Raw genomic sequence first — 57147 nt, forward strand, 5'->3', positions numbered from 1 at the left:
CTCGGCGAGGGAGCGACACGCCGCGGACCTGGCCGGATGCGCTCAGCCGATTCCCACCACTTCCCGGGACTTACCCGGGTTGCAGACAAGGCTGCCCTCAAACCGCAGTTGGTCCACTATTACTTCCGCACCATGGACGACCTCTTCATGGAGGTCTTTCGGCGTCGTGCGGAAGAGGGCTTGCAGATCCAGGCAGCGATCCTGGACGCGCCCCACCCTCTGCGGGCGCTGTGGAACTTCAGTACCGACTCGACCGGCGTTGCGGTGACCATGGAGTTCATCGCGCTGGCCCGCCATCGTCCCGCCTTGCGTGCGGAAATCGCGCGTTACTCGGAACTGTTCCGCGTGGGTCAGCTGGCCGCGGCCGAGCAGGTTCTCGCACGCACCGAGTACGACGTATCGAGGATTCCGGCCGTGGTGGTGTCGGTCCTGATGACGAGCATTTCCCGTGTCGTCGTCATGGAGGAGGCATTGGGCGTCACCGCGGGGCATGCCGAAACCATCGAGCTCATCGACTGGTGCCTGGGAGTCCTCGAGAACGAGGCCGCCGACCGGGCGATCGGCAACGTGCGCGGTCGCTCCGACCTGCGATAACGCCGACGGCGCGCCCACCGCCGGCAAGCAATTCGAAAACATCCATTGCATGAATGAGAATTGTCTTCTACCTTGATGAGCGGGAAGATCTCGTCTCGACGTCCGGTCGCCCGCGGGTCGTCGAGCCTGCCCCTGGATGCGCGCCGTCGTGTCGGTGACCCGACGGTTGTCGCCCGAATCGATATGCCCGAGAATTGCTTCGGTTTCCGAGTTTCTCCGATATGCCTACGCGTGCAGCGCTTTTCGATGATGCTTTCGGTGTGCCGGCGAATGCCGCACACGCGCTTTCTCACTGTCGAGGGGGAACGGCCGTGGCACAGACCATTTCGAGATCGGCGTCGCGCTGCCGGTTCCCGCTGAGCTCTGGTCCGGTCGGCGCCGGAACGCAAGGTGAGCGGTGATGGCGACGCCTGCGGTCAACGAGATCGGTGGTTGGGCACGGGGATACCTTCGTCGTCACCCCATTGCCGCACTCGAGACCGTGGGCGGTCAATTCGTCCTGGGTTTCCGCGTTGTCCAGTATCTGTTCATCGATGTCTTCACTCTGCGGTTTCCGTTCGTGGAGTTCGTTCGGCAGGCCGCGTTCATGGCTTCGGCCTCGGCGTTGCCGACGATGTTCGTCGCAGTGCCGATCGGCGTGACGCTGTCGATCCAGTTCGGTTTGCTGGCCGGCCAGGTCGGCGCGACCTCTCTTGCCGGTGCGGCGAGCGGCCTGGCAGTCATCAAGCAGGGAGCACCCATGGTCGCGGCCCTGCTCATGGCGTCCGCGGCCGGTTCGGCGGTGTGCGCGGACCTCGGGTCCCGAAAGATCCGAGACGAGATCGACGCAATGGAAGTCATGGGCTTGTCGGTGATCCGCCGGCTCGTCGTTCCACGCCTCGTCGCCGCCGTCGTGGTCGGGCTCGCCCTGACCGGGCTGGTGTGCTTCGTAGGATTTCTCTCGGGCTATCTCTTCAACACGTTCGTCATGAACGGCACACCCGGTAGTTTCGTGTCGACTTTCGCCTCGTTCGCGACCATCGGCGACTTCGTGCTGACGATGATCAAAGCGACGGTGTTCGGCGCCATCGTCGCCATCGTCGCGTGTCAGAAGGGTCTGTCGACCCGGGGCGGGCCCGCGGGAGTGGCCAACTCCGTCAACGCGACCGTCGTTGCCTCGATCCTTCTGCTCATGATCGTGAACGTCGTCTTCACGCAGGTGTATGTGCTGCTGTTCCCGCGGACGGGGTTCTGAGTGGCCTCCCGGTACGTGCCTCGCGGCACGCGCCCGTTCGTCGTCGCGGGCAGAGCGCAGGCAAGATCGATCCAGCGACTCGGGCACATGGTCGTGTTCCTGCTGCGCGCGATTGCGGCCGTCCCCACGACGCTGCGTCACTACAGAAAAGAGTTCTTGCGCATCCTGTCCGATGTCACGTGGGGAAATGGATCGCTCGTTGTCGGCGGCGGCACCGCGGGCGTGATCATCGTCCTGGGAGCGTCCGCCGGAGCGATCGTGGCGATCGAAGGCTACAACGCACTGCATCTGCTGGGCCTCGAGCCTGCGACCGGAATGGTGGCGTCGACGGCGACCACCCGGGAACTCGCACCGATCATGGCGTCGCTCGCGTTTGCGGCGCAGGCTGGTTGCCGGTTCACCGCGCAGTTGGGTGCGATGCGGATCTCCGAGGAGATCGACGCGATGGAATCACTGGCGATCCGCTCGATCCCGTACCTGGTCACCACTCGGCTACTCGCATCGGTCGTGGCTGTCGTTCCGTTGTACCTCGTGTGTCTCACGGTGAACTACGTTGCGGTGCAAGCCGTCATCGGTTTCACCGGAGGTGTCTCGTCGGGCACGTACGCGCATTATTTCGCCTTGGTGCTCAGCGGCACGGACATCTTCTATTCGCTGCTCAAAACGATTGTCTTCGTCATCATCACGACGACGATCCAGTGCTACTACGGGTTCTATGCCTCCGGGGGGCCGCAGGGCGTAGGCACCGCGGCCGGTCGCGCGATGCGCGCCAGTATCTCCGCGATGATCGTGGTCAATCTCCTCATGACGGTCGCGCTGTGGGGCATCGGGTCGGGTGCGAGGCTCGGGGGATAGCAGATGGCGATCATTCTGGAAAGCGATACCGGGCAGATGACCCCCACCAGGCTGTTCACTGCCGGCGCCGTCGCGTTGCTCGTCGCTGTGACGCTGGTGGTCCTCGTGGTCGTGAAGGTCGACGGCAGATTCACGGAGACGGTCGACGTCGAGGCGGCATTGTCCGACATCGGGGACGGTCTGCCTGCCCGTTCGGACGTGAAGTTCCGCGGGGTCCTCGTGGGGGAGGTCAGCGACGTTCGCCGGCCCGAGGGAGAGCGTGCCGGGGTCGTACTGATGTCGTTGAAACCCGGGTACGCACAGAGTATTCCGGGCAGTGTGACGGCCCGCGTCGTGCCGAGCAATGTCTTCGCGGTGTCGTCGGTCCAACTTGTCGACAACGGTGCGGCGCCACCGCTGCACGACGGGTCGACGATCCTCCAGGACACCAGCTTGTCGACCGTGCAGTTGCAGACCGCACTGACGAAGCTTCGCGAGATCACAGCCGCGACAGCGAGAGCCGAAATGCAGCACACTCTCGGTGTTCTCGCCGCCGTGGCCGAGGCCACCGACCGGCGTGGAGACGACATCGTCACCGCCGGGGCGCAACTCGACCGAATTGTGCGAGAGGTCGGAGCCGTCCTCGCGCCCGACGGAGGACCGTCGACACTGGTTGCCCTGTCGGACGCGGTGCGGGGGCTCAGCGAGTCGGCGCCGGAACTACTCGACGCCGTCCATCACGCTGTCGTTCCGATGCGCACGATCACGGAGCAGCAGGCCGAACTGGACACTTTCCTCGCTGCCGGCGCCAGCACCCTGTCGTCGCTGGCGACGGGCATGGAGAAACACGCGGACACGGTGATGGGGGTTACGGCGGCGTTGACGCCTGTACTGGGCGTAGTGGCGGACGGGTCGTCCGCGTTCACGCCGATCACTGTGAGGATGCGCCGTATCTCCGACAAATGGTTCGAGAGTTTCTGGCCGGAAGGCGACGAGCGGGGGATGGGCAAGTTCATCTTCCAGTTCACACCGCACCGCATGTACACACGAGCCGACTGCCCTCGCTACGGTGACCTCGCGGGCGCGAGCTGCGCCACCGCACCGGACACGGGCGCGCCGCCGATCTCGTCCCTGGACAGGGAGCCGCCGATCGTCAGCACCGTGCCGGTCGGCGGCAACGTCGGTCCGGTCGGCGGCGAGCAGGAAAAGGAGCTCCTCGGCAAGATTCTCGGAGGCGATGCGTCGGCCGCGGCCGAGTTGCTTCTCGGTCCTGTGGCGCGTGGAGCCGTCGTGAGCATCATCCCCGACGGGGACGGAGCGCCGAGATGAGCTACCGCACACCGCTGATAGGCCTGAGCCTGTTCCTGATCGTGTCCATCGCGCTGACCTGGCCCGTGCTCGTTACCCTCCAGCGCGGCGTGAACGGTTCGACGACACCGTACAGCGCGGTCTTCAGCGACGTGTCCGGGCTCAGGGTGGGAGACGACGTGCGGATGGCCGGTGTCCGGGTGGGACGCATCGATTCGATCGAACTCGACGACACTGTTGCGCGCGTGGCCTTCCGCATCGAATCGGATCAGGTCGTGTACGACAACACCGAAGCCGCGATCACCTATCAGAACATCATCGGCCAGCGGTATCTCGGTTTGTCGCTCGGTGACGGCGGGTCCGTGACCCCGCTTCCCGCACACGCCGAGATACCGCTCGAGCGAACCGAGCCGTCCTTCGATATTTCTGTGCTGCTCAACGGTTTCGAACCTCTCTTCAGCGTGCTCGATCCGGAGCAGGTGGACGAGATCACCGGAGCGATCATCGCTGCGCTGCAGGGCGACGCCGGGTCCGTGACCACGCTCGTGGCCGAAACATCGCGTCTCGCAGAGTCCCTGGCCGAGCCCGACAGGATTCTCGGGGACATCATTGTCGATCTCGACGGAGTGATCAACGATCTGGCGACGCAGAGCGGGGACGTCGACTCCGTCATCGGCAGCGCTCGAGCGATCTTGGCGGAACTGTCGGCGCAGCGCACCGAGACGATCGAGTCGATGGACTCGATCGCCACGACCGTCGACCGCCTTGCCACGCTGAGTGCGGAGATACAACCCGATCTGCACGACATGCTCGCCAGGGAGCCTGGATTCACAGGGCACTACATGGACAACCTGGAGGAGTTCGAGTATTTCGGGAGGAACCTGCCGGGGCTGCTCAAGGGCCTCGCCCGGGTGAGCCAGGACGGCAGCTATCTCAGCACGTACCTGTGCAACTTCAACGTCACGCTGATACCCGCTCTGAGCAACGTCATTCCGACGCTCGTCGCGCAGGCCACGCCCGAGGGCCGTGCCACGTACTCCCCGGTGTGCGGGTGATGCGCATGATGCCGAAGAAGACGGCAACCACGCGAGCGCGGAAACCCACGCTCGAGGACCGAAGTCCGCTCCTGCTGGGCACCCTGACCGTCCTCGCCGTCATCGTGGCACTGGCAGCCACCGTGGTCGTCTCCGGTGCAGGGTTCGGCTCGGTGCGGTACGAAGCCGAGTTCGCGCAGGCTGCCCGGATCACACCCGGTGACGGTGTGACGATCGCAGGTATCCAGGTCGGGACGGTCGAAGCCACCCGGCTCGACGGACAACACGTGCTCGTCGAGATGGACATCGATCGAGGTGTGCATCTGGGCGTCGACACGATCGCCTCGATCAAGCTCACCACACTGCTCGGATCCCGTTACGTGGAACTTCGTCCGGCCGGTGCGGCACCCCTACCGGACAACCGGATTCCGCTCTCGAACACCGTGGTCCCCTACGACCTGCAGGCCGTCCTGGCCGACGCAACCACGACGTTCGAGCAGGTGGACGCGGAACGGCTGGGCACGACACTCGAGACGCTCTCCGCCGAACTCGACGGGGTCCCCGCGCTGTTGCCTCAGGTGATGGCGAATATCGAGAGCCTGTCGGGCACCGTCGCCGATCGACGCGATCAGATCGGGTCGATTCTGGAAGCCACCGCCTCGATGACAAGCATCGTGCGCGCGCAGCAACACAGTCTGGGTTCCCTGGTGCGGGACGGTCGTGATCTGATGCACGAACTCGAGTCCCGGCAGAACCTGATCCAGCGGTTGCTGACCTCGACGGCGGAACTGGTCGAGGTCCTTCACTCGGTCGTCGTCGACGACCGTACGGAGATCGACTCGCTCATAGCGAGCCTCAGCGGGCTGCTGCACACGTTGAGCAACAACGACGCATTGTTCCGCAACATCCTTCAGATCCTTCCGGTACCGATCAGGAACTTCGCGAACGCGTCGGGGACGGCCAACGAGGTCGATTTCACCGCACCGGCAGGGCCGATGATCGATTCGTGGATGTGCGCTCTGGCCGGTCACACCGGCGACCCCAGCCTGACCGCTTACCTCGGGGAGTGCGAATGAGATCGAGGACCGTTCTGGTCACAGTGGTGATCGCCGCGATGGTCGTCGCCGTGGCTGCTGTCGTTGCCGGCCGCGTATCGGCCGAACCGGACTCGATCACCGTCACCGCGCGCTTCGACAGTGCAGCAGGACTCTACGAGGGAAATGAGGTCGCGGTACTCGGCATTGCGGTCGGCCGGGTCACCACCATCGAGGCCCGGGGTACTCACGTGGCCGTCACGATGGAGATCGACGGCGATACCGACATCCCGGCGGACGTCCAGGCGGTCGCCGTGTCCACCTCGGTGCTGACGGACCGGCATGTCGAACTCACTCCCGTCTACGCGGGCGGGGAAGTGCTGCAGGACAACGACACCATCGAACTGGACCGCACCCGGACCCCCATCGAGTTCGACAGACTGCTGGCGATGGCCGACACGATGGCGCTGGAACTCGAGGGTGACGGCGAGGGCAACGGTCCGGTATCGAGTCTGCTCGACCTCGGCGTCGGCATGACCGCGGGGAACGGAGTGGGAATCAGAAGTGCACTCGGGAGGCTGTCCGAAGCGATGAAGCTGAGTGCGGACCAGGGTGCCACAACCGGAAACCAGCTGACCGCGATCGTCGACAACCTCTCCGTCCTGAGCAGCACGGCCGCCGCGAACGACGCGGATATCCGAGAGTTCGGAGAGGCGACCGGAAGGCTGAGCGAGATGCTCGCCGAGTCGAACCTCGGGTGGGGGGATACCGGAACGTACATCAACGAGGTTCTCGCGCAGGCGACCTCTCTGCTGCAGGACAACCGTGAACCGATTCGCTCCACGATGACGAATGCGGAGACCGTCACCCGTGCGCTCGCCGATTACCGCAACGAGGTCGGCGAGTTTCTCGATCTTGCGCCACTGCTGATGGACAACGCGTACAACGCGATCGATCAGGAGACCGGGGCTGCCCGGGTACACGCGCAACTCGAGAAGGTCTTTTTCGACGGAGAACTCGTGTCCCAGGTATGCACTCTTCTCGAGATGCGCGACCTCGGGTGCAGCACGGGCACCCTGAAGGACTTCGGTCCGGGATTCGGGATCGCCTCGATGCTCGAGGGAATCGCGGGGCTTCCGAGATGATGTGCTCGTGGTGGCGCCGGATGGCGGTCGTGGGTACGGGGGCGGCGGTGCTCGCCACGACGGCATGCTCCGTCGGATTGGAAGATCTTCCACTGCCCGAACCGGGAGTGGGCGGCGAGTCGTATTCACTGCACGCGACTTTCGAGAACGCGTTGAACCTGCCGACGAAGGCAAAGGTGAAGTTGTCGGGAGCCGACATCGGTGAAGTCGCGTCGATGGTGGTGCAGGATTACACAGCGGTGGTCACGATGCGCATCGCGAGCGGCGTGACCGTCGAGGCAGGTACGACCGCCGAACTTCGTTCGGCCACCCCCCTCGGCGATGTGTTCGTGGCCTTGCAGCCGCCGCCCGAGGCCACCGGCGCCACGCCACTCCGGGAAGGCGACACCATTCCGCTGTCTTCGACCTCGGCGGCAGCGACCCTCGAGGAATTGCTCTCCACTGCATCGGTTCTCGTCAACGGCGGTGCCCTCCGCAATTTCACGAAGATCGTCAACGGTCTGGGGGAGGCGGTCGGGGGACGTGGCGACAACCTCGCGAATCTCGTGAACGAATCGACGCGACTGCTCGGGCTGATCGCACGACGTACCGACGAGATCGAGGAGACGCTCGTCCGTACGGATCAACTGATCACGACGATCTCGGAGCGCCGGTCGACGATCGACGACGTCGTACTCGCGGCGCGGCCCGCACTGGACGTGGTGGCCGCCGAGACGTCGCAGGTGCTCGATCTGGTCTCGCAAGTCGACCGCATCAGCCGGCAGATCCAGCGATTTCCGGCGGTGCAGGACACCGATACCCGCAGCATGATCGCAGACATCAACCGCATTGCGGCAGAGCTGAATGCGGCGGCGACCGATCCGGAGGCCGAGCTCTCCGCCGTCAACAGATTGCTGGCACCGATCATGAAAGTCACGAGCAGCACGGCGGCGAACACCGACGCGGACCTCGAGCAGTTGGTGATCGGATCCGAGCCGATTCCGGGGCACCCGGGCGATCCGGGAAGCCGGTTGCCCGACGACACGGATTGGCAAGCCTTCGTGGGAACGCTGACGTACACGCTGACACGTCTGCAGGGCCGGCTGGAGGCGGGAGGATGACCCACCGGCCAGGAGTGCGGCGAGTACCGGACGTGGTTGCGGGCGGGGTGGTGTCCGGGGTCCGCATCGGAAACGCCCATCGGTTGGGGTTGTCGCTCGCGGCACTCGTGATGACCGGAATCCTGGGTGTCGGCTATCTGGTGTTCGGTGTCTTCGATCTGGGGCTGTCGGGCGGGACGATCCGCGTACGAGTCCATTTCGACGATTCCGGCGGCATCCTTCCGGGGCGCGACGTGGCCCTCCGTGGTGTACCCGTCGGAAGTGTGACCTCCGTGGACCTGACCGGCGACGGCGTTGTCGTGCTGGCCGAGATCGATTCCCGGACCCGGATTCCGATCGGTGGTGAGGTGCGGGTGGCGGGACTGTCGCTCGCGGGCGAACAGTATCTCGACTTCCGGCCCGCTACCGATGACGGTCCGTATCTCGAAGACGGAGCGGAGATCTCGTCGGACGACACCACCACACCTGTCCCGTTGTCGGCGCTCATGCACGACATGGACGGCATGCTCGCGCAAATCGATCCCGCGTCGTTGCAGACCATCGTGGACGAACTCGGTGTCGGACCGGAAGGACCCCGGAAACTGTCCGACATCGTCGACGGCGGCACCTTCCTCATTTCGGCACTCGACGGAGTGCTGCCGCAGACGGGCACGCTCCTGCGCACCGGGAAGGTCGTGCTCGGGACGCTTGCCGACGCCGCGCCCGGCCTGCAGGCCGTGTCGGCAGAAATGGCGCACACGCTCGGTGGAATCGAATCGATGGATGAGGGATTCCGGTCGTTCGTGCAGACGGCTCCCGACACGATGGCGGCGGCCGACGCGATCATCGCCGAGAATTCGCCCACGATGGTGCAGCTGCTGGGCAATCTCACCACCGTCGCGCAGATGGCGTACGTGAGGGTGCCCGCGCTCGAAGAGTTCTTCTTCCCGAGCGAGCGGGACGGGTCCACGCTGGAGGCGCTCATGACGGCGTTCCGTGACGACGGCGTCTGGGCTCTCGTCAACATCTACCCTCGATATTCGTGCGACTACGACCTGCCGCGTGAGTCGCCGACGATTCCGAGTTTCCCCGAGCCGTTTCTGTACACGTACTGCAACAACCCCGATCCGTCGACTCTCGTTCGGGGCGCGCGCAATGCGCCGCGCCCTGTGGGAGAGGAAGGTGCGGCCGGATTGCCGCCGGGTGCAGATCCGCTTCGGCGCGCAGATCCGACTCCCATCGGGCCTCGGACGGTTCCGCTCGAATACGGCGGTCCGACCATGCACTGGGAAAGCGTCAACTGAGCCGGTTACCGAAAGCCCGAATGGAGAACGCACATGAGTACCGAGATCGCGACAGTCGGAGAAGACGTGGCCGGCACCGAAAGGGCCACCGTCACCGAAAATGCCACCGCCACCCAATCACCGGATACGCAGGCGGACGGCACGACACCGGCGAACCCCGCCGGGGACGGGCGGCCGTCGGTATCCCGGACGTTCCGCAGGGCAGGGTTCGCGGTGCTGGTGGTTCTCGCACTCGCTGCAACTGCGACAGCCGCGGTGTTCGGTGTGCAACTGCGCGACGCGAAGGCCGTCGAGAGCGCAGCCCGTGAGGCCTCCGACGTCGCACGGCAGTACGCCGTCACCCTCACCTCGGTCGGTGCCGACCTCGAGAGTGATTTCGCCGCAGTCCTCGACGGGGCAACCGGCGAGTTCGAGAAGATGTACGCGGAGTCGAGTGAGCAACTCCGGCAGTTGCTGATCGACAATCAGGCGCAGGCCGAGGGTGTCGTCGTGGAGTCGGGTATCAAGTCCGCGACACCGACGAAGGTCGAGGTGCTGTTGTTCATCGACCAGTCCGTGACCAATGCACTCGTTCCCGAGCCGCGGCTCGACCGCAGCCGCGTCGTGATGACCATGGAACTGGTCGACGGTCGCTGGCTCGCGTCGCAGGTCGATCTGCCCTGAACCGTCCCGTCCCCGCCGATCAGATTCTCCGCCGATCAGATTCTCGGGGGTGCCGGAAGTTCCTTCTGGCCCAGCCACGCATCCCACAGGGGGCGCAGCGAGGTGTCGGAGAAGCGAGCAGCGAGATCTTTGAATTGTGTCGTCGTGACGTTGGAATGGCGATGTTCCGACGTCCATGTCCGGAGAAGCGTGAAAAACGAGTCGTCGCCCAGAGTCAGGCGCAACGCATGCAGGGTGAGCGCTCCGCGCTTGTAGATCCGGTCGTCGAACATGTCCTTCGCGCCGGGATCCTCGAGGAGGATGTCCTGGGGCTTGCGGGAAAGGCCGCGATACGCGTCGGCCGCGAGGGCCTGGGCAGACGGACCACCGGAGTTCTCGGACCACAGCCACTCGGCGTAACACGCGAAACCTTCGTGGAGCCAGATGTCGCACCAGCGAGACAGAGTCAGGCTGTTGCCGAACCATTGGTGAGCCAATTCGTGTGCCACGAGCCGTTCTTCGGTCCTGTGCCCGTCGCAGAAATTGGCCCCGAACGTGGACAGACCCTGCGCCTCGATGGGGATCTCGAGGTCGTCGTCGGTCACCAGGGCCGTGTAGTGCGCGAAGGGGTACGGGCCGAACAGGCGCGTGAACAACTCGAGCATCTCCTGTTGCCGCCCGAAGTCCTTGTCGAACGCGTCGCGCAGGCGTGACGGGTGTACCGCGTACTGCGGCACCGGCGACGACGCGATCGCGCGCATCTCGTAGTGCCCGATCTGCACGGTCGCCAGGTACGTCGCCATCGGCTCGGGTTGCTCGTAGACCCACGTGGTCCGGCTGGATTTGGTCGTCTTGTGGACGAGCGTTCCGTTCGCGATCGCCTGGAACGGCGCGTCCGTGGTGATCGAGATGCGGTAGGTCGCTTTCGATCCGGGATGGTCGTCGCACGGAAACCACGACGGAGCGCCGTTGGGCTGGCTCGCGACGAGCGAGCCCTCCTCGAGTTCCTCCCACCCGACATCACCCCACATGGTGTGGAGCGGTGTGGGGGTGCCGGCGTACTGGACGGAGAGGGTCAGCACCGCGCCCGCGGGGATGGCGTCCGCGGGGGTGACGGTGAGCTTGCCGCCGCGGTGCACGAACTTGGCGGGTCGTCGCCCGTTGACCGTCACCTTGGACACGCGCATCGACGGTGCGAGGTCGAGTGCGAACTTTCCCCGCACATCGGTGGTCGTCGCGATGATGACGGCCCGGCCCTCCAACCGGTTCGCCATGATCTTGTAGGCGAGATCGAGTTCGTACCGCGACACGCGGTAGCCGCGGTTGCCGCTGGTCGGAAGGTACGGGTCGAGGGGACGGTCGGCGGTCACGGGCGGCACCGGCTTCGCGGCCTTGATCGGTTTCACCGCGGTGACCAGTCGCCCGGGGACGTCCACGCCGAGATCGGGTTGCCCTGCCAGCGGGTCGACGGTGGCACGACGTCGCCGCGCATCACCAGAGATGCGGGTCCGACAGTGGCGCCGTCACCGATCCCCGATGCGGGTAGCGCGACGCACTGGGGGCCGAGGCTCGCGCCGGCGCCGAGAGTCACGGTGTCCATGGCCATGATCCGATCATGGAACAAGTGTGTCTGTACAACGCACCCGCGTTCCACTGTCGCGCCGTCGCCCAGCGTCACGAGGTCCGCTTCGGGCAGCCAGTAGCTTTCGCACCACACTCCGCGTCCGATCGTGGAACCGAGTGCGCGCAGCCACAGGTTCGTGGCCGCGGTGCCCGTCGCCGCGCGGGCGAACCACGGCGCGGCGACGGTCTCGACGAAGGTGTCCGATACTTCGTTGCGCCACACGAATGAACTCCACAGCGGATGTTCTTCTCGGCCGATGCGCCCCACGATCAGCCATTTCGCCGCGATCGTCACCAGGCACGCGACCGCGCCGGCGGCCATCAGCACCACACCGCCGAGCAGGACGGCGATCCGGTACCCGAAGTGCGACGCGAGCGTGTTGAGTGTGAAGAGAACTCCCAGCCCGATCCCGAACGTGACGATCATCGGGACGAGCCGGCAGGTCTCGACGAGACCGCGGGCGATCCGCAGCTTCGGCGACGGTGCGAACGTGCGGCTCGCATCGCCCTCACCCGCAGCGCGGCGCAGTCGCACCGGGGGACTGCCGAGCCAGGACGACCCCGATTTCGCTTTCTGGGGTGCGGCCGAGAGGACCGCGACGAGACCGTGCTTCGGGACACGGCGGCCGGGCGCCGCCATACCGGAATTACCGAGGAACGCCCGCTTTCCGACTTTGGCGTGCGAGATGTAGAGCCAGCCGCCCCCGAGTTCGTACGACGCGACCATCGTGTCGTCGGCCAGGAAGGCTCCGTCGGCGACCTTCGTGAACTTGGGCACCATGAGCACCGTCGACGCCTCGACGTCCTTGCCGATGTCGGCGCCGAGGAGCCGGAGCCAGCCCGGCGTGAGCATCGACGCGTACAGCGGGAAGAGGAAGGTGCGCGACGAATCCATCAGACGCTCGGTGGCCCACACCTGCCAGCCGATGCGGCTCCGGACCGGATGCCAGCCCTCCGTCATACGAATCGACAACAGTCGCACGGCGATCAGCGTGGTGAGTGCGAAGACGAACATGGTCAGCAACGCCGCGACCGGAAGCATCGCCAGGGACCGGGGAACGGCGTCTGCGACGGTCGCGGTGTCGCGCACCCACCACACGAGTAGCGCGACACCTGCCGCGATCGACGCGATCGGCAGGCCGCCGAGGAGGACGGAGGTCAAGGCGTAGACGGGAATCCAGCGGGCTCCGCGGGGTGGTGCCTCCGAGGGCCAGGGACGGTCGGCCTTGCCGATCTTCTTGGCCGGCGACCCAGCCCAGTGCTGCCCGGACTTCACGCGCCCGAACACCGCGGAGCCGGCCTCGACTTCGGCATTCTTGCCGATGCGCGCACCGGGGGCGAGGAACGAGCGGGCACCGACGGCCGCGCCGGCACCCACCCGGATGGTGCCGATGTGGACGAGGTCGCCGTCGACCCAGTGACCCGACAGATCGACCTCGGGTTCGATCGAGCAGCCGTCGCCGAGTTCGAGGAGCCCGGTGATCGGGGGAAGGCTGTGGAGGTCGACATCTCGTCCCACCTTCGCTCCCAGGGCACGAGCGTAGTTCCGCATCCACGGGGCGCCCGAAATGTTGGTTGCTCCGACGGCGTCGGACAGGCGTAGCGCCGTCCACAGTCGCAGGTGCACCGAGCCGCCCCGCGGGTAACTTCCGGGAACCACATCGCGGAGCAGCAGCCGCGCTCCCACGACGGCAAGCGCCATGCGCCCGGGAGGGGTAAGGAACAGGGCGGCACCGAACGCGGTCCACCACCACGACAGGGTAACCGTCCACGGCACGTCGACGACCAGGCTGACGACGTTGTTGAGGATCGCGAGCCAGACGACCCACTGCAGTCCGGTGAGCGTCATGAGCGGCACGGTCGCGACGATCTGCGCGAACTGTGCGCGACGCGACACCGGAGCGACCACGCGGTGCGTGGCAGCGGTCGTCGGAGCCAGTTCGTCCAAGTAGACGGCGAGGGACCCGAGGCGCGGCCGGTCGTACAGCTGTGCGACGGTCATTTCCGGGTAGCGGGCACGAATGGCGGTGACGAGCTGGGCGGCTGCGAGCGAACCCCCGCCGAGTTCGAAGAAATCGTCGTCCAGGCCGTCGATGGGAGCGCCGAGGATGTCCGTCCACAACCCCGCCAGCCACGCGGCGGTGGGGTCGAGACCGAGGGCGTCGATCGAGTCGGCGTCTGCGCCGGGGAGCGGCCACGGCAAGGCGTTGCGGTCCACTTTCCCCGAGGTTCGGGTGGGGAGTTCGTCGACCCGGGCGAGCCGGGGCACGAGGGCGGCAGGAAGCTGCTCGGACAGGAGGTCGTGCGCGGCCGCCAGATCGAAGTCGGGGTCCGTCGAGGCGAGGTAGCCGACGAGAACCGAGTGTCCCGTCGCCGTCGTACGGACGGCGCAGGCGGCGCCGGCGACGCCCGGCAGGTTCTGCAAGGCATTGTCGACCTCACCGAGTTCGATGCGGCGTCCGCCGATCTTCACCTGATCGTCGGCACGCCCCTGGAACAGCAGTCCTTGCCGGTCGAGCACGACGAGGTCACCGCTGCGGTAGGCGCGCGACCATCCGAGACTCGGCATGGGCGCGTACTTTTCGGCGTCCTTCGCCGGGTCGAGGTATCGCGCCAGTCCCACGCCGCCGATGACGAGTTCACCGGCTTCTCCCTCGGCGACGGGGTTGCCCTCGGCGTCGACGACAGCGAGATCCCAGCCGTCGAGGGGCAGCCCGATGCGGACCGGCCCGGAGCCGTCCATGAGTGAGGCGCACGCGACGACGGTGGCTTCCGTCGGACCGTAGGTGTTCCACAGCTCTCGTCCCGGAACAGCGAGCCGTTCGACGAGGTCCGGCGGGCACGACTCGCCGCCGAAAATGAGCAGCCGCACCGCTTCGAGAGATTCGGCCGGCCACATCGCGGCGAGGGTCGGCACGGTGGAGACGACGCTGATGTCACGGGAGATCAGCCAGGGGCCGAGGTCCATGCCGGACCGGACCAATGAGCGCGGAGCGGGTACCAGGCACGCGCCGTGGCGCCACGCGAGCCACATCTCCTCACATGAGGCGTCGAATGCGACCGACAGGCCGGCCAGCACCCGGTCTCCCGGCCCGATCGGGGCGTCTCGGCAGAACAATCGCGCTTCGGCGTCGACGAATGCGGCGGCGTTGAGGTGCGTCACCGCCACGCCCTTCGGAGTGCCGGTCGATCCCGACGTGAAGATGATCCACGCATCGTCCTCGAGCCGTGGACCGCGCAGCGGCGGGTCGGCCCGTACGGGAGCGGTACCGGGACCGATGCCGTCGTCGGTGACGACGGCGGTCACCCGGGCCTCGGAAAACACCAGGTCGGCGCGCTCGTCCGGGTCGTCGGCGTCCACGGGAACGTAGGCCGCGCCCGCGGCCAGGATCGCCAGGATGGTCACATACAGCTCGGCTCTGCCCGAGGTCATCCGAACCCCGACCCGATCGCCCGCACCGACGCCGGCGTCGAGGAGGGCGTACGCGCCCACCCTGACTTTCTCGAGCAGTTCCGCGTAGCCGATGACGCCGGTGCCGTCGTCGATCGCCGGTGCGTCGGGATGCGCCTCGGCGGTCGCGCGCAGGATGTCGACGAGGGTGCGGGGTGGCGGTGCGTGCGACGCGCGAAGAAACTCTGCGGGGATCACAGAGCTGCGGGGTTCAGCGGGGAGTGGGGCAGGCAAGTCCGCGGCGTCCTTCTACTCGATGGTGCTCCGGTTATCTCACGTTCAAGTGGACACGAGGTGAACGTCGGGGCACATCGCCGGACCCGGGTGTGTCGCGCCCCGGCCGAATCGGAGGCGGTATTTCGGCAGGTCCGCGGGTTTCGTCCGCACCGTCACGGTCGGCACACCACATCCGGTTTGACACGGGACCGCCCGACTGCAATCCTCTTCGGCAGGTCATGAGTACCAGCATCGAGCCCCGGCTTGCTGGTCGGCAACCCTCCTCCGCGGTGGGGTGCTCCGGGTGACGACCTGGCTGTGATTCCAATACCGGACACGGCAAGCGCGGACTCCGCCGGCGATCGTTTCCCTTCGTCGTGGCGATTACCGACGGGTCCCTGGATCGACGAGGGATTTTGTCATGACTGCTGTATCTGCCACCGCCTGCATCGCGCCGTTCGCACACGTCTCCGGGTGTGATGTGCAGGTGCCGCTCGTGCAGGGCGGCACCTGCACCTACGCCAACTTCGATTACGCGGCGAGTGCACCTGCTCTCGCCACAGTCACCGAACGCATCGCCGAGTTGCTGCCGTACTACGCGAGCGTCCATCGCGGCGCCGGATACGCCTCGCGGGTGAGCACCGCGAGTTACGAGGATTCACGAGAGTCGGTGGCGCGCTTCGTCGGTGCCGACACCGATCAGGTCGTCGTCTTCACCCGCAACACGACCGATTCGCTGAACCTGCTGGCGGGCGCGGTGCCCGGTGACGTGGTGGTGCTCGACATCGAACACCACGCGAACCTGCTCCCCTGGAAGAACTCCCGTGTTGTCGTGGCGGCCGACTCCATCACGGAGACCGTGCAGCGTATCGCCGAGGAGCTGAACCGGGCGCCGGCCGCGCTGCTCGCCGTCACGGGTGCCTCCAACGTAACCGGTGAAGTGCTGCCGATCTCCGAGCTCGCCGCCCTGGCTCATTCGTGCGGTGCGCGGATTCTCGTCGACGGTGCGCAGTTGGTGCCCCACCGCAGCGTGGATCTCACCGCCGACGGAATCGATTACCTCGCCTTCTCCGGTCACAAGCTCTACGCCCCGTTCGGCGCCGGAGTGCTCGTGGGACGCCGCGACTGGCTCGACACCGCCGAGCCGTACCTCGCCGGTGGCGGCGCGGTGCGCGAGGTGACCCTCGACGGTGCCGAATGGGCTTGTGCCCCTGCGCGACACGAGGCCGGAACACCGAACGTACTCGGGGTTGCCGCCCTGGCCGCGGCATGCGACACCCTCGGCGGTTTCGACACCGAGGCCGCGGCGCGGCACGAGGAAGAACTGTGCCGCCTGCTCGTCGACGGATTGAGCGGCATCGAGGGCGTCGAGATCCTGAAGTTGTGGGACGACTCGGAAGACTGCGTCGGCATCGTGACCTTCACCGTGGATGGATACGAACCGGGTGAGGTGGCGTCGTACCTTTCGGCCGAGCACGGAATCGGAGTGCGCGACGGGCGTTTCTGCGCGCACCCGCTGCTCGCACGCGTGGGACGCCCGGGTGGGGCGGTGCGCGCGTCGCTGGGGCTGGGCAGCTCGTCGGCAGACGTGGACCGGTTGCTCGCCGCGCTGCGCACTCTGGTTGCGCAAGGACCTGCGTGGACGCACGCGAAGACCGACGGCGTGTGGAGCCCGGCACCGGAAACCCGGCCCGGACTCGCGCAGTCGGGAGAGGGTGCGTCGCAATGCATCTGAGCGTGAGGGTTGTGGTCGACAATTCCCCATGGGGTAGGTAGGGTTCTCGTCATGACCTCGGAGGCGACTGCAACGGCGCACTGGTGCCGCCGGCATGTCGATCTGTGCCGCACCGCCTCGGGTACCTGTCCGGACTGAGTTCTCTCCGCACGCTTTTCAGCTGCTGCCGCATCGCGGCTCATTCGAGAGGTTACTCATGTCCGATACCGATTCCACGTACCGGGACCGGACGCGGCGGTTGCTGCGCGTCGCGGTCGAACTCTCCGGGCACTCCGGACCCGACTACTGGGCCGATCTCACCGTCGGCAGTCCCGACGATCCTCCGCTCGATCCCGCCACGCCGTCCGGCAACGTAAGCCGGGTGCGCGCCGCAGATCTGCGGGAAACAGCGAAGATTCGCGACCGGATCCGTACCGAGGCCGTCGCGGAGGGTCGCGACCCCGACGCGGTGACGGTGCTCGTCGACCTCGAGGTGGTCGTCGACCCCGATGCACGTGCCGCGCGGATCCGCCACGCTCGGACCGACGGGATTGCCCGGCGGGGTCCGAGCACGTTGTCCTATGTGGGAACGCCGCAGGGGCTTGCGAGTCTGATCGCCGACATCCATTCCGTCGGTGTGGCAGACGGCGTCACGCTGATTCCGTCGACGGCGCCGTTCACGGTGGAACATCTCGTCGACGGCACGCTCCCGTGGCTCGAAGCCCGCGGACTGCTGACGGTGTCGCCGACTGTTGTGGAGGTTCTGCGACGGTTCGGTGAAGGGGTAGGTCCCGCGGCACGCGCGTCGTAGCCGGAACAGGGACGACGAAGGGGCAGGAGATTTCTCCTGCCCCTTCGTCTGTGGTCTAGGCGCTTCGCCGGTGGAGAGGTGTGACGACATGGACGCGCGCATCGGGGTCGAAGCGGTAGCCGGCGCCTCGGACAGTGGTGACGATGTCGCCGAACCTGCCGAGTTTCGACCGGATCCGGGAGACGTGCACATCGACGCTCCGGTTACCGCGTTCGGGATCGATGTAGCCGGCACCGAGGGTACGCAGAGTCGATCGCGGAACCGCTGTGTGAGGGCGATCGACGAGATACGAAAATATCTCGAATTCGGTGTGGCTCAGTTCTACTCGGCTGCCGTCGAGCACCAGGCCGCGAGCGGGCAGGTCCACCACGAGCGGTGCGGGCCCCGGGCTGAGGAGCGTGTGCGTGCGTGCGCCGGGAAGAAGGCCGGTCGCTGTTTCGCGGAGCGCGTCGGCGAGTGCCGCGAGGTCGCCCGGGTTGACAGCGCCCGTGTCCGAAACTTGGACGATCAGAACGAGTTCCGGCTCATCGACTGAGGCGGTGCCGGGTGTGCGTTCGAGGTGGTCGGTGGTCATTCGAAGACTCCGCTCGGAGAATGGGAATCGGCGCGCCGCATGACGCATATGCCGCGGGTGACGATCGCGGTTGCCGGGAAAGGAGAAGGGCTGGTGCGTATCTCAGCGTGCACACAGGCTCGAGCGGGTGCGGCACAGGTCGACATGCCTGCGGCTCCACGCTCGGTCGGTCATGAGTCGAAGTGTACCGCGCGTGGCACTTCGGGTGGTAGCCGAGCGGTACCCCTTCAGTCCACGTCCACGTCGATTCCTGCCGTGACGCGCATCAGTTCGCGGTATGTGGTTCGAAACAACGTGTTCGCGCACCCACCCGCCGCCCACAGTTCCGCGTGGTCCTTCAGTGACCGATCGATGTAGGTCGGGAGGTTGGTGGGGTGTCCGAGCGGGGCGACACCACCGACAGGCTGGCCGGTGACCTCGACGACCACCGAGCGGGGTGCCGGCGCCAGGGTGCCACCGAGGCGCTCGCCGGTGCGGTCGAGCGCGACCCGGTGTGCGCCCGACACCAGGAGCAGGATCGGTTCGTCGTCGAGAAGGAACACCAGTGACTTCACGATGGAGCCCACGTCGGCTCCCACCGCCGCCGCGGACTGTTCCGCGGTGGTCACGGAGTCGGGTTGCCTCGTGATGAGCCCGTGGTGTCCACGAGCGATGAGCGTGTCGGCGACACGGGCCACGTTCGGGTGCCAGAACCTGCTCATGAGTCAAGAGTAGGACCTGCTCATCGGGGACGAATACCCGAAACGCCCGAGTAGTTCCCGAGTAGTTTCGGGGCGGTGGCAGTGGTGGCCGACGAAGGACATTACTCTCGAGTAATGACCGATCACACCAGTTGGAAAGCGTTCACCGTCGAGCACAAGGACCACGTCGCCCAGGTGACGCTCATCGGCCCCGGCAAAGGCAACGCGATGGGCCCGGACCTGTGGTCCGAGCTGCCCGTCCTGTTCGCCCAACTCGACGCGGATCCGGACGTGCGTGCCGTCGTGCTGGCCGGCGCCGGCAAACACTTCACGTTCGGCCTCGACCTCGTCGCGATGGGTGGTGACCTCGCGGCGGTCCTCGCAGACGGTGCCCGCGCAAAGGCGCGCACCGATTTCCACGGGATGGTCAAGCGGATGCAGGCCGCCATCACGGCCGTCGCCGACTGCCGCAAGCCGGTCGTCGCGGCGATCCAGGGCTGGTGCATCGGCGGCGGTGTCGACCTCATCACCGCGGCCGACATCCGCTACGCGAGCGCCGACGCGAAGTTCAGCGTCCGCGAAGTGAAGGTGGGCATGGTCGCGGATGTCGGCACCCTCGCGCGCCTGCCGTACATCATCGGTGACGGGCACGTCCGGGAACTCGCCCTCACCGGCAAGGACATCGACGCTGCGCGCGCCGAGAAGATCGGTCTCGTCAACGACGTCTTCGCCGACGCCGACGAAGTCCTCGCCGCGGCCCACCGGACCGCTGCGGACATCGCGGCGAACCCGCCGCTGGTCGTGCACGGGATCAAGGACGTCCTCGACCACAGCCGCTCGGCGCAGGTCGACGACAGCCTTCGCTACGTGGCGGCATGGAACGCGGCGTTCCTGCCCTCGGAGGATCTCGGCGAGGCGATCAAGGCGATCTTCGAGAAGCGCCCGCCCGAGTTCAAGGGACAGTGACGACGGCCGGTATCCCGGCACACCCCCGCAACGACGAATCTCCCGGCCGATCCGTGGATCATCCGGGAGATTCGTCGTAGGACATTCAGGTGTTCGGCGGCAGGCTCAGTGGCCGCCGTTGTCCTTCAAGCGCGCGATGGAGGCAGTGACCTCGGCCTCTGCGTCGGCGCGTCCCGTCCAGTCCGCGGCCTCGACATGCTTGCCCGGCTCGAGATCCTTGTAGTGCACGAAGAAGTGCTTGATCGCGTCGAGTTCGAACTGCGGCACGTCGCCGATGTCCTGGATGTGATCCCACCGCGGGTCACCTGCGGGAACCGCGAGAACCTTGTCGTCGCCACCGGCCTCGTCGACCATCTTGAACATGCCGACCGGACGGGCGTCGACGATGACGCCGGGGTACACCGACTCGGGGAGCAGGACGAGGCAGTCGAGCGGATCGCCGTCTTCACCGAGAGTGTTCTCGATGTACCCGTAGTCGGCGGGGTACCCGAACGCGGTGTAGAGGTAGCGGTCGAGCTTGACGCGGCCGGTCTCGTGATCGACCTCGTACTTGTTCCGCTGCCCCTTGGGGATCTCGATGGTGACCTCGAACTCCACGCGCTTGCCTCACTTCGTCGGTGTTTTCGCTCGCCGATACGACATCCGTATCTGCGGTGATGGTCCGGAGAAAGGATAACGGGCGCGGCGCTAGTCTGGACGACGCAGGTACCGGACCACGAAGGCGGCCACCAGGGCGCGAGTGTGCAGGACACAGCGGAGGCGTGTTGGCGGGGCAGGAAAAGATCAAGAAGCAGGGTTCGTTGGTCACACGTCGGCGCCGGAACATCCGGATCCTGTTCGGTATCTGGGCAGCCGGTTTCCTCGCACTCGTCGTGGGCGGCGCATTTGCCGTCTACGACGTGCGCACCACTGCGAGCGCAACGATCGCGCCCGCTCCCGCACCGGTCGTCGCGGACCCCGCGGTCGCGCCGGTGGCGGACGATGCCCCGGCTCCGGTCCCCGCGGCCCTGGCCGCAGCGCTCGACGCAGCCGTGAAGAACCCGGCACTCGGCTCGTTCACCGGATCGGTCACCGATGCGGCCACCGGGACCGTCCTGTGGTCCCAGGACCCAGACCGGCCGATGACACCCGCATCCACGACCAAGATCCTCACCACCGCGGCCGCGTTGCTCGGCCTGCCCAGCGATCACCGCATCACGACGCGGGTGGTCGAGGGCTCCCGTCCCGGCGAGATCGTCCTCGTCGCGGGTGGCGACCCCACCCTCACCGCTCAGCCCGTCGGCGAAGACGGTTTCTACCCCGGCGGTCCCCGCATCGCCGATCTCGCGCAGCAGATCCAGCGCAGCGGGGCCGTCGTCGACACCGTGGTCGTCGATGTCGGGATCTTCAGCGGAGACCCGCTCGCGGTCGGATGGGACGCCACGGACGTCGGGGACGGGTTCGTCGCACCCATCGAACCGGTGATGCTCGACGGGGGACGCCTACGGCCGCTCGAAGACGAGTCGCCGCGATCGGCGACTCCTGCGCTCGATGCCGGGCGAGCGCTCGCCGCCGCACTCGGCGCCGATCCCGAGAAGGTCACGATCGGGACGGCCTCGCCGGGTACAGCGCCCATGGCATCGGTCCAGTCCGCACCGCTGCGGACGCGACTGGAACAGATGGTGCAGCACTCCGACAACGTGCTCGCCGAAACCATCGGACGGGAAATCGCGATCTCGTCGGGGAGCGCGCCCACGTTCACCGGTGCCGTCGAAGCTGTGACCCGCACTCTTCAGGGCGCCGGGATCGACACTTCCGGGGTCACGCTTCAGGACCTCAGCGGCCTTTCCCTCGACAACCGCATCCCGGCGCGGGTCCTCGACTCGATCGTCGCGCGCGCCGCCGGCCCGGACGCTCCGGCCCTGCGTCCGATGCTCGATTACCTGCCGGTCGCGGGTGCCACCGGCACACTCAGCGACCGCTACGGCACCACTGCTCGTGCCGGAGCCGGGTGGGTACGCGCGAAAACAGGCACACTGAGTCTTGTGAGCGGGCTTACGGGATACGTCGTGGACGTCGATGGCCGGGTACTGACGTTCGCACTCATGTCGAACGATCGGTTCCCCAACGAAGCACGACCCGCGCTGGACGACGTCGCAGCCGTACTCCGGGGATGCGGCTGCCGATGAGCGAGCACGAGCGGGGCATCGGCGACGCGATCGACTGGGATTTCGCGGCGGGTGTCGGTGCCCGGCTCACGCGCTCCGGCCCCGCGATGTCGGGGTATACCCGTGACGCCGCCATCGAGGAGCTGTACGCGGCGGCGGAGCGCGCCGAAGGCCCGGTGCGCGAGCAGACCGGGATGGGCAACGGGACGGTGCCGCCGCCCGCCCGCGTCGTCGATCGTCCCGACTGGGTGCGTGCCGCGGCGGAGTCGATGGCGGACCTCACCGGGTCGGATCGAAGCGGACGCTGGCTCGGTAAGCCCGCGGGCGCGCAGGCAGGCGCGATGCTCGCGTACCTCGCGTCGGCCGTCCTCGGTCAGTACGACCCGTTCTCGCGCACGCTGCTGCTCGTCGCACCCAACGTCGTCGCCGTCGAGCGGGCACTGAAGGTGCCGACCTCGGACTTCCGCCTGTGGGTGTGTCTGCACGAGGTCACCCACCGTGTGCAGTTCGAGCAGGCTCCCTGGATGGCGGACCTCATGCGCGAATCCACCGCCGAACTCACGGCAGCGGTCGACGAGCCGATCGGTGAGGTGGTGAGCAGGTTCGTGGCCGCCACCCGCGATCTGCGCACTCCAGGTGACAAGCCGATGTCGCAACGCGGCATGGTCGGACTGCTGCGTGCCACACAGGCAGAACCACAACGCGCATCGCTCGACCGGATGCTGGCGCTCGGAACGCTGCTCGAAGGCCACGCCGATCACGTCATGGACGGGGTGGGGCCGTCCGTCGTTCCGTCGGTGGCACGGATCCGCCGCGCGTTCGACAGCCGGCGTCGCCGCAACGGAAACCCGATCCACCGGGTGATCCGCGTCGTTCTCGGCGTGGACGCGAAGATGGCGCAGTACGTGCACGGAAAGAAGTTCGTCGACGCCGTCGTCGCGAAGGTCGGCATGGCGCAGTTCAACGCGGTGTGGTCCGGCCCCGACGCGCTCCCGACCCTCACGGAGATCGATCACCCGGACGCCTGGATCGCACGGGTGCTGGGCTGACCGTGCCGCCCGCTCCGCGACTGCCCGAACTGCCCGCCATCCACGAGGTCCGGCTGGCAGTGCGCGCCTGGCTGTCCACGCACGATGTGCGCTCGGTGGCCGTCGCGTTGTCCGGTGGCGCGGACTCCGCAGCGCTGACAGCGGCGGTCGTGGCCGAGGCCGACGAGGTGCACGCCGTCGTCGTCGACCATCGTCTGCAGGAGGGTTCGCCGGACGTCGCCGCGCGCGCTGCCGATTTCGCGCGTGCGCGCGGGTGCGCCTCCGTCCGGGTGGTGGCCGTGGATGTGACCGGCCCCGGAGGGCTCGAGGCGGCTGCTCGCACCGCCCGGTACAGGGCCCTCGACGAGGCGCGCGGGGGAATGCCGGTCCTGCTCGGCCACACTCTCGACGACCAAGCCGAGACGGTGCTGCTCGGTCTCGGCCGCGGTTCGGGGCTTCGCTCCATCTGCGGAATGGCGCCGTTCGACGCCCCGTGGGGGCGACCCCTGCTCGGCGTGCGGAGAAGCGTCACCCGGCGCGCATGCGGCGAACTCGGCTACCTCCCGTACGAGGATCCCCACAATGCGGACCCGCGGTTCACTCGCGTCCGATTGCGGACGGAGGCCCTCCCGATGCTCGAGGAGATTCTCGGTGGCGGAGTCGCCGCAGCGCTCGCTCGCACCGCCGCGCAACTTCGGGACGACGGGGAGGCGCTCGACGAAGCGGCTGCCGACCTGCTGGCCCGTGCCGCGACCCCGCGCGAGCCCGCGGCCGACTGCTCACTCGATGTGACGGTGCTCACCGATGCACCCGCCGCGGTCCGCCGCAGGGCGGTTCGCTCGTGGCTGCTCGGACGCGGTACACCCGCGCCGAACGACAAGTCGCTGCGCGCAATCGACGATCTGGTGGTGCGCTGGCGCGGGCAGGGACCCGTCGCGGTGGGCCGGGGTCCGGGAGCGGGGACCAGGTTGGTGGTGCTGCGTCGGCGTGGCAGGCTGAGTATGGAGTTCGTCGACCAGCAGCGGTGCGCGGACGACTGACGGAAGGTGGGTAGAACCCGGTGTACGAAGGTGACATTGCCTCGGTGCTGATCTCCGAGGAGCAGATCGCAGAGCGGACGGCCGAACTGGCGGCCTCGATTGCGGAGCGATACCCCGAGGGCGCTCCGGAGGGTGACCTCCTGCTCATCGGCGTGCTCAAAGGTGCGATCTTCTTCATGACCGACTTCGCCCGAGCCCTGCCGATCCCGGCCCAGATGGAATTCATGGCTGTGAGCTCGTACGGTTCCTCGACCTCGTCCTCCGGCGTGGTCCGGATTCTCAAGGACCTCGACAAGGACATCGCCGGCCGCAACGTCCTGATCGTCGAGGACATCATCGACTCGGGTCTGACGCTGTCCTGGCTGATCCGCAACCTGTCGACGCGCAACCCGGCATCGCTCGAGGTCGTCACCCTGCTGCGCAAGCCCGACGCCCAGAAGATCGACGTCGAGGTCAAGGATGTCGGCTTCGACATCCCCAACGAGTTCGTCGTCGGGTACGGACTCGACTACGACGAGCGGTACCGGGACCTGCCCTACATCGGCACTCTCCACCCGAAGGTCTACAGCAGCTGACACCTGCGCGGTGGGAGCGCAGACGCCGCAGATGAGCCGCACGCAGCTCGCTGCGGGTGGGAACAAGGGACGCCGCCGGTTCGTTGTCTGTTCGAACGACCCGCTGCGACTCCGCGGCGGTTCGTCGTCACGCGGTAACCTTGCGGTGCCTGGTTGGTCACTGCTCGCGAAACCGCGACCGCACCGGGTGTAGCGCCCTCGACACGACACCGATGACGTCACTATCGAAAGGACCGGCCGGCCGGGCCGAACCTGTATGAACCGCAAGACAGTGTTCCGTAATCTGGCGATTGTCGCCGGCATCCTGTTGGTCATCTACGCCTTCAGCTACTTCGGCGACGACACGCGCGGCTTCACGAAGGTGGACACGTCTGTCGCGATCTCCCAGCTCGAGGCGAAGAACGTCAGCGAGGCGCGCATCGACGACCGTGAGCAGCAGCTCCGGTTGTGGCTGAACAACGGCGACGATGCGACCGAGGGCAGCACCGAGATCATCGCGAAGTACCCCGCGTCGGCATCGGAGCAGATCTTCGATCTGGTCGGTGATTCCGGCGTGCCGAAGTACAACACGCAGGTCACCCAGGAGAGCTGGCTGACGTCGATCCTGCTGTTCGTGGTGCCGATGGCCATCCTGCTGGTGGTGTTCTTCCTCGTCATGAGCCGTATGCAGGGCGGTGGCCGCGGCGGGATGATGGGCTTCGGCAAATCTCGTGCCAAGCAGCTGACCAAGGACATGCCCAAGACGACGTTCAACGACGTCGCGGGTGCGAACGAGGCCGTCGAAGAGCTGTACGAGATCAAGGACTTCCTCCAGAACCCGAGCCGGTACCAGGCGCTCGGCGCCAAGATTCCGAAGGGCGTGCTGCTGTACGGCCCTCCCGGTACGGGTAAGACGCTGCTCGCGCGCGCTGTCGCAGGCGAGGCCGGCGTGCCGTTCTTCACGATCTCCGGTTCGGACTTCGTCGAGATGTTCGTCGGCGTCGGTGCCTCCCGCGTGCGCGACCTGTTCGAGCAGGCCAAGCAGAACGCGCCCTGCATCATCTTCGTCGACGAGATCGACGCCGTCGGCCGTCAGCGCGGTGCGGGTCTCGGTGGTGGACACGACGAGCGCGAACAGACCCTCAACCAGCTGCTCGTCGAGATGGACGGCTTCGGTGACCGCTCCGGCATCATCGTCATGGCCGCCACCAACCGGCCCGACATCCTCGACCCCGCGTTGCTGCGCCCGGGACGTTTCGACCGTCAGATCCCGGTTGGCAATCCGGATCTCGCCGGTCGCCGCGCGATCCTGGCGGTGCATTCCAAGGGCAAGCCGATCGATCCGAACGCCGACCTCAGCGGTCTCGCCAAGCGCACCGTGGGCATGTCCGGTGCCGACCTGGCGAACGTCGTGAACGAAGCAGCGCTGCTCACCGCCCGCGAGAACGGCACGGTCATCACCGAGGCGACGCTCGAAGAGGCCGTCGACCGCGTGATCGGCGGGCCGCGCCGCAAGAGCCGCATCATCAGCGAATACGAGAAGAAGATCACCGCGTACCACGAGGGCGGCCACACGCTCGCCGCGTGGGCGATGCCCGACATCGAGCCGGTGTACAAGGTCACGATCCTCGCCCGTGGTCGCACGGGCGGGCACGCCATGACGGTGCCCGAGGACGACAAGGGCCTGATGACCCGGTCCGAGATGATCGCGCGCCTGGTCATGGCGATGGGTGGCCGCGCCGCCGAGGAGCTGATCTTCCGCGAGCCCACCACCGGTGCTTCGTCGGACATCGATCAGGCGACGAAGATCGCCCGCGCGATGGTCACCGAGTACGGCATGAGTGCGAAGCTCGGCGCCGTCCACTACGGCCAGGAGCAGGGCGACCCGTTCCTCGGCCGGTCGATGGGGAACCAGACCGACTACTCGCACGAAGTGGCCCGCGAGATCGACGAAGAGGTCCGCAACCTCATCGAGGCTGCGCACACCGAGGCATGGTCGATTCTCAACGAGTACCGCGACGTCCTCGACGTGCTCGCAGGCGAGTTGCTCGAGCACGAGACGCTCACCCGCAAGGACCTCGAGCGGATCCTCGCCGACGTCCACAAGCGCCCGCGCATCACCGCGTTCAACGATTTCGGTGATCGAATCCCGTCCGACAAGCCGCCGATCAAGACGCCCCGCGAACTCGCGGAAGAGCGTGGCGAGCCGTGGCCGGCGGAGCCGCCGAGCCTGACGAAGCAGCCGCAGCAGGAGCAGCCGGACCCGCACGCCCCGAACGGCAGGCCGCCGCACGGCGACGACCGGCAGCCGCAGTACCCGGGTGCGCCCCAGCCGGCGCAGCCCCAGCAGGCGCAGCCCCAGTACCCGGGCGCCCAGCCGCAGTACCCCGGCGCTCAGCCCGCGCAGCCGCAGTACCAGCCGTCGGCTCCCGGAAACGGGTACGGCCGGCCCCAGCCGATCCCGGCGTCCGAGCCGCTGCCCGGATTCCCCCCGGCGCCGTACCCGGGTGGACCCCGGCACGCGACCCGGCCCGATTACGGCGCCCCCGCCGGTTGGTCGGCACCCGGCTGGCCGCCGGAGGACCAGCAGGACGAGCGCGGAACCTTCCGGGGCGGTTACCCGGATTGGACCCGCACGGGATCCGACAACTCCGATGAACAACGGGACGAGGGACATCCGACCCCCGAACCGCCACCCACGCAGCCGTGGGAAGGGCCGTCCGGCCAGCGTTGAGACGACGAGCAACTTCAAGAGTGGAGGACTGGCGGGTGTCGGTTGATCACGTGGGTACCGCAGCGGGTTCCGGTATGGACGACGACGACGTGGTGTCGCAGACGCTGAGTGTGGAGGCGGGCCGAGTCTTCGACCAGCCACGCGCCGAGGCGGCCGTGCGGGAACTGCTCATCGCCGTGGGCGAGGATCCTGAACGGGAAGGTCTGCGCGACACCCCGGCGCGCGTGGCACGGGCATATCGCGAGGTGTTCGCGGGCCTGTTCACCAACCCCGACGAGGTTCTCAACACCACTTTCGACGAGGGACACCGAGAACTCGTGCTGGTGCGCGACATCCCGATGTACTCGACGTGTGAACACCACCTGGTGTCCTTCCACGGCGTCGCGCACGTCGGCTACATTCCCGGCCCGACCGGTCGCGTCACCGGTCTGTCGAAGCTCGCACGCGTGGTCGACCTCTACGCGAAGCGCCCGCAGGTACAGGAGCGCCTCACCAGCCAGATCGCCGACGCGCTGGTGCGCAAGCTCGAGCCGCGCGGAGTGATCGTGGTCGTGGAGGCCGAACATCTCTGCATGGCGATGCGCGGCATCCGGAAGCCCGGGGCGAGCACGACCACGTCGGCTGTACGTGGATTGCTCCAGACGAGTTCGGCGTCGCGCGCCGAGGCCCTGGACCTCATCCTGCGCCGGTGAGCGTGTTCGAGGCCGAACAGCGGCCGATCGTGATGGGCGTACTCAACGTGACCAGCGATTCGTTTTCGGACGGCGGACGCTATCTGGACCGCGACTCGGCCATCGCACGCGGACTCGAACTTCGTGACCTCGGTGTCGACATCGTCGACGTCGGAGGCGAATCGACACGTCCCGGCGCGATGCGCATCGATCCCCAGGTCGAGGCGGATCGAGTCACGCCGGTCATCGAAGCTCTCACGGCGGAAGGCATCCGTACGAGTGTCGACACGATGCGCGCGTCGGTCGCCGAGGCCGCGATCACCGCGGGTGTGACGATCGTCAACGATGTGTCCGGCGGGCGCGCCGACAGCGACATGGCGTCGGTGGTGGCGTCCGCGGGCGTGCCGTGGATCCTCATGCACTGGCGTCCCACCGGTGGGTTCGTCCACGCGGGTGGGTCCGCGCATTACGACGACGTGGTGACCGAGGTGCGCGACGAGCTGCTCACCCAGGTCGACGTCGCCGTCGCCGCGGGCGTCGACCCGTCGAAGATCGTTCTCGACCCCGGACTCGGATTCGTGAAGCAACCGGACCACAACTGGCAACTCCTCCACGGCCTGCCGGAGTTGAACGCGCTCGGTTTTCCCGTGCTGATCGGTGCCTCGCGCAAGCGCTTCCTCGGATCCTTGCTCGCGTCACCCGACGGCGCAGTGCGTCCGCCCGCGGGTCGTGAAGTCGCGACGGCCGTGGTGTCGGCGCTCGCCGCGACCCACGGCGCGTGGGGAGTGCGCGTGCACGACGTGCAGGCTTCGCGTGACGCGCTCGCGGTGGTTCGGGCATGGCAGCACGGCGGTGCGGAGAGGATGCACGTATGAGCGACCGGATCGAACTGCGGGGACTACGGGTCCGCGGCACCCACGGAGTGTTCGACCACGAGAAGCGTGACGGACAGGATTTCCTCGTCGACATCGTGGCGTGGCTCGACCTCGCTCCGGCTGCGGCGAGCGACGATCTCGCCGACACGCTGCACTACGGCGAACTCGCCGAAGCCGCCGCCGCCGTCATCGCCGGCCCGGGGCGCGACCTCATCGAGACAGTGGCCGGGGAAATCGCCGACGGCGTGCTCGCCGACCCGCGGGTGTCGCGCGTAGAAGTCACGCTCCACAAGCCGTCGGCGCCGATACCGCTGACGTTCTCGGACGTCGCCGTGGTGGTCGATCGGACCCGGAGCGTGTCGTGAGCCGGGCCGTCCTGTCGATCGGGTCCAACATCGGCGACCGCGAGGCGCACCTGCGCTCGGTGGTCGAGGCGCTGGGACGGCGTGCGGTGGCCGTCTCCGCGGTGTATTCGACGGCGCCCTGGGGCGGCGTCGAGCAACAGGACTTTCTCAACGCGGTGATCGTCGCGGAGGACGCCGCTTTCGCACCGGACGACTGGCTGCGGTTCGGCCGCGAATGCGAAGCGGCGGCCGAGCGGGTACGCGTCGAGCGGTGGGGTCCGCGCAGCCTCGACGTCGACGTCGTGTCGTGCGACGCGGGCGACGGAGAGGTGCTCAGCGACGATCCCGAGTTGACGCTCCCACACCCGCGGGCACACCAGAGGGCCTTCGTGCTCGTGCCGTGGCTCGACGTGGAACCCGACGCGGTGCTCACCGTGGAAGGGGAGACCCGCCGTGTCGACGACTGGCTCGACGGACTCGAGGCGGCGGAGCGTGACGGCGTGCACCGCACCGATCTGAACTTGACCGGCACCGGCGTGGGGGAACAGGCACGATGAAACCGACCCGGGTTCGCGATCTGCTCGCGCTGGCCGTGCTGGCGGCGGTCATCACCTGGTTGCTCGTGCGCACGCTGTACGGCTCTCTGCCGGCCATCCCGGTATATGCCGGAGCGTCGCTGTACGTGGCGGCGGTGATCGAGGTGGTCCTCGCGTTCGTCATCCGTTCGCGGGTCGGTAAGCACGAGATCGGGGAGGGCCCCGGCCGGATCCACCCGATCACGGTTGCGCGTTCCGTCGCCCTGGCGAAGGCGTCCGCGCTCGTCGGAGCGGCCAGTACGGGCGTATGGGCCGGATTCCTGCTCTTCCTTCTGCCGGAGCGCGCCGAAGTCCGCGCCGCCATGGAAGACACGTCCGGCGCAGTCGTCGGGGCAGTTGCCGGTGTGGCTCTTGTGGCTGCTGCGCTGTGGCTCGAATACTGTTGCAAGGCACCGGAGGACCCCGACGAGCCGAACGAGCCCGCGACCTGACGGCCGCTGTGGCGGGACGATCCGTGCCGCCGAACGGATTTCGCTGAGACGGGCGGGCATCGCTGGTTCGACCTGGGAAGACACGTAGTCTGGTAAGTATGGTTTCCCCGGGACGAGAGAACAGAAATCGTCGTCCGTGGCGCAGTACCGGATCCATGATCGTCGCCGGTTTGCTTGCCTTGGCCATGGTCGCGTCCCTGCTGTTGGTTGTCAGCGACAGCGTGCAGGTTCTGCGTATCGCGGTGGTCGTGGCACTGTGGGCGGCCACCGTCGGCGCGATTGCGATGACCAAGTACCGCCGCGAGTCGGCGCTGGAAAAGGCCAAGGTCGACGACCTCAAGACGGTGTACGACCTTCAGCTCGAACGCGAGATCTCCGCGCGCCGCGAGTACGAACTGACGGTCGAGGAAAAGGTTCGGTCGGACCTGCGCATCGACGCCGAAGAAATGGCAGCGCTGCGTCATGAGCTCGCGACACTTCGCCGCAATCTCGAAGTGCTGTTCGACGGTCGGCTTCCCGACGAGAACGTGGCACTCGGAGGGCAGGCGGATCGTCGGCGCGAACTCGACGTCACGACACGTGTCACGGCGCCGCGACCGTCCGGACCGGCGTTTGCGTCGCCCGACGACGAGCCGCTCACAGCGGAGACGATCACGGTGGGCTCGCCGGAGGAGCGCGACGGGACACCGCCTGCCGGGACACCGCCTGCCGAGACACCGCCTGCCGAGACACCGCCTGCCGAGACACTGCCCACCCAGGCACCGCCCGCCGAGACGCCGCCCACCCAGGCACCGCCCACCGGGGTGCGCCCGCAGCCTGCCGATGTGCACACCGCAGCGGCCGAGCCCCCGACCGGCCGACGCGGCCGCCGCCGCGCGGAGGGTGCCCATTCAGAGGGCCGGAGCGTCGCGGAAATTCTCGCCGCACTCTCGTCCGAACGCTGATCCGCGCGCCACGTCGCGGGACGGTACCGGCTGGTCACAGCCGGGTGAGGCGCAGATCACTCCTTTCCGTCGTGGCGGGCGCCGAGCGCAGCGCGCTATTGTCGGGCGAACGTCCGGTACCCGCTGAGCGGGACTGGAACGAATGAGAGGACTCCCGTGAATTCCTTCGGGATCACCAACGCGCCTGCGCCTGCCCGCCTATCGGTCGGTGTCGTTTCCGCAGGTCGCGTGGGCACCGCACTGGGCGCGGCGCTCGAGCGCGTCGGCCACGTGGTCGTGGCCTGTTCGGCGGTGTCCGAGGTCTCGAAGCATCGCGCGAGTGTTCGCCTGCCAGACTCCGAGATACTGCCGGTCGACGAGGTCGCCGGCCGCTGCAATCTGCTTCTCCTCGCCGTTCCGGACACCGAACTCGAATCGCTGGTGGCCGGACTGGCCGCCACCTCCGTCGTCAAGCCGGGCACGATCGTCCTGCACGTATCCGGTGCTCACGGCATCGGTATTCTCGCGCCGCTCGCGGAGCAGGGCGCAGTGCCGCTCGCGGTTCACCCCGCGATGACGTTCACCGGGCACGACGAAGACACCGCCCGCCTCGCGTCCACCTGTTTCGGCATCACCGCAGCCGACGAGATCGGCTACGCGATCGCGCAGGCACTCGTCCTCGAGATCGGTGGCGAACCGGTCCGGGTCTCCGAGCAGATGCGGCCGCTCTATCACGCAGCGCTTGCCCACGGCAGCAACCACCTGGTCACGCTTGTCGCCGACGCAGTCGAAGCGCTGCGAGTCGCGCTCGCCGGTGACGAGTTGCTCGGTCAGCAGATCGTGGACGGTGCACCGGGCGGAGTCGCCGAACGAGTCCTTCAACCTCTGCTCACCGCCGCGTTGGACAACGTGCTGCGGCGAGGACCGTCCGCGCTCACGGGTCCGGTGGCCCGCGGCGACGCGGACACGGTCGCTACACACCTGCAGGTACTCGACGATGCCGACCCGCAGATCGCGGCGGGCTACCGCGCTATGTCGCTGCGGTCGGCGCAGCGCACCGGCTCGAAGCCGGAACTGATGGAAATTCTCGAAAGGGCTGATCACGGTGAGTGAAGCGCGGCAGGGCGGTTACGTGCGTGGAGAAACCACCGTGCACCACAATCCCGAGGACCTGAGAAAGGTCACCAAGGCGTTGCGCAGTGTGGGCCGGACGGTCGCACTCGTACCCACGATGGGTGCGCTGCACTCCGGGCACCTGGAACTGGTGAAGCAGGCGAAGCTCACGGGCGCGGTGGTCGTCGTGTCGATCTTCGTCAACCCCCTTCAGTTCGGTCCCGGCGAGGATCTCGATGCCTACCCCCGCACGCTCGACGCAGACCTCGAACTGCTCCGGGATGCCGGCGTGGAACTCGTGTTCGCTCCCACGGCTACGGCGATGTACCCGAACGGACCGCGCACCACGATCCACCCGGGCCCGCTCGGTTCGGAACTCGAAGGTGCTTCGCGGCCCGGCCATTTCGCCGGCATGCTCACCGTTGTCGCCAAACTGCTGCAGATCGTCGCGCCCAACTCCGCGTACTTCGGGGAGAAGGACTACCAGCAACTGGCGTTGATCCGGCAGATGGTGACAGACCTGAACTTCGACGTTCGGATCGTGGGTGTGCCCACCGTCCGTGAGGCCGACGGGCTCGCCCTGTCCTCGCGCAACCGCTACCTCTCCGAGCAGGAGCGCGAGATCGCAACCACACTGTCGGCTGCGCTCGTCGCCGGCGCACACGCGGCTGCCGGTGGACCGGACGCCATCCTGGCGGCAGCGCGAGACGTACTCGCGTCCGCTCCCGAGATCGAGGTGGACTACCTCGAGGTGCGTGGCGCCGATCTCGGACCCGCCCCCGAACGAGGCGACGGCCGGTTGCTCGTCGCCGCACGACTCGGTACCACCCGGCTGATCGACAACGTCGGTGTCGCTGTCGGTACCGGGTTTCTCGAACGCGCGGTCGGGCAGGTAGATCCCACCGTCGCCGACGACCTGTTGACCCGCTGACCCAGTTCGCGAAACCAGAAGGAAGCCGAGGACGAACATGTTCCGCACCATGATGAAGTCGAAGATCCACCGCGCCACGGTGACCCATGCGGACCTGCATTACGTCGGTTCGGTGACCGTCGATCAGGACCTGATGGACGCCGCGGACCTGCTCGAGGGAGAGCAGGTGTGCATCGTCGACATCGACAACGGCAACCGTCTCGAGACGTACGTGATCGCGGGGGAGCGCGGGTCGGGCGTCATCGGAATCAACGGTGCCGCGGCGCGTCTGGTCAGTCCCGGTGATCTGGTCATTCTCATCGCCTACGGCGTGATGAACGAGCAGGAATGCAAGGACTACAACCCGAGCGTCGTGTTCGTCGACGCCGACAATCGTCCGGTGGAACTCGGCAACGATCCGGCGCACGCACCCGAGGGATCCGGTCTCATCACCCCCCGGATGCTGTCCACACTCGACGCACCGTCCCTGGTGTAGACATGCTCCTCGCCGTCGACGTCCGGAACACCAACATCGTTCTGGGCGTCTTCACGGGCAGCGGGACGCATTCGAAACTGCTGTGCGACCGGCGCGTGCGCACGGACCCGAAGATGACAGCCGACGAACTGGCTCTGCTCTTCCGGGGACTGCTCGGTGACGACGTCGACCGGATCACCGGCGTCGCCGCGTTGTCGACTGTGCCGTCGGTGCTGCGCGAGTTGCGGATCATGCTGGGGCGCTACTGGTCGCAGGTGCCGCATGTGGTCGTCGAGCCGGGTGTCCGGACCGGAGTGCCGTTGCTCGTCGACAACCCCAAAGAGGTCGGCGCCGATCGCATCGTCAACAGCCTTGCGGCCCATCACTTCTACGGCTCTCCGTGTGTCATCGTGGACTTCGGTACATCCACGTGTGTCGACGTCGTGTCCGCCAAGGGCGAGTTCCTCGGTGGCGCCATCGCGCCCGGCGTGGAAATCGCGATGGACGCCCTCGCATCTCAGTCCGCGGCGCTCCGGAAAGTCGAGTTGGTCCGGCCCCGCGGCGTTCTCGGGAAGAACACCGTCGAGTGCATGCAGTCCGGCGCGGTCTTCGGTTTCGCCGGCATGGTCGACGGTCTCGTGCGGCGAGTGTGCGCGGAGGTGCCCGGATTCGGAGCCGACGACGTCGCGGTGATCGGGACAGGAGACAGCGCGCCGTTGATCATGCCCGAATCGCGGACGCTCGAGCACCACGAGCCCGATCTCACCCTCGAAGGGCTGCGCCTGGTCTTCGAACGTAATCAGGTGAGACGCGCTACACGTGCCACGGGTTCCACCGGACGCGGTTCTGTGTAAAGATGCTTCCGTGATCCGTTGCATGAGCGCCCAGGAGTGTTGTCGAGGCTGACGCCTGCCTCGACTGTCGACACTTCCTGGGAGATCTCTCATGCGCGCTGCGCTGCTCGATTCTGCTTCTCTTTCTTCTGCCCCCATCGCTCTGTTTCCGCTGGCGGTCGAACGCACCTATCCGACAGAACTCGCCGCGGCCGTCGCGCGCGGCGCTGTCGTCGTCGACATCCGCCGGCACGCCGAACGGGCCGCCCAGGGCACATTGCCCGGTGCGCTGGCGATCGACGCGGCACTCGTGCCGGAGCGGCTCGACCCCGCCCACCCGAATCACCTCGCAATGGCCACCGGCTACGACAAGGAGTGGATCCTTGTCTCCGCATACGGTGCCGACACCGACCGTGTCGTGCTCGACCTGCGCCGACGCGGGCTGCGGGGTGCAACCGCGCTCGTGGGCGGTTACGCCGCCGTCAAATCGGCGAATCTCGTCGACGCGGTCACCGTGGCCCGGCATGTCGCCGAAGACGTGGCGCGCGTCACCGCACACTGACTCTGCCGCACGCGGTGCGGTAGCTGCGGGATAAAAGCCCAGGGCTTTCGGATAGTCTGGTTACCCGTGAGTGATGCCAGTGTTCAGCAGCCCGACGATACCCCCGAGCAGATCCGGGTCCGCCGCGACAAGCGCGAACGACTCTTGGCGGAGGGTAAGGACGCCTATCCGGTCGTCGTGCCCCGGACACACACCCTGGCGCAGATCCGCGCCGCGTATCCCGACCTCGAACCCGACGCCACAACCGGCGAACAGGTGGGCGTGGTCGGACGCATCATCTTCCTCCGCAACACCGGCAAGCTCTGCTTCGCCACCTTGCAGGAGGGCGACGGCACTCAGCTTCAGGTCATGATCAGTCTCGCCGGTGTGGGAGAAGACGCTCTCGCGGCATGGAAGGCAGAGACCGACCTCGGCGACTTCGTGTTCGTCCACGGTGAGGTCATCAGCTCGCGCCGCGGCGAACTCAGCGTCATGGCCGACTCCTGGAGCATGGCGTCGAAGGCGCTGCGCCCGCTGCCGGTCGCGCACAAGGAGATGAACGAGGAGACACGCGTTCGTCAGCGTTACGTCGACCTCATCGTCCGCCCCGACGCCCGCCGGAACGCGCGGATGCGGGTCGCGGTGGTGCGCGAACTGCGCAATGCTCTCGAGCGCCGCGATTTCCTCGAGGTCGAGACGCCGATGCTCCAGACGTTGCACGGTGGTGCCGCCGCGCGGCCGTTCGTCACCCATTCGAACGCACTCGACATGGACTTGTTCCTGCGCATCGCTCCCGAGTTGTTCCTCAAGCGCTGCGTCGTCGGTGGGATCGAGAAGGTCTTCGAGATAAACCGGAATTTCCGCAACGAGGGTGCGGACTCCACCCACTCACCCGAATTCTCGATGCTGGAAACCTACGAGGCGTACGGCACCTACGACGATTCGGCGAAGATGATCCGCGAGGTCATCCAGGAAGTCGCGATGGCGGCGTTCGGCAGCCATGTGGTCACTCTGGCCGACGGCACCGAATACGACTTCGGCGGTGAATGGAAGACCCTCGAAATGTACCCGTCTCTGTCGCAGGCGATCGGCTCCGAGGTGACTCCGGAAACCACGGTCGACGAATTGAAGGCCCTCGCGGGACGTGTCGGTCTCGAGGTTCCGGAGGGCAAGGGCTGGGGCCACGGCAAGCTCGTCGAGGAACTCTGGGAGCACATGTGCGGCGACCAGTTGTACACGCCGACTTTCGTGCGTGATTTCCCGGTGGAGACATCGCCTCTCACGCGCGATCACCGCTCGGTGAAGGGCGTCACCGAGAAATGGGATCTCTACGTTCGCGGTTTCGAACTCGCCACGGGTTACTCGGAACTCGTGGATCCGGTGATCCAGCGTGAGCGTTTCGTCGATCAGGCGCGGCTCGCATCGGCCGGCGACGACGAGGCGATGGTTCTCGACGAAGATTTCCTCTCGGCCATGGAACAGGGAATGCCGCCGACGACGGGGACGGGAATGGGAATCGACCGTCTGCTGATGGCGCTGACCGGCCTGGGAATCCGGGAAACAATCCTGTTTCCGATTGTTCGTCCGACCACGCGTTAATTCCACCCACCGAGTTTCGTATTGCCATGGGTTAATTCCGGGGTATCGTGGTCCTGTCCCGGGGGGGACCGCTTTCTTCATTCGAGAGGATTCTCAACACATGGTAAAGAAGGTCACCGTCACTCTGATCGACGATGTGGACCAGGAAACGGCCGCAGATGAATCGGTGGAGTTCGGACTCGATGGAGTTACCTACGAGATCGACCTGTCCGAAGAGAATGCTGCCAAGTTGCGCGACCAGTTGGAATTCTGGATCGAGCACGCACGAAAGGTGGGGGGCCGCAAGCGCGGCAAGGTCGGTCCGTCGACCACTCCCACCACGCGCAAGCCCGCACGGGCCGGCTCGGATCGTGAACAGACTGCCGCAATTCGTGAATGGGCGCGGAACAACGATTGGCCGGTCTCCGCGCGCGGCCGCATCTCCGCCGAAATCGTGGAAGCTTACAACCAGGCCCACTAGGAATTCCGACGCAGGAGTGATCCCGCGGGGGCGTCGTCACCTGGTGGCGGCGCCTCTGTGCACGTCAGGGCTCGGACCCGGCGGTGTGGGGTCCTCTGTTTTGCACAACACATTTCTGGGGGACCTAACCGTGCCGGAGTAGGATTCGCAGGATGGTTGACAGAGTGCTCGAGCCGGGAAAAACGTGTTGGCGTACCGCACGTGCGGCCAATCTTACTTCGATCGTCGACGCCGCCACCTATTTCCATCACGTGAAATCCGCGATGCTCAGCGCGAAAAAACGGATCATACTCATCGGCTGGGATTTCGACACCCGGATCCAATTCGAACCGGGCGGCAAGACCCTCGAGGGCCCGAACAGGCTCGGCGCTTTTCTGAAGTGGCTGCCGCGCCACCGTCCCGACCTCGAGGTCTATCTGCTGAAGTGGAATATCGGGGCCTTCAGTGCCCTCGGCCGTGGGATGACGCCTGTGTTCGTACTCGACTGGTTCACCGACTCACGGCTACACCTCGAGATCGACGGTGCGCACCCGGTGGGTGCCGCACACCACCAGAAGATCATCGTCGTCGACGACGAAATCGCGTTCTGCGGTGGAATCGACATGACCGTCGATCGGTGGGACACCTCCGACCACGCGGACCGGAGCCGATACCGCCGGGAACCGACCGGCAAGCGCTACGGCCCGTGGCACGACGTCACCACTGCGGTGGACGGCGAGGCCGCGCGAGCGCTGGGCGAACTGGCCCGAGCGCGCTGGAAGGCCGCTACCGGCGAAGAACTCGGACCCGTCGAAGGAACCGAACCGATCTGGCCCGAGGGACTCGAGCCGACCGTGCGCGACGTCGACGTCTCGATCGCGCGTACGTTGCCGACGTACGGCGATCAGGAGGGCGTCCACGAGATCGAAGCGCTGTACCTCGCCATCATCGAGAACACACGCAGCACCCTGTATCTGGAGAGCCAGTACCTGGCATCGCGCACCCTCGCGGAGGCGCTCGCGGCGCGACTGCAGGAACCGGACGGCCCCGAAATCGTGCTCGTACTTCCGCGCAACGCCGACGGCTGGCTCGAACAGAAGGCGATGGACGGCGCCCGGCGTGCTCTTCTCCACCTGCTGTGGGACGCCGACGTGCACGGCCGCTTCGGCGCGTACTACCCGGTGACCGAGGGCGGCAACCCGATCTACGTCCATGCGAAGGTCGTCGTGATGGACGAGAGCGTCTTACGAATCGGTTCGTCGAACCTCAACAACCGTTCCATGGGATTCGACACCGAGTGTGATCTCGCGATCGAAGCAGCAGAACCCGGGGACCGGGTGGGCAGGGCCGCGGTCGACCTGCGCAACACGCTGCTCGCCGAGCACCTCGGCGTGGACGTCGGAAAAATCGAGGAAGCCACGGCGGACGGGGGCTCGCTGCTCGCGGCGGTCGAGCGCTTCCGCGGGCCGGGCCGTTCGCTGCGTCCCTTCGAACCCGCTACCGTGGATGGGGAGGACAGCGTGCTCGCCGAGAGCAGCCTCGCGGACCCGGAGCGTGCCCCGCGCAGCCTCGGAAGGCGTCTACAGCGCGTCCTCGCAGGCTGACGGCCTGTTCGCTTCTGGCGTACAGCTTGCGGAAACGTATCTTCCACGTGCAGCGTTACAACCTGTAGCCGGGTTTTTCCCCAACCTCCGAAGGGTAGAGGGAGAGCGGGTCGATACCACGCCAACTAGAGTGTGCAGTGGGAACGTGGAACCTTCACCGGTTCCGATGAACGACTCGAGTGCCGGAGCTAAGAGCGGCAGCAGAGATCCGGGACGATCGCGTATCGGATTCTGCGGCCGGAGAGTGTGAGGGAGTGCGATGTTCGAAAGGTTCACCGATCGCGCGCGGCGCGTCGTTGTCCTGGCTCAAGAAGAGGCCAGGATGCTCAACCACAACTACATCGGCACGGAGCACATCCTCCTCGGCCTCATCCACGAGGGTGAGGGTGTGGCGGCGAAGTCTCTCGAGTCGTTGGGGATCTCCCTCGAAGGTGTCCGGAGCCAGGTCGAAGAGATCATCGGCCAGGGTCAGCAGGCACCGTCCGGGCATATTCCTTTCACTCCGCGTGCCAAGAAGGTCCTCGAGCTGAGCCTGCGCGAAGCGCTGCAGCTCGGCCACAACTACATCGGTACCGAGCACATCCTGCTCGGGCTGATCCGCGAGGGTGAAGGCGTGGCCGCTCAGGTCCTCGTCAAGCTCGGCGCCGACCTCAACCGGGTCCGGCAGCAGGTCATCCAGCTGCTCTCCGGTTACCAGGGCAAGGAACCCGCGGAATCCGGCACGAGCCGCGGCGAGTCCGGCACCCCGTCGACATCCCTCGTCCTCGATCAGTTCGGCCGCAACCTCACGCAGGCCGCGCTCGAAGGCAAGCTCGATCCGGTCATCGGCCGGGCCAAGGAAATCGAGCGGGTCATGCAGGTGCTCTCGCGCCGCACCAAGAACAACCCGGTGCTGATCGGTGAGCCCGGTGTCGGTAAGACCGCCGTCGTCGAAGGCCTCGCGCAGGCCATCGTGAACGGTGAGGTCCCCGAGACCCTCAAGGACAAGCAGCTCTACACGCTCGACCTGGGCTCGCTCGTCGCCGGCAGCCGTTACCGCGGTGACTTCGAGGAACGCCTCAAGAAGGTGCTCAAGGAGATCAACAGCCGCGGCGACATCATCCTGTTCATCGACGAGCTGCACACGCTCGTCGGCGCAGGTGCCGCCGAAGGCGCGATCGACGCCGCGTCGATCCTGAAGCCGAAGCTCGCCCGTGGTGAGCTGCAGACCATCGGTGCGACCACCCTCGACGAGTACCGCAAGTACATCGAGAAGGATGCCGCCCTCGAGCGTCGCTTCCAGCCGGTCCAGGTCGGCGAGCCGACGGTCGAGCACACCATCGAGATCCTCAAGGGACTCCGGGACCGGTACGAGGCGCACCACCGCGTCTCGATCACCGACAAGGCGCTCGTCGCATCCGCGACGCTCGCCGACCGGTACATCAACGACCGCTTCCTGCCGGACAAGGCGATCGACCTCATCGACGAGGCGGGCGCGCGCATGCGCATCCGCCGGATGACCGCACCGCCGGACCTGCGCGAGTTCGACGACCGGATCGCCGACGCCCGTCGCGAGAAGGAATCGGCGATCGACGCGCAGGACTTCGAAAAGGCTGCAAGCCTGCGCGACAAGGAGAAGCAGCTCGTCGCGCAGCGTGCCGAGCGTGAGAAGCAGTGGCGTGCGGGCGACCTCGACGTGATCGCAGAGGTCGACGAGGAGCAGATCGCAGAGGTTCTCGCGAACTGGACCGGTATCCCCGTGTTCAAGCTCACCGAGGAGGAGACCACCCGTCTGCTCCGCATGGAAGACGAGCTGCACAAGCGGATCATCGGCCAGGAGGACGCGGTCAAGGCTGTCGCGAAGGCGATCCGGCGTACGCGTGCCGGGCTCAAGGACCCGAAGCGTCCGTCCGGTTCGTTCATCTTCGCCGGTCCGTCCGGTGTCGGTAAGACCGAGCTCTCCAAGGCGCTGGCGAACTTCCTCTTCGGTGAGGACGACGCGCTCATCCAGATCGACATGGGTGAGTTCCACGACCGGTTCACCGCGTCGCGTCTGTTCGGTGCGCCCCCCGGCTACGTCGGATACGAAGAGGGCGGCCAGCTCACCGAGAAGGTGCGCCGCAAGCCGTTCTCGGTGGTGCTCTTCGACGAGATCGAGAAGGCCCACCAGGAGATCTACAACACGCTCCTGCAGGTCCTCGAAGACGGTCGTCTCACCGACGGTCAGGGACGCACGGTGGACTTCAAGAACACGGTGCTGATCTTCACGTCGAACCTCGGTACGTCGGACATCTCGAAGGCTGTCGGCCTGGGCTTCACCCACGGCAGCGACAGCGGGTCCAACTACGAGCGGATGAAGAACAAGGTCAACGACGAGCTCAAGAAGCACTTCCGGCCCGAATTCCTCAACCGTATCGACGACATCATCGTCTTCCACCAGCTGACGAAGGATCAGATCATCCAGATGGTCGATCTGATGATCGGACGCGTGGAGAAGCAGCTGAAGAACAAGGACATGGGCATCGAGCTCACCGAGAAGGCGAAGTCGCTGCTCGCGAAGCGCGGATTCGACCCGGTCCTGGGAGCCCGTCCGCTCCGCCGCACCATCCAGCGCGAGATCGAGGATCAGCTCTCCGAGAAGATCCTGTTCGGCGAGATCGGCTCCGGCCATATCGTCCTCGTCGACGTCGAGAACTGGGACGGCGAAGGCGCCGGCGAGAACGCGAAGTTCACGTTCACGCCGAGCGAGAAGCCGGCCGAGGTGCCCGACACCCCGGCGGTCGTCATGGCGAAGACCCCCGAAGGGGAGCCGGAAGCCTGACATCGCGGTTCCGATAGACACGCCGAGGGGCGGTACCCGTACGGGTACCGCCCCTCGGCGTCGACGGGGTAGCGGCCGTCAGGCGTCGCCCGGTCGCATCCACGGGGCGGTCACGCGGCCGCACCAGTTGGCGAGTCGCTCGGTCGGGCCGGCATCCGGAGTCGAGTCGACGACGGGACCGAACGGCACCTCCCCACCGCGGGGAGAGGCAGGCAGGGCACGCTCCATGATCTCGTGAGCAGCGCGGGCCAGTGCCGGGTCCGCCTCCGGATCCTGGCCCGTGGAGACGGCCAGATCCCAGCCGTGCACGAGTACCTCGTTGAGGGAGACCAGCACGGCGGCCCGCCCGGGAAAGGTGCCCCACGGGGCGGTGACGGGCCTGTCGAGGAGAGCGTCGTCGTCCCACACCTCCCAGTACCGCGTGGTGACGGCATCCAGCGTGCCGGGCCATGCGTCGTCTGATGACGAGAGGACCTCGGGGACCGAGTGGACGTCGCCACCCATGCCGATGACTCGGCCACGATCGACAGTCGAGGCGAGATGCCCGAGGAGTGTCCGGACATCGAATTCGGGGCAGGGCGTGGGGTCGGTCATCTGTTCCGGGCGGACACCCGCGAACAAGTCACCCGCCCACTCCAGAGCGCTGCGAAACAGTGGACGAGGATCATGCTGGGCAGTGGTCATGCAGACAGGATCCGTCGTCACGGCGCCGGACCCGGTCCCGAATCGGGCGAGCGATGCGGTATCGAGACCTCGTTCCGCCCGGGGCGCGGGAAAGACTGCGAGTGTGGTTTCGGACGGGCTCGGGTACGCATCCCGAGACCCCCGTACCCCACAGGAAGGATTCAGGATGCCCACACGGACCGCGCGAACTGCTTGGAACGGCGACCTGCAGAACGGAGCCGGGCAGGTCGAACTCACGAGTTCGGGCCGCGGCACGTTCGATGTCTCGTTCCCGAAGCGATCGGCGGAGAACGCCGACGGCACCACCAGCCCCGAGGAACTGATCGCCGCGGCGCACTCCGCCTGCTACGCGATGCAACTCTCCGCGTTGATCGCGGAAGCGGGAGGAACCCCGCAAAGTCTCGACGTCGGCGCCGACGTATCGCTCGGGCCGGATCCGGCCGGTGGGTTCCGGCTCACGGGCATCACGCTGAAGGTGCGCGGTGAAGTCGACGGACTGGACGCCGACGGCTTCATGAAGGCAGCGCAGGACGCCAAGGCGAGTTGCCCGGTGAGCAAGGCGCTGACGGGCGTGGAAATCTCCCTGGACGCTGCCCTCGAGTCCTGAGGGAACAGCGCTCCGGGCGCGCGTGTTGGACGAGTCGTGACGACTCCCCGGATTGCCCTCCCCACCGCCCACATCGAAGTCTGGTCGGATATTGCGTGTCCCTGGTGCTACATCGGCAAACGCCGGTTCGCCGCGGCGCTCGACGAATTCGAGCACCGCGACCGTGTCGAGGTCACGTGGCGTTCCTACCAGCTCGCACCGGAGACTCCGGTGGGGAGGCGCAAGCCCGAAGCCGAAGCCCTCGCGGAGATGAAGGGCATGCCGCTCGAGCAGGTCCGGCAGATGTTCTCGCAAGTCTCGGGCGCCGCAGCCGAAGTCGGTGTCGAGATCGACTTCGACACGGTGATCGCGGCCAATACGTTCGACGCGCACCGTCTCGTGCACCTCGCCGGCGCACGCGGTGAAGACCTTGTCGAGGCGTTGTTCCATGCGCATTTCGTCGAGGGCGACGTCGTGGACGATCGCGAGACATTGGTGCGCATCGCCGCGTCGGCCGGACTGGACGCGGATCTCGTTCGCGCCGCACTCGAATCCGACGCCGCAGCGGACGCGGTACGTGCGGATCTGCTCGCGGCGCGTCAGCTCGGCGTCACAGGTGTTCCGTTCTTCGTCGCCAACCGCGCTGTCGCGGTCTCGGGTGCACAGCCCGAGGACGTGTTTCTCGCCTTGCTGCAGCGTGCGATCGAGGACGTCGACAGCGAGGAAGATCAGTCTGTGAGGGACGCCAGGTAGCGGCGAACACCCAGCGTCTGCAGAAGCGGGACTGCCGGACCGGCGAGCCGCGTGTACCAGCGCCCGGGGCGTGAGAATGCCACCACCCGGCCCACGACCCGGCCGTCGGTGGTGTGTTCGACGAGGAAGCTCTCTTCCCCGCTCACGGGGTGACCGGTCAGAGTGCCGTAGGTGAATCCCCGTCGCCGCGGCGTATCGACGACGTCGATCACGCGGCACCACGCGGGAAACCGCACCGGCCCGATGCCGAACAGCAGTTGCACGTCGACGCCGACCGCCGGCGCAGGGGTGCTGGGGGCGACACGGATTCCGGCGGCGCGGTGCATGTCCCACGCGAACAGACGGGCAACGGCGACGTCGAATGTGGCGGCGCCGTTGCCCAGTTCACGCTCCACGGCCGCGTGGCGGTATCCGGCGGGGAGCGCGCCGTGCGACGCGCCCACCTCCCGATACGTCAACTCGCGCCCGGAATTCCCGGGCGCGGTCATCAGGACTTCTTGACGTCGAGGACGACTTCGAATTCCAGGAGCGACGCGCCGGACGCGACCGGGTTCTTCGCCTCACCGGCGTGAGCGGCCCGCGCGCCGCCGTCCCGCCATGCGGCGAAGTCCTCTTCGGTTTCCCATTGGGTGACCACGAAATACCTGTTTTCACCCGCGGTGGGGCGCAGCAACTGGAAGCCCAGGAACCCGGGCGAATTCTCGACGGTGTGCGCGCGATTGGCGAACCGCTTCTCCAGTTCGGGTCCGGCACCTTCGGGGATTTCGATTGCGTTGATCTTCACGACTGCCATGGTCGCGACATTACTCCGCTACCTTGGGCCACTGTGTTGCATGACGAAGGTGGTAGCGGACGGCCGATCCTGTTGTTGCACGGTCTCATGGGAAGCGCGCGTACGTGGCGTCGCCAGGTGCCGTGGCTCCGGGAGCACGGCCACGTGTATTCGTTCGACGCGGCGGGTCACGGCCGCGCGGCGCCCGCGAACCTCGGCACCGACGCGTTCGTTGCCGACCTGGCTGCCCACTTCGACGAGAACACCGAACCGTTCGTCGTGATCGGGCATTCGATGGGTGCGCTGCACGCGTGGTGCCTCGCAGCGGCGCACCCGGGCCTGGTCGCCGCGCTCGTCCTCGAAGACATGGCACCCGATTTCCGTGGCCGGACCGCCGAGAACTGGGCGGCGATGGTGGGGCAGTGGCCACAGCCTTTCCCCACCGACGACGCGGTGCTCGACTTCTTCGGTCCGGTCGCCGGACGCTATTTCCTCGACTCGTTCAGCCGTCGCGCGGACGGCTGGTACCTGCACGGCGACGTCTCGACATTCCGTGACATCTCCGAGGAGTGGGGCCGGAGGCACTTCTGGGACGAGTGGACGGCCTCGACCGTCCCCGCTCTGCTGATCGAGGGCGAGTTCACGATCACTCCGCCGGGGCAGATGCGGGAAATGGCGAAGCGCCGCCCGGGAACCGGCTACGTCCGCATCGAGGGTGCCGGGCATCTCGTGCACGACGATCGGCCCGGGGAGTACCGCGCGGTCGTCGAAGAATTCCTGACCGGCCTGCCCTGAAAGCCGCGGACCGCACTACGGCAGGACGAGATCAGCGACCCGCTTCGCCGGCAAGAGCGAACAGGCCGTCGTCGGTCTGCTCGACCAGTCCGTCGACGAGGAGCGAGTGCAGCGCCCGGTCGCGCTGCCCGGGGTCGTCGAGCCACACACTGTCGAGCGCGGGCCGTTCCACAGGTCCCGTGCTCTCCCGGAGGACGGCCATCAGACGCCCCCGGACCTGACGGTCGGTCCCGGCGAACTTCTGCACGCGTTTCGCGGGACCGTCGTGGGCCGGCCGACCGGCCTGCACCCATGCGCATTCCGGTAAGGGGCACCGTCCGCAGTCCGGTGTCCGGGCGGTGCAGATGGTCGCGCCGAGTTCCATCAGTGCGGCGGAGAACGTCGCCGCCCTCGCACGGGTGCGCGGAAGCATAGCCTCGACGTCTGCGAGATCTCTCGTGGTGGAAGGGTTTCCCGGCTCTGCGCGACCGTGCACGGCGCGAGCGACGACGCGGCGAACATTCGTGTCCACCACCGGCACCCGCCGCCCGTAGGCGAAGCAGGCGACCGCACGCGCCGTGTAGGCACCGACGCCGGGCAGTGTCAGGAGCACGTCGACGTCCTCGGGGACGCGGTCGTCGTGCTGCGCGGCGAGCACCCCCGCGCACTCGTGCAGGCGCAACGCGCGCCGGGGGTAGCCGAGTTTCCCCCAGGCACGCAGGACGTCGGCCTGACTCGACGCGGCCATCGCCGACGGCACTGGCCAGCGCCGTACCCACTCCTCCCAGATCGGCGCGACGCGCACGACCGGGGTCTGCTGCAGCATCACCTCGGACATGAGGATCTGCCAGCCCGTCACACCGTCGCGGCGCCACGGCAGGTCGCGTGCTTCCGCGGCGTACCAACGCGCCAGCGAAGTGGCGTCAACAGGCATTTCTTCTCCTCCTGTCCCGGATGCGGGACCGTTGTGCACCGCAGTGGGACCACTGCGTGAGGGTCGCGAAGGTCCCGGGTGAATAATGCCCTTATGCCCAATTCAAACCCGATCTCCGCCTGGAAAGCTCTGACCGAGGGTAATCAGCGATTCGTCGCCGGTACTCCGCAGCATCCGAGCCAGGGGATCGATCGCCGGGCCGAACTGGTCAACGGTCAGCATCCCACCGCGGTGTTGTTCGGTTGCGGCGACTCCCGAGTCGCCGCAGAGATCATCTTCGACCAGGGTCTCGGCGATATGTTCGTGGTCCGGACGGCCGGACATGTCATCGACAGCTCCGTGCTGGGCTCGATCGAGTACGCGGTCGAGGTCCTGGGGGTGCCGCTCATCGTCGTGCTCGGGCACGACAGCTGCGGTGCCGTCGGCGCGACGCTGACAGCACTCGACACGGGTGAGGTTCCCCGCGGTCACATTCGGAGCATCATCGAGCGGGTCGCGCCGTCGATCCTGATGGGCCGGGCGGACGGATTGTCCACCGTCGACGAACTCGAGGTGCGGCACGTCGTCGAAACCGGGCGGCTTCTCACCGACCGGTCACGGATCATCGCCGAGCGGGTTGCCGACGGACGATGCGCGATCGCCGGCGTCACCTACCGGCTCGACGACGGTCACGTCCAGTTGCAGGGGCACATCGGCGACATCGGTGTGACCGCCGACTGAGCGACACGCCGAGCGCTATGCCGCAGCGCATCCGGGCTGGCACTTACCGTGTGAGGCGTGCTTGAACCCACCGGCCCATTGCCCCCCGAGATCTATCGGCGACGACGCATGCTCGCGATCGTCGTCGCTGTGGTCGTGCTGGCGTTGGTCGTGTGGCTCGTCGTCGCCCTGACCGGCGGCGGCGACACCGAACCGGAACCCGCGGCAGCTCAGTCCACATTGACCTCCAGCACCGAGCCTTCGTCGAGTGCCGCAGAGACGACGAGCACGCAGAGCGACGGTTCCGACGGCGAAGGAGATACCTCGTCGGGCTCGGGCGGATCGACGTCCGGCACGACGACGGCGGATTCGCCGGAGGAGTCAGGAGCCGAGACGACCGCCGCGGCGGTCCCGCCGGGCCAGTGCCCCGACCAGTCGCTCGCGGTGCGTGTCACCGCCGACGAGCCCAACTACCAGACGGGTACCGAGCCCGGTTTCACGATCGTCATCACCAACATCGGCACCGCACAATGCGACCGTGACCTCGGGGCCGGACTGCAGCAGGTTCTCGTGTACACGCTCGACGGCAACGAGCGACTGTGGTCCAACACCGACTGCTTCCCCGAGCCCACATCCGACATGCGGACTCTGCAACCGGGAGATCAGGCGGCCTACTCCGTCAAGTGGTCCGCGTCGACGTCCGAGCCGGGGTGCGCGTCGCCGCGCGAGCCCGTCGGTCCGGGTGCGTACACGGTGGTCGGTCAACTCGGCGGGCTCCGCAGTACGCCGGAGCCGTTCAACATCACGCCCTGAATCGCAGCGTCAGTCGTAATGGTTGATGGCCGATTCGGCCAGCCGTGACAGTCCCTCCCGGATGTAGCGCGCCCAGAGCGCGCCGATGCCGTCGACGGCCTGCAGATCCGCCGCGGTGGCCGCGAGCAGACCCTGCAACGTGCCGAATGCGGCGACAAGCCGATGAATCTGCTGGGATTGCAGGCGCGGCACGCGGTGCAGCACCCGGTATCCGCGGGGACTCATCGGCGCATCGAGCGCTTCGATGGTGTCGGGATAGCCGAACGCTCTCGAGAGCGTGGTCAGGTCCAGCAGGTCCGTGTCGCTGAGGCCGGCGAGGCGATCGAGTGCCTGCTCCACACCCCGCGTCGACGGTGGCTCGTCACCCGACAGATAGTCGCGGACGATGAGCTGCCGGGCCAATTGATTGTCGCCGACCAGTTCTTCGAGCTGCAGTGCCAATTGGCGGCCGTCGGTACCGAGTTCGAGCACGTCCTGTTCGATCTCCACCGACAGGCGATGCATCATCTCGAGCCGCTGCGCCACCGTGAGCGCGTCGCGCAGCGTGACGATGTCTTCGATCTCCACCACCGACAGCTGCCGGGTGACGTCGTCGAGCCGGGCCTTGTAGCGTTCGAGCGTGGAGACGGCCTGGTTGGCGCGCGAAAGTATCGTCGCCGAGTCGTTGATCACGTGCCGGCGTCCCGCGACGTACACACTCACGATGCTCATCGACTGGCTCACCGACACGACGGGATAACCGGTTTCGATGGCTGTGCGCTCCGCGGCCCGGTGGCGGGTACCGGACTCCACGGTGGGGATGCTCGGATCGGGAACGAGCTGGACGTTGGCGCGGACGATCCGGGTGCCGTCGGTCGAGACCACGACGGCGCCGTCCATCTTCGACAGCTCGCGCATCCGGGTCGGTGCGAATTCCACGTCCAGTTCGAAGCCGCCGTCGCACAGCGCCGCGACCTTCTCGTCGAAACCGAGAACGATCAGTCCGCCCGTGCGGCCGCGCAGAATGCGTTCGAGCCCGTCGCGCAGGGCGGTGCCGGGGGCGAGTCGGGCGATGGTGTCGCTGAGCGTCGCGGACCGCGCCGACTCGGTCATGTGGCAGATTCCTTCCGTGTCCGGATCCTGCGGTCGTGGTCACATTCCAGGGAGGGAAGAAAAAGGCTCCCGTGACCGCGCAACTACATTACTTGTTCATGAGCAGTACCTGGACCTTGCCCGACGACGTCGTTCTTCCCGAGCCTCCGGCCGACCACCCCGGCCCGGGCGCTCCTGTGCCTCAGCACTGGTCCAAGTGCTTCGGATGCGGAGACGATCAGCCCACCGGCCTCGGAATGGAGTTCACCACCGGGGAGGGACTCGAGGTGATCGGACGGTTCGAGGTCGCCAAGCGCTACCAGGGCGGTCCGGGCTTCATCCACGGCGGCATCCTGATGACCGCGTTCGACGAGGCGCAGGGCATGGCCTGCAACGCCGCACTGCGCTCGGCTGTGGTCACAGCCCATCTGGGCATCGACTTCGCGCGTCCCATCCCGCTCGGTGCGGTACTCGAGTTGCGGGCCCGGGTGGAGGGCACGGTCCGCCGCAAGGTCTACACGCGCTCGGAGGCCCGGATCGTCGAGGGGCCGCTGGCAGATCCCGATGTGATCGTGGGGTCGTCCTACGGGTTGTTCATCGTCGTGGGCCACGAGCATTTCGCCAAGGGGAAGAATTTCGCCGACGGACTGCCCGGCAACGACCAGGACATCTCCGCGGTCTGATGCGTGCCGGGCTCGGTGCTCGGTCACTGCGTATCGGGTAGCAGCGGCACGCCCGGGCGATGGTCGCGGCCGAGCAGTGTCGCCGACGTGACCGAACCCGCGCCGAATCTTCCGTGAAGGTCGTCGAGCACGGAGTCGAGCGCGTGCCGGTCGATCGGTGAGTGCGTGACGCGGCCCGGCTCCTCGCCGGAGACCGGGCATTCGCGTCGGGGGCCGGGCGGTACGTCCTGATCGAACGGCAACTCGAGCTGCTCGGTGCCTTCCCCGTCGAGGTTGGTGACGGCGATGCCCACCAGGGTTACTCCTCGCTCGGCGATCAGCGGTCGGGCTGCCGAGAGCAATTCGCGGGCGGTGTCGCCGATCAGGTCGGTGCGGGCGGTCGGGCTGCCGAGCGTGTACGACCGTGTGGCCCGCGCGTAGTCGGCGAACCGCAGTCGCAACACCACGGTGCGGCCGAGACGGTGTGCCCGCCTCATACGGCGGCACACCCGGTCGACGAGTAGTTGCAGCGTCGCCTCCACGGACTCGTCGCTGTGCGGCCCGCGGCCCAGGGCATGCTGCGCGCCCATCGAACTGCGTCCGCGATGCCGGACAGGGCGTGGATCGTGACCGACGGCGAGTGCGTGCAGATGGCGCCCGGCTGCGGCGCCGAGGAGCGCCACCAGGTCGGATTCGGAGTGCTGCGCGATGTCGCCGACCTTGCGGAGCCCGTGGGCGTGCAGTTTCGCGGCGGTGACCTTCCCGACGCCCCAGAGTCGTTCGACCGGCAGCGGGTGGAGGAAATCGAGTTCGGCGTCCGGCGGGACACGCAACAGGCCGTCGGGTTTCGCGACTCCGCTGGCAACCTTGGCGAGAAACTTCGTCCGAGCGATGCCCACGGTGATGGGCAGCCCCACCTCGTCGGCCACTCTGCGCCGCAACCGCGCCGCGATCTCGAGGGGCTCACCCGAGATGCGGCGTACCCCCGACACGTCGAGGAACGCCTCGTCGATCGAGATGCCCTCGACGATCGGGGTCGTGTCGTCGAACACCGCGAACACATCGCGCGACGCCCGGGCGTACGCCTCCATGCGGGGCGGAACGGAGATCACCCCGGGGCACAGCGCTCGCGCGGCGCGTCCCGACATCGCGGTCTTGATGCCGTAGGCCTTCGCCTCGTAACTGGCGGCCAGCACCACGCCGCCACCGACGACGATCGGTTTCCCCCTCAGCCACGGATCGTCGCGCTGCTCGACCGACGCGTAGAACGCGTCGAGATCGGCATGGAGGATCGTGGCTTCACCGGACACGAACATATGTTCGCACGGACGCCCGACAGGATCGCCGTTCTCAGCGCGACAGCGTCGACAATGCCTGTCCCACGTTCGTCACCTCGGTGGCTTTCATCCCCTTCGGGACACCTTCGACGCCGCGCGGGACCACTCCGCGGGTGAATCCCAGCCGGTTCGCCTCGGCGAGCCGGCGACCCGCGCCGGCGACGCGGCGCACTTCACCTGCCAGGCCGACTTCTCCGAGCAGCACGGTGCCGGCGGGCACCGGTTGATCCCGGACGGCCGACGCGACCGCGAGAGCCAGCGCGAGGTCGGCGGACGGATCGGTGATCCGCATGCCGCCCACCGTCGAGGCATAGACGTCGCAGTTGCCGAGCTTGCCCAGCCCGCAGCGACGCTCCAGCACGGCAAGCACCATCGCCACCCGGGCCGAGTCGAGCCCGCTCACGGCGCGGCGTGGCGACGGGTTGTGGGTGGGCACCACGAGCGCCTGCACCTCGCCGAGCAGCGGCCGCTTCCCGTCCATGGTGACGGTGACCGCTGTGCCCGGTACCGCTTCGTCGCGGTGCTGGAGGAACAGGCCGGACGGATCGCTGACGCCGACGATGCCGCTCTCGGTGAGTTCGAAACAGCCCACTTCGTCGGCGGCGCCGAATCGGTTCTTCACTCCGCGCACCATTCGGAGCGTCGAGTGCTTGTCGCCTTCGAAGTGCAGCACCACGTCGACGAGGTGCTCGAGGGACCTGGGACCGGCGACGGCGCCGTCCTTCGTGACGTGGCCGATCAGGAGCACGGGCACACCGCTGGACTTGGCGAGTGTGGTGAGGGCACTCGTCACCGCGCGCACCTGCGTGACGCCGCCGGTGACACCGTCGACGTCGGCGGCGAGCATCGTCTGTACCGAGTCGACGACCAGCAGCGTGGGGCGTACCTGCTCGACGTGCCCGAAGATTGTGGCGAGGTCGGACTCGGCCGCGAGGTACACGCGGTCGTGCACCGCCCCGGTCCGGTCGGCGCGCAGCCGTACCTGCCCCGCCGATTCCTCGCCGGTGACGTAGAGCGCGCGCTCGTCGCTGCCGCGCTGGGCCCACCGATGGACCACTTCCAGGAGCAGCGTCGACTTGCCGACGCCGGGTTCTCCCGCGAGCAGCACGACCGAACCGGGAACTATTCCGCCGCCGAGGACGCGGTCGAGTTCGTCGACACCCGTGGACTTCGCGTAGGTGGCTTTTCCGTCGATCCGGGACAGCGGGGTGGCCGGGGTGGACGGCAGCACCGCGGCAGCGCCGGCGCGGGCGAGGGTGGTCCCGGCACGCGCAGCGACGGCCGTGGGTTGCGGAAGGGCCTCGTCCATCGACCCCCATGTTCCGCATTCCGGGCATCGGCCGACCCATTTCCCGACGGTGTGCGCGCAGTCGGAACAGCGGTAGAGCGACTTGGTTTTGACCACTGCCGGAGGATAGTGGCCCGCCCCGACAGAAAAGACCCCGGTCGGCAGTGCTCGACCGGGGTCTTTTCGGAGTCTGGGTGCGGCTAGTGTGCCTCGCCGACAATCGGCGACATGTCGGACTCGTCGCGCGGGGTGATCGGTCCTGCGTCGATCGGCACGGAGACGGTGATGTCACCGGCCTCGGCGAAGGAGAAGGTCACCGGAACCGTCAGTCCCGGACGGACGAGTTCGTTCAGGCCGACCAGTTCGACGGTCGCGATGCTCGGCGCGTCGGGCGGGGTCTCCTGCGTCTGCGCCGGCTGCGGCGACTCGTCGAGGCGGGCGGTCTCGGTGGACTCACCGGCGATCACCGACGACTGGGGCGCGATCTCGATCTCTTCCGCATTCACGGACGACGCGAACTCGGTGGAGATGTCGGTGAGGACGTCCGGGGTGTAGGTATCGAGGTTCACCACCGTGAAACCGAGCAGTGCGGTGCCACCCGGTTCGATGCTGTACTCCTCGGAGTTCGGGTAGATCACGTGCACATTGCGCAGCGCGATCGATCCGACCTCGGCGTTGTTGCCGTTGATCGCCGCGACCTGAATGGCGGTCTGGCTGATCTGGCCGGCACCGCACGCCGACAGCGTGAGCGTCGCTCCGGCCGCCAGGGCGAGGGCGGTCACGACTCGCCGAGTCGGCGCTTTGAGAGCAGTCACGGGTTCCTCCATCGAGTAAGGCTCGCAATCCACTAGGCAGAGTAGTAGTCAGCGAGCGACCTGTGTACGGCGGGGCCGGAACTCGTAACTTTTGGTGTCGCCCCCGAAAGCCCGGACATGCCCACTCCCTAAGGGTGACACACGTCACATAAAGCACGGAACCGACTGCCTGTCAACCCCTGCGCTCACGTATCGATGCCCCTGACCTGCACCGTTGATGGGAGGACGGGGTAGTCACGTGTTAAACTCGGTGAATCGAAAGGGGCACGGGACACATGATTTTCAAGGTCGGAGACACCGTCGTATACCCCCACCACGGTGCGGCGCTGATCGAAGCTATCGAAACGCGCACCATCAAGGGTGAGCAGAAGGAATATCTGGTTCTGAAAGTCGCGCAGGGCGACCTCACAGTGCGAGTTCCTGCAGATAACGCAGAGTACGTCGGAGTGCGCGACGTTGTTGGACAAGAGGGCCTCGACAAGGTTTTTCAGGTGTTGCGCGCGCCGCACACCGAAGAGCCGACCAACTGGTCGCGGCGGTACAAGGCCAACCTCGAGAAGTTGGCCTCCGGCGACGTCAACAAGGTCGCGGAAGTTGTCCGCGACCTGTGGCGCCGGGAGCAGGACCGCGGCCTTTCCGCAGGTGAGAAGCGAATGCTGGCCAAGGCTCGTCAGATCCTGGTGGGCGAGCTCGCTCTCGCGGAGGGCACGGACGATGTCCGCGCCGCGAGCATGCTCGACGAGGTTCTCGCAGCCGCGTCCTGAGTGGCGAGCCGCGTGAAGAACCCCGAACACAGCAAGTGAACGATCGCAACGGGCCGGTCGTCGGAATCATTCCGGCGGCCGGCCGCGGCGTTCGTCTGGGCGAAGAACTGCCCAAGGCGTTCGTCGAACTGGATGGCCGGACCATGCTCGATCGAGCGGTCGAAGCGATGCTCGACTCCGGCGAGGTCGACCGCGTGGTTGTCGTCGTGCCGCCGGAACTTGCCGCGACCCCGCCGGCCGAACTGGTACGGCCCCCGTTTTCGGAACGGGTGCTCGTCGTCGCAGGAGGTGCCGAACGCGCCGATTCGGTGCGTGCCGGACTCGCCTGCGCGGGCGACGCGCGGTTCGTGCTCGTGCACGATGCGGCCCGGGTACTCACCCCGCCCGAGATGTTCACGCGGGTGGTGGCGGAACTGCGACGCGGAAGCGACGCGGTGATACCGGTGCTCCCCGTCACGGACACCATCAAGAGCGTCGATGCCGAAGGCGCTGTCACCGGAACACCCGACCGCGCGACCCTGCGCGCGGTACAGACACCGCAGGGTTTCGACGTCGCACTCCTTGCCCGCGCGAACACCGACGTCGGTGATGCCACCGACGACGCCGGACTCGTCGAGCGGCTCGGGGAACGAGTCGACACCGTCGCGGGCGATCCACTCGCCTTCAAGATCACTACCCCCTTGGACCTGGTCCTTGCGCGAGCACTGCTCACGGCCGGGGTTCGAACCGCAGAGGAGCGCTGAACCGTCGTGCGTGTCGGAATCGGAACGGACGTGCATCCCGTCGAGGCGGGTCGGCCGTGCTGGATGGCCGGACTGCTGTTCGAGGACGCCGACGGATGCTCGGGCCACTCGGACGGTGACGTCGCCGCGCACGCCCTGTGCGACGCGCTGCTGTCCGCGGCCGGTCTCGGCGACCTGGGAACAGTCTTCGGTACCGACCGTCCGGAGATGGCGGGCGCATCGGGCGCGGCCATGCTCGCCGAGGTGCGCAGGCTCCTGACGGAGGCGGGATGGACGATCGGCAACGCGGCGGTCCAGGTGGTGGGTAACCGTCCGAAGATCGGGCCGCGACGCGACGAGGCGCAGCGCGTGCTGTCCGACGTCCTGGGCGCTCCCGTGTCGGTGTCTGCGACGACCACGGACGGTCTGGGATTGACCGGACGAGGCGAGGGTGTGGCGGCGATCGCCACCGCGCTCGTCCTGCAGCAGAGCGACGACCGGTAGGATCGACGGTCGTGACCTTGCGCCTTTACGACACCGAAACGCGGGATGTGCGGGAATTCGTGCCGCTCGTCCCCGGCCATGCCTCGGTGTACCTGTGTGGTGCCACCGTTCAAGGCGAACCCCACATCGGCCATGTGCGCAGTGGTGTCGCCTTCGATGTTCTCCGCAGGTGGCTGACAGCCCAGGGCCTCGACGTTGCGTTTGTGAGAAACGTCACAGACATCGAGGACAAGATCCTCCGCAAGGCCGCGGAAGCCGGCCGTCCGTGGTGGGAATGGGCGGCGACCTTCGAGCGCGCGTTCAACCGGGCCTACGACGCGCTCGGTGTCCTTCCGCCGTCTATCGAGCCACGCGCCACCGGGCACGTCACGCAGATGGTCGACCTCATGGAACGACTCATCGCGGCGGGCCACGCGTACCCCTCCGACGGCAACGTCTACTTCGACGTGAAGAGCTATCCCGAGTACGGGTCGCTGTCCGGGCACAAGCTCGACGACGTGCACCAGGGTGAGAGCGCCGGGCTCGGCAAGCGCGACCCTCGCGACTTCACTCTGTGGAAGGCGGCGAAGCCGGGTGAGCCCTCGTGGCCCACTCCGTGGGGGCGCGGCCGTCCCGGATGGCACCTCGAATGCTCTGCGATGGCTACGTTCTATCTCGGTGGCACCTTCGACATTCATTGCGGCGGAATGGATCTTGTCTTTCCCCACCACGAGAACGAAATCGCTCAGGCTCGGGCGGCAGGCGACGGCTTCGCCCGGTACTGGCTGCACAACGGCTGGGTGACCATGGGCGGCGAGAAGATGTCCAAGTCGCTCGGCAACGTGCTCTCGGTCCCGAACGTGCTCACCAAGGTCCGGCCCCAGGAATTGCGGTACTACCTCGGCAGTGCGCACTACCGTTCGATGCTCGAGTACTCCGAGGCAGCGCTCCAGGAAGCGGCCGCCGCCTACCGGGGTCTCGAATCGTTCGTGCTCAAGACCCGCGATCGTGCGGGCGAGGTTCCGGTCGGTACGTGGACGGACGAATTCGCGCAGGCACTCGACGACGATCTCGGTGTGCCCAAGGCGCTCGCCGAGATCCACGGCCGGCGCAGCGAGGGCAACAAGGCACTCGACAACGGTGATCTCGATGAGGCCGTCCGGATCGCGTCGCAGGTGCGCGCGATGCTCGGAATTCTCGGAGTGGACCCACTCGATGCACACTGGAGTGACTCCACCGCCGACCGATCGGCGGCTCTGGAAGCGCTCGACGTGCTCGTCTCCGCGGATCTCGTCCGCAGGCAGAATGCGCGAGCAGACAAGAACTGGGCGATCGCCGACGAGGTGCGCGACCGGTTGACAGCGGCAGGTATCGAAGTGACCGATACGCCGAACGGACCCGAGTGGTCTCTGAAAGCAGGACAGTGATGGCAGGCAATTCCCAGCGCCGCGGCGCAATTCGTAAGGGCGGAACCAAGAAGGGGCAGGTCGTCGGCTCCGGCGGTCAGCGCCGTCGTGGTCTGGAACCGCGCGGTGCGACACCCAAGGCCGAGGATCGTCCGTACCACGCCGCCGCACGGCGATCCCGTGCTGCCGCGAAGGCGACCGATACCTCCCGTGGTGGCGGTCGGCGTCCGGCGGGCCGCAAGCCCGAGGACGGGCCGGAGATGGTGCTGGGCCGCAACCCCGTCGTCGAATGCCTGCGTGCCGAGGTTCCCGCGACCGCTCTGTACGTCGCGGTCGGAGCCGAAGCGGACGAGCGACTCAAGGAAGCCGTGCAGCGGGCCGCCGACATGGGCATCTCGATCCTCGAGGTGTCGCGCGCGGAACTCGACCGGCTGTCCACCAACGGAATGCACCAGGGCGTGGGTCTCCAGGTGCCGCCGTATCGGTACGTGCATCCCGACGACCTGATCACCCGCGCGAAAGAACTCCATGAGCGGCCGCTGCTGGTCGCGCTCGACAACATCTCGGATCCGCGCAACCTCGGTGCCGTCATCCGCTCGGTCGCGGCGTTCGGCGGACACGGCGTGGTCATCCCGCAGCGGCGTTCGGCGTCGGTGACCGCCGTGGCATGGCGGACCAGTGCGG

The 57147-nt window shown here is 67.1% G+C and carries 57 protein-coding genes and 1 riboswitch (1 of these 58 only partly in view); of the genes, 44 read left to right on the forward strand and 13 right to left on the reverse strand.

Annotation, left to right across the window (positions count from 1 at the left end; translation table 11 throughout):
* Window positions 1-36 precede the first annotated feature (36 nt).
* The 10 genes from HF886_RS19555 to HF886_RS19600 all read left to right on the forward strand — a co-directional run bounded on the left by HF886_RS19555 (window position 37) and on the right by HF886_RS19600 (window position 10229).
* The gene (locus HF886_RS19555; protein ID WP_169653233.1) at window positions 37-594 is read left to right on the forward strand and encodes a TetR/AcrR family transcriptional regulator; all 558 of its coding nucleotides are present in this window, start codon (window positions 37-39) and stop codon (window positions 592-594) included.
* A gap of 400 nt (window positions 595-994) precedes the next feature.
* A complete protein-coding gene (locus tag HF886_RS19560; RefSeq protein WP_169653234.1) occupies window positions 995-1828 on the forward strand; it encodes an ABC transporter permease in 834 nt (277 codons plus the stop codon).
* A 15-nt stretch (window positions 1829-1843) separates the two neighbouring features.
* On the forward strand, window positions 1844-2683 hold the full coding sequence (locus HF886_RS19565) for an ABC transporter permease (RefSeq protein ID WP_346765420.1): 840 nt from the start codon (window positions 1844-1846) through the stop codon (window positions 2681-2683).
* Window positions 2684-2686: 3 nt separating this feature from the next.
* Window positions 2687-3991 carry an MCE family protein gene (locus HF886_RS19570; RefSeq protein WP_169653236.1) on the forward strand — a complete coding sequence of 435 codons (1305 nt, stop codon included), beginning with the start codon at window positions 2687-2689 and terminating at the stop codon, window positions 3989-3991.
* The gene (locus HF886_RS19575; RefSeq protein ID WP_169653237.1) at window positions 3988-5025 is read left to right on the forward strand and encodes an MCE family protein; all 1038 of its coding nucleotides are present in this window, start codon (window positions 3988-3990) and stop codon (window positions 5023-5025) included. Before HF886_RS19570 ends, HF886_RS19575 begins: the two co-directional genes overlap by 4 nt.
* A gap of 5 nt (window positions 5026-5030) precedes the next feature.
* Entirely contained in the window at window positions 5031-6080 is a 1050-nt protein-coding gene (locus tag HF886_RS19580) for an MCE family protein (protein WP_240955238.1), read from the forward strand.
* On the forward strand, window positions 6077-7183 hold the full coding sequence (locus HF886_RS19585) for an MCE family protein (protein ID WP_169653238.1): 1107 nt from the start codon (window positions 6077-6079) through the stop codon (window positions 7181-7183). Before HF886_RS19580 ends, HF886_RS19585 begins: the two co-directional genes overlap by 4 nt.
* Before the next feature lie 20 nt (window positions 7184-7203).
* The gene (locus HF886_RS19590) at window positions 7204-8283 is read left to right on the forward strand and encodes an MlaD family protein (RefSeq protein ID WP_240955239.1); all 1080 of its coding nucleotides are present in this window, start codon (window positions 7204-7206) and stop codon (window positions 8281-8283) included.
* Window positions 8280-9566: an MlaD family protein gene (locus HF886_RS19595; RefSeq protein ID WP_169653239.1), complete on the forward strand. Its 1287-nt coding sequence runs from the start codon at window positions 8280-8282 to the stop codon at window positions 9564-9566. Before HF886_RS19590 ends, HF886_RS19595 begins: the two co-directional genes overlap by 4 nt.
* A 33-nt stretch (window positions 9567-9599) precedes the next feature.
* The gene (locus HF886_RS19600) at window positions 9600-10229 is read left to right on the forward strand and encodes a hypothetical protein (protein WP_206038966.1); all 630 of its coding nucleotides are present in this window, start codon (window positions 9600-9602) and stop codon (window positions 10227-10229) included.
* A gap of 35 nt (window positions 10230-10264) precedes the next feature.
* Here HF886_RS19600 and HF886_RS19605 read toward each other — a convergent pair whose 3' ends face one another.
* On the reverse strand, window positions 10265-11614 hold the full coding sequence (locus tag HF886_RS19605) for a M1 family metallopeptidase (protein ID WP_296551680.1): 1350 nt from the start codon (window positions 11612-11614) through the stop codon (window positions 10265-10267).
* On the reverse strand, window positions 11611-15480 hold the full coding sequence (locus HF886_RS19610) for a Pls/PosA family non-ribosomal peptide synthetase (protein ID WP_346765421.1): 3870 nt from the start codon (window positions 15478-15480) through the stop codon (window positions 11611-11613). Before HF886_RS19610 ends, HF886_RS19605 begins: the two co-directional genes overlap by 4 nt.
* A gap of 253 nt (window positions 15481-15733) precedes the next feature.
* A riboswitch (SAM riboswitch) is annotated at window positions 15734-15850 on the forward strand.
* A 69-nt stretch (window positions 15851-15919) separates the two neighbouring features.
* On the opposite strand from HF886_RS19610, the gene HF886_RS19615 reads away from it, so the two are divergent.
* Window positions 15920-17233, forward strand: coding sequence for an aminotransferase class V-fold PLP-dependent enzyme (locus tag HF886_RS19615; protein ID WP_169653242.1), 1314 nt, complete (start codon window positions 15920-15922; stop codon window positions 17231-17233).
* A 196-nt stretch (window positions 17234-17429) separates the two neighbouring features.
* Complete coding sequence (locus HF886_RS19620; RefSeq protein WP_169653243.1) at window positions 17430-18023, forward strand: hypothetical protein; 594 nt, start codon at window positions 17430-17432, stop codon at window positions 18021-18023.
* Between the two features lie 55 nt (window positions 18024-18078).
* Here the strand turns inward: HF886_RS19620 and HF886_RS19625 are convergent, their stop codons facing one another.
* Complete coding sequence (locus HF886_RS19625; protein ID WP_169653244.1) at window positions 18079-18597, reverse strand: winged helix-turn-helix domain-containing protein; 519 nt, start codon at window positions 18595-18597, stop codon at window positions 18079-18081.
* 227 nt (window positions 18598-18824) lie between these two features.
* Window positions 18825-19298, reverse strand: coding sequence for a YbaK/EbsC family protein (locus tag HF886_RS19630; protein WP_169653245.1), 474 nt, complete (start codon window positions 19296-19298; stop codon window positions 18825-18827).
* A 114-nt stretch (window positions 19299-19412) separates the two neighbouring features.
* Here HF886_RS19630 and HF886_RS19635 point away from each other — a divergent pair, with 114 nt between their 5' ends.
* Window positions 19413-20243, forward strand: a complete 831-nt coding sequence (locus HF886_RS19635) for a crotonase/enoyl-CoA hydratase family protein (protein WP_169653246.1) — start codon at window positions 19413-19415, stop codon at window positions 20241-20243.
* Between the two features lie 105 nt (window positions 20244-20348).
* Here HF886_RS19635 and HF886_RS19640 read toward each other — a convergent pair whose 3' ends face one another.
* Window positions 20349-20840, reverse strand: coding sequence for an inorganic diphosphatase (locus HF886_RS19640; protein ID WP_169622806.1), 492 nt, complete (start codon window positions 20838-20840; stop codon window positions 20349-20351).
* A 167-nt stretch (window positions 20841-21007) separates the two neighbouring features.
* On the opposite strand from HF886_RS19640, the gene dacB reads away from it, so the two are divergent.
* The 20 genes from dacB (at window position 21008) to HF886_RS19740 (ending at window position 41900) form a co-directional block, all read left to right on the forward strand.
* Complete coding sequence (dacB, locus tag HF886_RS19645; RefSeq protein WP_240952739.1) at window positions 21008-22411, forward strand: D-alanyl-D-alanine carboxypeptidase/D-alanyl-D-alanine-endopeptidase; 1404 nt, start codon at window positions 21008-21010, stop codon at window positions 22409-22411.
* Entirely contained in the window at window positions 22396-23439 is a 1044-nt protein-coding gene (locus HF886_RS19650) for a zinc-dependent metalloprotease (protein ID WP_169653247.1), read from the forward strand. The genes dacB and HF886_RS19650 overlap by 16 nt, the downstream gene beginning before the upstream one ends.
* Window positions 23436-24458 (forward strand): tRNA lysidine(34) synthetase TilS, encoded by a 1023-nt coding sequence (tilS, locus tag HF886_RS19655; RefSeq protein ID WP_240955240.1) that lies wholly within the window; start codon window positions 23436-23438, stop codon window positions 24456-24458. Before HF886_RS19650 ends, tilS begins: the two co-directional genes overlap by 4 nt.
* 20 nt (window positions 24459-24478) lie before the next feature.
* The gene (hpt, locus tag HF886_RS19660) at window positions 24479-25033 is read left to right on the forward strand and encodes a hypoxanthine phosphoribosyltransferase (RefSeq protein WP_169622803.1); all 555 of its coding nucleotides are present in this window, start codon (window positions 24479-24481) and stop codon (window positions 25031-25033) included.
* Between the two features lie 256 nt (window positions 25034-25289).
* Window positions 25290-27746, forward strand: coding sequence for an ATP-dependent zinc metalloprotease FtsH (ftsH, locus tag HF886_RS19665; protein WP_169653248.1), 2457 nt, complete (start codon window positions 25290-25292; stop codon window positions 27744-27746).
* A gap of 74 nt (window positions 27747-27820) precedes the next feature.
* The gene (gene folE / locus HF886_RS19670) at window positions 27821-28438 is read left to right on the forward strand and encodes a GTP cyclohydrolase I FolE (RefSeq protein ID WP_206037364.1); all 618 of its coding nucleotides are present in this window, start codon (window positions 27821-27823) and stop codon (window positions 28436-28438) included.
* Window positions 28435-29292, forward strand: coding sequence for a dihydropteroate synthase (gene folP / locus HF886_RS19675; RefSeq protein ID WP_169653249.1), 858 nt, complete (start codon window positions 28435-28437; stop codon window positions 29290-29292). Before folE ends, folP begins: the two co-directional genes overlap by 4 nt.
* Entirely contained in the window at window positions 29289-29657 is a 369-nt protein-coding gene (gene folB / locus HF886_RS19680) for a dihydroneopterin aldolase (protein WP_169622799.1), read from the forward strand. The genes folP and folB overlap by 4 nt, the downstream gene beginning before the upstream one ends.
* Complete coding sequence (gene folK, locus HF886_RS19685; RefSeq protein ID WP_169653250.1) at window positions 29654-30193, forward strand: 2-amino-4-hydroxy-6-hydroxymethyldihydropteridine diphosphokinase; 540 nt, start codon at window positions 29654-29656, stop codon at window positions 30191-30193. The genes folB and folK overlap by 4 nt, the downstream gene beginning before the upstream one ends.
* A complete protein-coding gene (locus HF886_RS19690) occupies window positions 30190-30663 on the forward strand; it encodes a DUF3180 domain-containing protein (protein WP_169653251.1) in 474 nt (157 codons plus the stop codon). Before folK ends, HF886_RS19690 begins: the two co-directional genes overlap by 4 nt.
* A 98-nt stretch (window positions 30664-30761) precedes the next feature.
* On the forward strand, window positions 30762-31607 hold the full coding sequence (locus tag HF886_RS19695; RefSeq protein ID WP_206038968.1) for a DUF6779 domain-containing protein: 846 nt from the start codon (window positions 30762-30764) through the stop codon (window positions 31605-31607).
* A 156-nt stretch (window positions 31608-31763) separates the two neighbouring features.
* Window positions 31764-32699, forward strand: a complete 936-nt coding sequence (locus tag HF886_RS19700) for a DUF2520 domain-containing protein (RefSeq protein WP_169653252.1) — start codon at window positions 31764-31766, stop codon at window positions 32697-32699.
* Entirely contained in the window at window positions 32692-33630 is a 939-nt protein-coding gene (gene panC / locus HF886_RS19705; RefSeq protein ID WP_169653253.1) for a pantoate--beta-alanine ligase, read from the forward strand. Before HF886_RS19700 ends, panC begins: the two co-directional genes overlap by 8 nt.
* A gap of 37 nt (window positions 33631-33667) precedes the next feature.
* Window positions 33668-34105, forward strand: a complete 438-nt coding sequence (panD, locus tag HF886_RS19710) for an aspartate 1-decarboxylase (protein WP_169622794.1) — start codon at window positions 33668-33670, stop codon at window positions 34103-34105.
* Between the two features lie 2 nt (window positions 34106-34107).
* Window positions 34108-34938, forward strand: a complete 831-nt coding sequence (locus HF886_RS19715; protein ID WP_169622793.1) for a type III pantothenate kinase — start codon at window positions 34108-34110, stop codon at window positions 34936-34938.
* Window positions 34939-35029: 91 nt separating this feature from the next.
* Complete coding sequence (locus HF886_RS19720) at window positions 35030-35479, forward strand: rhodanese-like domain-containing protein (RefSeq protein WP_169653254.1); 450 nt, start codon at window positions 35030-35032, stop codon at window positions 35477-35479.
* 66 nt (window positions 35480-35545) lie between these two features.
* A complete protein-coding gene (gene lysS / locus HF886_RS19725; protein ID WP_169622791.1) occupies window positions 35546-37057 on the forward strand; it encodes a lysine--tRNA ligase in 1512 nt (503 codons plus the stop codon).
* Between the two features lie 100 nt (window positions 37058-37157).
* On the forward strand, window positions 37158-37517 hold the full coding sequence (locus tag HF886_RS19730) for an Lsr2 family protein (protein ID WP_169653255.1): 360 nt from the start codon (window positions 37158-37160) through the stop codon (window positions 37515-37517).
* Between the two features lie 152 nt (window positions 37518-37669).
* Window positions 37670-39100 carry a phospholipase D-like domain-containing protein gene (locus HF886_RS19735; protein ID WP_169622789.1) on the forward strand — a complete coding sequence of 477 codons (1431 nt, stop codon included), beginning with the start codon at window positions 37670-37672 and terminating at the stop codon, window positions 39098-39100.
* A 259-nt stretch (window positions 39101-39359) separates the two neighbouring features.
* Window positions 39360-41900 (forward strand): ATP-dependent Clp protease ATP-binding subunit, encoded by a 2541-nt coding sequence (locus tag HF886_RS19740; protein WP_169622788.1) that lies wholly within the window; start codon window positions 39360-39362, stop codon window positions 41898-41900.
* Window positions 41901-41978: 78 nt separating this feature from the next.
* Here the strand turns inward: HF886_RS19740 and HF886_RS19745 are convergent, their stop codons facing one another.
* The gene (locus HF886_RS19745; RefSeq protein WP_169653256.1) at window positions 41979-42584 is read right to left on the reverse strand and encodes a TIGR03086 family metal-binding protein; all 606 of its coding nucleotides are present in this window, start codon (window positions 42582-42584) and stop codon (window positions 41979-41981) included.
* A 166-nt stretch (window positions 42585-42750) separates the two neighbouring features.
* Here HF886_RS19745 and HF886_RS19750 point away from each other — a divergent pair, with 166 nt between their 5' ends.
* Window positions 42751-43191 (forward strand): OsmC family peroxiredoxin, encoded by a 441-nt coding sequence (locus tag HF886_RS19750; RefSeq protein WP_169622786.1) that lies wholly within the window; start codon window positions 42751-42753, stop codon window positions 43189-43191.
* A gap of 36 nt (window positions 43192-43227) precedes the next feature.
* Window positions 43228-43923, forward strand: coding sequence for a DsbA family oxidoreductase (locus tag HF886_RS19755; protein ID WP_169653257.1), 696 nt, complete (start codon window positions 43228-43230; stop codon window positions 43921-43923).
* Here HF886_RS19755 and HF886_RS19760 read toward each other — a convergent pair.
* Both HF886_RS19760 and HF886_RS19765 read right to left on the reverse strand, forming a co-directional pair.
* Entirely contained in the window at window positions 43899-44411 is a 513-nt protein-coding gene (locus HF886_RS19760) for a DUF1990 domain-containing protein (protein ID WP_169622784.1), read from the reverse strand. The two genes, HF886_RS19755 and HF886_RS19760, sit on opposite strands and share 25 nt — an antisense overlap.
* Window positions 44411-44716 (reverse strand): antibiotic biosynthesis monooxygenase, encoded by a 306-nt coding sequence (locus tag HF886_RS19765; RefSeq protein WP_072702568.1) that lies wholly within the window; start codon window positions 44714-44716, stop codon window positions 44411-44413. Before HF886_RS19765 ends, HF886_RS19760 begins: the two co-directional genes overlap by 1 nt.
* 33 nt (window positions 44717-44749) lie before the next feature.
* On the opposite strand from HF886_RS19765, the gene HF886_RS19770 reads away from it, so the two are divergent.
* Window positions 44750-45490, forward strand: coding sequence for an alpha/beta hydrolase (locus tag HF886_RS19770; protein WP_169622783.1), 741 nt, complete (start codon window positions 44750-44752; stop codon window positions 45488-45490).
* Between the two features lie 31 nt (window positions 45491-45521).
* Here HF886_RS19770 and HF886_RS19775 read toward each other — a convergent pair whose 3' ends face one another.
* A complete protein-coding gene (locus HF886_RS19775; protein ID WP_169622782.1) occupies window positions 45522-46403 on the reverse strand; it encodes an A/G-specific adenine glycosylase in 882 nt (293 codons plus the stop codon).
* 93 nt (window positions 46404-46496) lie between these two features.
* On the opposite strand from HF886_RS19775, the gene HF886_RS19780 reads away from it, so the two are divergent.
* Window positions 46497-47123: a carbonic anhydrase gene (locus HF886_RS19780; protein WP_169622781.1), complete on the forward strand. Its 627-nt coding sequence runs from the start codon at window positions 46497-46499 to the stop codon at window positions 47121-47123.
* Window positions 47124-47180: 57 nt separating this feature from the next.
* Window positions 47181-47915, forward strand: a complete 735-nt coding sequence (locus HF886_RS19785) for a hypothetical protein (protein WP_169622780.1) — start codon at window positions 47181-47183, stop codon at window positions 47913-47915.
* A 9-nt stretch (window positions 47916-47924) separates the two neighbouring features.
* Here HF886_RS19785 and disA read toward each other — a convergent pair whose 3' ends face one another.
* The gene (gene disA, locus HF886_RS19790) at window positions 47925-49007 is read right to left on the reverse strand and encodes a DNA integrity scanning diadenylate cyclase DisA (RefSeq protein WP_169622779.1); all 1083 of its coding nucleotides are present in this window, start codon (window positions 49005-49007) and stop codon (window positions 47925-47927) included.
* 98 nt (window positions 49008-49105) lie between these two features.
* On the opposite strand from disA, the gene HF886_RS19795 reads away from it, so the two are divergent.
* Complete coding sequence (locus HF886_RS19795) at window positions 49106-49669, forward strand: PaaI family thioesterase (RefSeq protein ID WP_169653258.1); 564 nt, start codon at window positions 49106-49108, stop codon at window positions 49667-49669.
* Window positions 49670-49692: 23 nt separating this feature from the next.
* Here HF886_RS19795 and dinB read toward each other — a convergent pair whose 3' ends face one another.
* The 3 genes from dinB to HF886_RS19810 all read right to left on the reverse strand — a co-directional run bounded on the left by dinB (window position 49693) and on the right by HF886_RS19810 (window position 53088).
* Window positions 49693-50964 (reverse strand): DNA polymerase IV, encoded by a 1272-nt coding sequence (gene dinB, locus HF886_RS19800; RefSeq protein ID WP_169622777.1) that lies wholly within the window; start codon window positions 50962-50964, stop codon window positions 49693-49695.
* A 34-nt stretch (window positions 50965-50998) separates the two neighbouring features.
* On the reverse strand, window positions 50999-52390 hold the full coding sequence (gene radA / locus HF886_RS19805; protein WP_169622776.1) for a DNA repair protein RadA: 1392 nt from the start codon (window positions 52388-52390) through the stop codon (window positions 50999-51001).
* Between the two features lie 83 nt (window positions 52391-52473).
* The gene (locus HF886_RS19810; RefSeq protein ID WP_169622775.1) at window positions 52474-53088 is read right to left on the reverse strand and encodes a hypothetical protein; all 615 of its coding nucleotides are present in this window, start codon (window positions 53086-53088) and stop codon (window positions 52474-52476) included.
* A gap of 275 nt (window positions 53089-53363) precedes the next feature.
* Here HF886_RS19810 and HF886_RS19815 point away from each other — a divergent pair, with 275 nt between their 5' ends.
* The 5 genes in view from HF886_RS19815 to rlmB are tightly spaced (at most 35 nt apart) and all read left to right on the forward strand, a layout consistent with a single transcriptional unit that may run on beyond the window.
* Window positions 53364-53852, forward strand: a complete 489-nt coding sequence (locus tag HF886_RS19815) for a CarD family transcriptional regulator (protein ID WP_072702544.1) — start codon at window positions 53364-53366, stop codon at window positions 53850-53852.
* Between the two features lie 35 nt (window positions 53853-53887).
* Window positions 53888-54595, forward strand: coding sequence for a 2-C-methyl-D-erythritol 4-phosphate cytidylyltransferase (gene ispD / locus HF886_RS19820; RefSeq protein WP_169653259.1), 708 nt, complete (start codon window positions 53888-53890; stop codon window positions 54593-54595).
* Between the two features lie 6 nt (window positions 54596-54601).
* Window positions 54602-55078 (forward strand): 2-C-methyl-D-erythritol 2,4-cyclodiphosphate synthase, encoded by a 477-nt coding sequence (ispF, locus tag HF886_RS19825; protein ID WP_169622773.1) that lies wholly within the window; start codon window positions 54602-54604, stop codon window positions 55076-55078.
* An 11-nt stretch (window positions 55079-55089) separates the two neighbouring features.
* Window positions 55090-56484: a cysteine--tRNA ligase gene (gene cysS / locus HF886_RS19830; RefSeq protein WP_169653260.1), complete on the forward strand. Its 1395-nt coding sequence runs from the start codon at window positions 55090-55092 to the stop codon at window positions 56482-56484.
* A protein-coding gene (gene rlmB / locus HF886_RS19835) for a 23S rRNA (guanosine(2251)-2'-O)-methyltransferase RlmB (RefSeq protein ID WP_169622771.1) crosses the window boundary here: on the forward strand, window positions 56484-57147 show its 5' portion. 305 nt of this gene lie beyond the right edge of the window; the window shows 664 of its 969 coding nt (coding positions 1-664); its start codon is at window positions 56484-56486; the stop codon falls past the right edge of the window. The genes cysS and rlmB overlap by 1 nt, the downstream gene beginning before the upstream one ends.

This window comes from Rhodococcus sp. 105337 (assembly GCF_012844225.1).
In the GTDB taxonomy this organism is placed as follows: Bacteria; Actinomycetota; Actinomycetes; order Mycobacteriales; family Mycobacteriaceae; genus Rhodococcus.

Bases quoted from the DNA above. Each gene is read 5' to 3' on its own strand.
- HF886_RS19715 (WP_169622793.1), top strand. From the start codon at position 34,108: ATGCTCCTCGCCGTCGACGTCCGGAACACCAACATCGTTCTGGGCGTC.
- folE (WP_206037364.1), top strand. From the start codon at position 27,821: ATGGACGACGACGACGTGGTGTCGCAGACGCTGAGTGTGGAGGCGGGC.
- HF886_RS19650 (WP_169653247.1), top strand. From the start codon at position 22,396: ATGCGGCTGCCGATGAGCGAGCACGAGCGGGGCATCGGCGACGCGATC.
- dinB (WP_169622777.1), bottom strand. From the start codon at position 50,964: ATGTTCGTGTCCGGTGAAGCCACGATCCTCCATGCCGATCTCGACGCG.
- HF886_RS19745 (WP_169653256.1), bottom strand. From the start codon at position 42,584: ATGACCACTGCCCAGCATGATCCTCGTCCACTGTTTCGCAGCGCTCTG.
- HF886_RS19575 (WP_169653237.1), top strand. From the start codon at position 3,988: ATGAGCTACCGCACACCGCTGATAGGCCTGAGCCTGTTCCTGATCGTG.
- HF886_RS19690 (WP_169653251.1), top strand. From the start codon at position 30,190: ATGAAACCGACCCGGGTTCGCGATCTGCTCGCGCTGGCCGTGCTGGCG.
- HF886_RS19735 (WP_169622789.1), top strand. From the start codon at position 37,670: ATGGTTGACAGAGTGCTCGAGCCGGGAAAAACGTGTTGGCGTACCGCA.
- HF886_RS19730 (WP_169653255.1), top strand. From the start codon at position 37,158: ATGGTAAAGAAGGTCACCGTCACTCTGATCGACGATGTGGACCAGGAA.
- HF886_RS19815 (WP_072702544.1), top strand. From the start codon at position 53,364: ATGATTTTCAAGGTCGGAGACACCGTCGTATACCCCCACCACGGTGCG.
- HF886_RS19630 (WP_169653245.1), bottom strand. From the start codon at position 19,298: ATGAGCAGGTTCTGGCACCCGAACGTGGCCCGTGTCGCCGACACGCTC.
- HF886_RS19560 (WP_169653234.1), top strand. From the start codon at position 995: ATGGCGACGCCTGCGGTCAACGAGATCGGTGGTTGGGCACGGGGATAC.
- folB (WP_169622799.1), top strand. From the start codon at position 29,289: ATGAGCGACCGGATCGAACTGCGGGGACTACGGGTCCGCGGCACCCAC.
- HF886_RS19795 (WP_169653258.1), top strand. From the start codon at position 49,106: ATGAGCAGTACCTGGACCTTGCCCGACGACGTCGTTCTTCCCGAGCCT.
- HF886_RS19780 (WP_169622781.1), top strand. From the start codon at position 46,497: ATGCCCAATTCAAACCCGATCTCCGCCTGGAAAGCTCTGACCGAGGGT.
- HF886_RS19580 (WP_240955238.1), top strand. From the start codon at position 5,031: ATGATGCCGAAGAAGACGGCAACCACGCGAGCGCGGAAACCCACGCTC.
- HF886_RS19590 (WP_240955239.1), top strand. From the start codon at position 7,204: ATGGCGGTCGTGGGTACGGGGGCGGCGGTGCTCGCCACGACGGCATGC.
- HF886_RS19695 (WP_206038968.1), top strand. From the start codon at position 30,762: ATGGTTTCCCCGGGACGAGAGAACAGAAATCGTCGTCCGTGGCGCAGT.
- HF886_RS19635 (WP_169653246.1), top strand. From the start codon at position 19,413: ATGACCGATCACACCAGTTGGAAAGCGTTCACCGTCGAGCACAAGGAC.
- panD (WP_169622794.1), top strand. From the start codon at position 33,668: ATGTTCCGCACCATGATGAAGTCGAAGATCCACCGCGCCACGGTGACC.
- disA (WP_169622779.1), bottom strand. From the start codon at position 49,007: ATGACCGAGTCGGCGCGGTCCGCGACGCTCAGCGACACCATCGCCCGA.
- HF886_RS19595 (WP_169653239.1), top strand. From the start codon at position 8,280: ATGACCCACCGGCCAGGAGTGCGGCGAGTACCGGACGTGGTTGCGGGC.
- HF886_RS19625 (WP_169653244.1), bottom strand. From the start codon at position 18,597: ATGACCACCGACCACCTCGAACGCACACCCGGCACCGCCTCAGTCGAT.
- HF886_RS19740 (WP_169622788.1), top strand. From the start codon at position 39,360: ATGTTCGAAAGGTTCACCGATCGCGCGCGGCGCGTCGTTGTCCTGGCT.
- HF886_RS19775 (WP_169622782.1), bottom strand. From the start codon at position 46,403: ATGCCTGTTGACGCCACTTCGCTGGCGCGTTGGTACGCCGCGGAAGCA.
- HF886_RS19760 (WP_169622784.1), bottom strand. From the start codon at position 44,411: ATGACCGCGCCCGGGAATTCCGGGCGCGAGTTGACGTATCGGGAGGTG.
- HF886_RS19600 (WP_206038966.1), top strand. From the start codon at position 9,600: ATGAGTACCGAGATCGCGACAGTCGGAGAAGACGTGGCCGGCACCGAA.
- HF886_RS19585 (WP_169653238.1), top strand. From the start codon at position 6,077: ATGAGATCGAGGACCGTTCTGGTCACAGTGGTGATCGCCGCGATGGTC.
- HF886_RS19615 (WP_169653242.1), top strand. From the start codon at position 15,920: ATGACTGCTGTATCTGCCACCGCCTGCATCGCGCCGTTCGCACACGTC.
- HF886_RS19620 (WP_169653243.1), top strand. From the start codon at position 17,430: ATGTCCGATACCGATTCCACGTACCGGGACCGGACGCGGCGGTTGCTG.
- HF886_RS19570 (WP_169653236.1), top strand. From the start codon at position 2,687: ATGGCGATCATTCTGGAAAGCGATACCGGGCAGATGACCCCCACCAGG.
- ftsH (WP_169653248.1), top strand. From the start codon at position 25,290: ATGAACCGCAAGACAGTGTTCCGTAATCTGGCGATTGTCGCCGGCATC.
- HF886_RS19750 (WP_169622786.1), top strand. From the start codon at position 42,751: ATGCCCACACGGACCGCGCGAACTGCTTGGAACGGCGACCTGCAGAAC.
- HF886_RS19720 (WP_169653254.1), top strand. From the start codon at position 35,030: ATGCGCGCTGCGCTGCTCGATTCTGCTTCTCTTTCTTCTGCCCCCATC.
- HF886_RS19555 (WP_169653233.1), top strand. From the start codon at position 37: ATGCGCTCAGCCGATTCCCACCACTTCCCGGGACTTACCCGGGTTGCA.
- HF886_RS19765 (WP_072702568.1), bottom strand. From the start codon at position 44,716: ATGGCAGTCGTGAAGATCAACGCAATCGAAATCCCCGAAGGTGCCGGA.